Origin of the sequence: Chitinophaga sp. CB10 (assembly GCA_001870995.2) — a bacterium.
Taxonomy (GTDB): Bacteria; Bacteroidota; Bacteroidia; order Chitinophagales; family Chitinophagaceae; genus Chitinophaga.
In genome coordinates this window covers 115,343-173,013 of record MLAV02000013.1, presented here as the reverse complement: position 1 = coordinate 173,013, position 57,671 = coordinate 115,343, and the positions used below count along the sequence as shown (strand labels likewise).

At 50.0% G+C, this 57,671-nt stretch carries 39 protein-coding genes, 2 tRNA genes and 1 CRISPR repeat array (2 of these 42 running past the window's edge); of the genes, 23 read left to right on the top strand and 18 right to left on the bottom strand.

What is annotated here, in order from left to right; translation table 11 throughout:
* Positions 1–1,857: the 3' portion of a KUP/HAK/KT family potassium transporter gene (locus BOC67_RS18355; protein WP_291912193.1), read on the top strand. The gene continues 132 nt to the left of window position 1, outside the view; the window shows 1,857 of its 1,989 coding nt (coding positions 133–1,989); its start codon lies off the left edge, out of view; its stop codon occupies positions 1,855–1,857.
* A gap of 92 nt (positions 1,858–1,949) precedes the next feature.
* On the opposite strand, the gene BOC67_RS18350 is transcribed toward BOC67_RS18355, so the two are convergent.
* The 4 genes from BOC67_RS18350 to BOC67_RS18335 all read right to left on the bottom strand — a co-directional run bounded on the left by BOC67_RS18350 (position 1,950) and on the right by BOC67_RS18335 (position 5,462).
* Positions 1,950–2,150 carry a hypothetical protein gene (locus tag BOC67_RS18350; RefSeq protein WP_291912192.1) on the bottom strand — a complete coding sequence of 67 codons (201 nt, stop codon included), beginning with the start codon at positions 2,148–2,150 and terminating at the stop codon, positions 1,950–1,952.
* Positions 2,151–2,183: 33 nt separating this feature from the next.
* Complete coding sequence (locus BOC67_RS18345; protein WP_291912190.1) at positions 2,184–2,513, bottom strand: DUF4870 domain-containing protein; 330 nt, start codon at positions 2,511–2,513, stop codon at positions 2,184–2,186.
* Positions 2,514–2,609: 96 nt separating this feature from the next.
* Entirely contained in the window at positions 2,610–3,233 is a 624-nt protein-coding gene (locus BOC67_RS18340; protein WP_291912187.1) for a response regulator transcription factor, read from the bottom strand.
* A gap of 9 nt (positions 3,234–3,242) precedes the next feature.
* Positions 3,243–5,462, bottom strand: a complete 2,220-nt coding sequence (locus tag BOC67_RS18335; protein WP_291912185.1) for a sensor histidine kinase — start codon at positions 5,460–5,462, stop codon at positions 3,243–3,245.
* 131 nt (positions 5,463–5,593) lie between these two features.
* On the opposite strand from BOC67_RS18335, the gene BOC67_RS18330 reads away from it, so the two are divergent.
* Both BOC67_RS18330 and BOC67_RS18325 read left to right on the top strand, forming a co-directional pair.
* Entirely contained in the window at positions 5,594–6,082 is a 489-nt protein-coding gene (locus BOC67_RS18330) for a hypothetical protein (RefSeq protein ID WP_291912183.1), read from the top strand.
* 203 nt (positions 6,083–6,285) lie between these two features.
* Complete coding sequence (locus BOC67_RS18325; RefSeq protein ID WP_291912181.1) at positions 6,286–7,170, top strand: SDR family oxidoreductase; 885 nt, start codon at positions 6,286–6,288, stop codon at positions 7,168–7,170.
* A 7-nt stretch (positions 7,171–7,177) separates the two neighbouring features.
* Here BOC67_RS18325 and BOC67_RS18320 read toward each other — a convergent pair whose 3' ends face one another.
* The 4 genes from BOC67_RS18320 to BOC67_RS18305 all read right to left on the bottom strand — a co-directional run bounded on the left by BOC67_RS18320 (position 7,178) and on the right by BOC67_RS18305 (position 18,231).
* Positions 7,178–8,017, bottom strand: coding sequence for a helix-turn-helix domain-containing protein (locus tag BOC67_RS18320; RefSeq protein ID WP_291912179.1), 840 nt, complete (start codon positions 8,015–8,017; stop codon positions 7,178–7,180).
* Between the two features lie 135 nt (positions 8,018–8,152).
* Positions 8,153–9,840: direct repeats of the CRISPR family, unit length 36 nt; unit sequence GGTGTATCTACCTCTCAAAAAGCAGGCTTCCACACC.
* Between the two features lie 58 nt (positions 9,841–9,898).
* Positions 9,899–13,366, bottom strand: coding sequence for a hypothetical protein (locus tag BOC67_RS18315; RefSeq protein ID WP_291912176.1), 3,468 nt, complete (start codon positions 13,364–13,366; stop codon positions 9,899–9,901).
* Positions 13,367–13,392: 26 nt separating this feature from the next.
* Entirely contained in the window at positions 13,393–14,037 is a 645-nt protein-coding gene (locus tag BOC67_RS18310; protein ID WP_291912174.1) for a hypothetical protein, read from the bottom strand.
* A 93-nt stretch (positions 14,038–14,130) separates the two neighbouring features.
* A complete protein-coding gene (locus tag BOC67_RS18305) occupies positions 14,131–18,231 on the bottom strand; it encodes a two-component regulator propeller domain-containing protein (protein WP_291912171.1) in 4,101 nt (1,366 codons plus the stop codon).
* 437 nt (positions 18,232–18,668) lie between these two features.
* Between BOC67_RS18305 and BOC67_RS18300 the strand changes: the two genes are divergently transcribed.
* The 5 genes from BOC67_RS18300 to BOC67_RS18280 all read left to right on the top strand — a co-directional run bounded on the left by BOC67_RS18300 (position 18,669) and on the right by BOC67_RS18280 (position 28,331).
* Positions 18,669–20,627: a family 43 glycosylhydrolase gene (locus BOC67_RS18300; protein WP_291912169.1), complete on the top strand. Its 1,959-nt coding sequence runs from the start codon at positions 18,669–18,671 to the stop codon at positions 20,625–20,627.
* Between the two features lie 88 nt (positions 20,628–20,715).
* The gene (locus BOC67_RS18295) at positions 20,716–23,778 is read left to right on the top strand and encodes a TonB-dependent receptor (RefSeq protein ID WP_291912167.1); all 3,063 of its coding nucleotides are present in this window, start codon (positions 20,716–20,718) and stop codon (positions 23,776–23,778) included.
* A 12-nt stretch (positions 23,779–23,790) separates the two neighbouring features.
* Positions 23,791–25,743 carry a RagB/SusD family nutrient uptake outer membrane protein gene (locus tag BOC67_RS18290; RefSeq protein ID WP_291912165.1) on the top strand — a complete coding sequence of 651 codons (1,953 nt, stop codon included), beginning with the start codon at positions 23,791–23,793 and terminating at the stop codon, positions 25,741–25,743.
* A gap of 402 nt (positions 25,744–26,145) precedes the next feature.
* Positions 26,146–27,735, top strand: coding sequence for an ABC-F family ATP-binding cassette domain-containing protein (locus BOC67_RS18285; protein WP_291912164.1), 1,590 nt, complete (start codon positions 26,146–26,148; stop codon positions 27,733–27,735).
* Between the two features lie 5 nt (positions 27,736–27,740).
* A complete protein-coding gene (locus tag BOC67_RS18280; protein ID WP_291912163.1) occupies positions 27,741–28,331 on the top strand; it encodes a TetR/AcrR family transcriptional regulator in 591 nt (196 codons plus the stop codon).
* A gap of 31 nt (positions 28,332–28,362) precedes the next feature.
* Here BOC67_RS18280 and BOC67_RS18275 read toward each other — a convergent pair whose 3' ends face one another.
* Positions 28,363–29,439, bottom strand: coding sequence for an alpha/beta hydrolase-fold protein (locus tag BOC67_RS18275; protein WP_291912162.1), 1,077 nt, complete (start codon positions 29,437–29,439; stop codon positions 28,363–28,365).
* 148 nt (positions 29,440–29,587) lie between these two features.
* On the bottom strand, positions 29,588–30,085 hold the full coding sequence (locus BOC67_RS18270) for a MarR family winged helix-turn-helix transcriptional regulator (protein WP_291912161.1): 498 nt from the start codon (positions 30,083–30,085) through the stop codon (positions 29,588–29,590).
* 216 nt (positions 30,086–30,301) lie between these two features.
* Between BOC67_RS18270 and BOC67_RS18265 the strand changes: the two genes are divergently transcribed.
* On the top strand, positions 30,302–31,486 hold the full coding sequence (locus tag BOC67_RS18265; protein WP_291912160.1) for an NAD(P)/FAD-dependent oxidoreductase: 1,185 nt from the start codon (positions 30,302–30,304) through the stop codon (positions 31,484–31,486).
* 162 nt (positions 31,487–31,648) lie between these two features.
* Here the strand turns inward: BOC67_RS18265 and BOC67_RS18260 are convergent.
* Positions 31,649–31,732 (bottom strand) — tRNA-Leu (locus tag BOC67_RS18260).
* 152 nt (positions 31,733–31,884) lie between these two features.
* On the opposite strand from BOC67_RS18260, the gene BOC67_RS18255 reads away from it, so the two are divergent.
* Positions 31,885–32,532, top strand: a complete 648-nt coding sequence (locus BOC67_RS18255) for a J domain-containing protein (protein WP_291912158.1) — start codon at positions 31,885–31,887, stop codon at positions 32,530–32,532.
* A 3-nt stretch (positions 32,533–32,535) separates the two neighbouring features.
* Here BOC67_RS18255 and BOC67_RS18250 read toward each other — a convergent pair whose 3' ends face one another.
* On the bottom strand, positions 32,536–33,375 hold the full coding sequence (locus BOC67_RS18250; RefSeq protein WP_291912155.1) for a class I SAM-dependent methyltransferase: 840 nt from the start codon (positions 33,373–33,375) through the stop codon (positions 32,536–32,538).
* Between the two features lie 285 nt (positions 33,376–33,660).
* On the opposite strand from BOC67_RS18250, the gene BOC67_RS18245 reads away from it, so the two are divergent.
* Together BOC67_RS18245 and BOC67_RS18240 are read left to right on the top strand one after the other, a co-directional pair.
* A complete protein-coding gene (locus BOC67_RS18245) occupies positions 33,661–34,290 on the top strand; it encodes a hypothetical protein (protein WP_291912153.1) in 630 nt (209 codons plus the stop codon).
* A gap of 76 nt (positions 34,291–34,366) precedes the next feature.
* The gene (locus BOC67_RS18240) at positions 34,367–34,885 is read left to right on the top strand and encodes a hypothetical protein (RefSeq protein WP_291912150.1); all 519 of its coding nucleotides are present in this window, start codon (positions 34,367–34,369) and stop codon (positions 34,883–34,885) included.
* A gap of 79 nt (positions 34,886–34,964) precedes the next feature.
* On the opposite strand, the gene BOC67_RS18235 is transcribed toward BOC67_RS18240, so the two are convergent.
* On the bottom strand, positions 34,965–35,819 hold the full coding sequence (locus tag BOC67_RS18235; protein ID WP_291912148.1) for a hypothetical protein: 855 nt from the start codon (positions 35,817–35,819) through the stop codon (positions 34,965–34,967).
* A gap of 185 nt (positions 35,820–36,004) precedes the next feature.
* Between BOC67_RS18235 and BOC67_RS18230 the strand changes: the two genes are divergently transcribed.
* Positions 36,005–36,532 carry a hypothetical protein gene (locus BOC67_RS18230; protein WP_291912146.1) on the top strand — a complete coding sequence of 176 codons (528 nt, stop codon included), beginning with the start codon at positions 36,005–36,007 and terminating at the stop codon, positions 36,530–36,532.
* Between the two features lie 745 nt (positions 36,533–37,277).
* On the opposite strand, the gene BOC67_RS18225 is transcribed toward BOC67_RS18230, so the two are convergent.
* Together BOC67_RS18225 and BOC67_RS18220 are read right to left on the bottom strand one after the other, a co-directional pair.
* Complete coding sequence (locus BOC67_RS18225; protein WP_291912145.1) at positions 37,278–39,668, bottom strand: outer membrane beta-barrel family protein; 2,391 nt, start codon at positions 39,666–39,668, stop codon at positions 37,278–37,280.
* Between the two features lie 847 nt (positions 39,669–40,515).
* Positions 40,516–40,599: transfer RNA gene (locus BOC67_RS18220), tRNA-Leu, on the bottom strand.
* 150 nt (positions 40,600–40,749) lie between these two features.
* Between BOC67_RS18220 and BOC67_RS18215 the strand changes: the two genes are divergently transcribed.
* The 3 genes from BOC67_RS18215 to BOC67_RS18205 all read left to right on the top strand — a co-directional run bounded on the left by BOC67_RS18215 (position 40,750) and on the right by BOC67_RS18205 (position 45,079).
* Positions 40,750–41,304 (top strand): TetR/AcrR family transcriptional regulator, encoded by a 555-nt coding sequence (locus BOC67_RS18215; protein WP_291912143.1) that lies wholly within the window; start codon positions 40,750–40,752, stop codon positions 41,302–41,304.
* Between the two features lie 10 nt (positions 41,305–41,314).
* A complete protein-coding gene (gene fabF, locus BOC67_RS18210) occupies positions 41,315–42,556 on the top strand; it encodes a beta-ketoacyl-ACP synthase II (RefSeq protein WP_291912141.1) in 1,242 nt (413 codons plus the stop codon).
* Positions 42,557–42,709: 153 nt separating this feature from the next.
* Entirely contained in the window at positions 42,710–45,079 is a 2,370-nt protein-coding gene (locus BOC67_RS18205) for an ABC transporter permease (RefSeq protein ID WP_291912140.1), read from the top strand.
* A 91-nt stretch (positions 45,080–45,170) separates the two neighbouring features.
* Here BOC67_RS18205 and BOC67_RS18200 read toward each other — a convergent pair whose 3' ends face one another.
* The gene (locus tag BOC67_RS18200; protein ID WP_291912139.1) at positions 45,171–45,983 is read right to left on the bottom strand and encodes a 2,3,4,5-tetrahydropyridine-2,6-dicarboxylate N-succinyltransferase; all 813 of its coding nucleotides are present in this window, start codon (positions 45,981–45,983) and stop codon (positions 45,171–45,173) included.
* Between the two features lie 141 nt (positions 45,984–46,124).
* On the opposite strand from BOC67_RS18200, the gene BOC67_RS18195 reads away from it, so the two are divergent.
* From BOC67_RS18195 to miaA, 5 genes are all read left to right on the top strand, one after another.
* Positions 46,125–47,264: a glycosyltransferase family 1 protein gene (locus BOC67_RS18195; protein ID WP_291912138.1), complete on the top strand. Its 1,140-nt coding sequence runs from the start codon at positions 46,125–46,127 to the stop codon at positions 47,262–47,264.
* A gap of 6 nt (positions 47,265–47,270) precedes the next feature.
* Positions 47,271–47,843 carry an L-threonylcarbamoyladenylate synthase gene (locus tag BOC67_RS18190; RefSeq protein WP_291912137.1) on the top strand — a complete coding sequence of 191 codons (573 nt, stop codon included), beginning with the start codon at positions 47,271–47,273 and terminating at the stop codon, positions 47,841–47,843.
* 69 nt (positions 47,844–47,912) lie between these two features.
* Positions 47,913–49,349 carry an HD domain-containing protein gene (locus BOC67_RS18185; RefSeq protein ID WP_291912136.1) on the top strand — a complete coding sequence of 479 codons (1,437 nt, stop codon included), beginning with the start codon at positions 47,913–47,915 and terminating at the stop codon, positions 49,347–49,349.
* 105 nt (positions 49,350–49,454) lie between these two features.
* Positions 49,455–50,027, top strand: coding sequence for a hypothetical protein (locus BOC67_RS18180; protein ID WP_291912135.1), 573 nt, complete (start codon positions 49,455–49,457; stop codon positions 50,025–50,027).
* A 1-nt stretch (position 50,028) separates the two neighbouring features.
* The gene (miaA, locus tag BOC67_RS18175) at positions 50,029–50,928 is read left to right on the top strand and encodes a tRNA (adenosine(37)-N6)-dimethylallyltransferase MiaA (RefSeq protein WP_291912134.1); all 900 of its coding nucleotides are present in this window, start codon (positions 50,029–50,031) and stop codon (positions 50,926–50,928) included.
* Between the two features lie 64 nt (positions 50,929–50,992).
* Here the strand turns inward: miaA and BOC67_RS18170 are convergent, their stop codons facing one another.
* On the bottom strand, positions 50,993–52,468 hold the full coding sequence (locus BOC67_RS18170) for a hypothetical protein (RefSeq protein WP_291912133.1): 1,476 nt from the start codon (positions 52,466–52,468) through the stop codon (positions 50,993–50,995).
* Positions 52,469–52,674: 206 nt separating this feature from the next.
* Positions 52,675–53,715 (bottom strand): hypothetical protein, encoded by a 1,041-nt coding sequence (locus BOC67_RS18165; protein WP_291912132.1) that lies wholly within the window; start codon positions 53,713–53,715, stop codon positions 52,675–52,677.
* A 282-nt stretch (positions 53,716–53,997) separates the two neighbouring features.
* Here BOC67_RS18165 and proS point away from each other — a divergent pair, with 282 nt between their 5' ends.
* The gene (proS, locus tag BOC67_RS18160; RefSeq protein ID WP_291912130.1) at positions 53,998–55,473 is read left to right on the top strand and encodes a proline--tRNA ligase; all 1,476 of its coding nucleotides are present in this window, start codon (positions 53,998–54,000) and stop codon (positions 55,471–55,473) included.
* 195 nt (positions 55,474–55,668) lie between these two features.
* Positions 55,669–57,671: the 5' portion of a histidine kinase gene (locus BOC67_RS18155; RefSeq protein WP_291912128.1), read on the top strand. The gene runs 934 nt beyond the window's last position; only the first 2,003 of its 2,937 coding nucleotides appear in the window; its start codon is at positions 55,669–55,671; its stop codon lies off the right edge, out of view.

Genomic DNA, 57,671 nt, shown 5'->3' with positions numbered 1-57,671 from the left:
ACAGTGGTCCTGGGCTCCTTATCTCTCGTGATTTGGACCCTCACCCTGCAAACCACCATCAAATACGTAGTGCTCACCCTGAAGGCGGACAACAGGGGAGAAGGGGGCATCTTTTCCCTTTACACGCTGGTGCGCCGGCGGCGCAAATGGCTGGTGTTCCCGGCCATGATAGGCGGCGCTTCCCTGCTGGCGGACGGGATGATCACCCCGCCGATGTCTGTCACCTCCGCCATCGAAGGATTGAGAGGCATTCGTAACATCGGGGAAATTGCGGATGGCACCATCGTGCTGATTGTGCTGACGATACTCACCATCCTGTTTTTACTGCAGCAGTTCGGCACGCATTCCATCGGTCGTTTATTCGGCCCCGTTATGACGGTCTGGTTCCTGATGCTGGGCATGATGGGACTGTTAAACCTGATGCATTATCCTGTTATTTTCAAGGCATTCAACCCCTATTACGGCCTGCACCTGCTCTTTACCTATCCCCGGGGCTTCTGGATACTGGGCGGTGTTTTCCTCTGTACTACCGGGGCAGAAGCGCTGTATTCCGACCTGGGGCATTGCGGCCGGGGCAACATCCGGGTATCGTGGGTGATGGTAAAAACCTGCCTGATCCTGAATTATCTCGGCCAGGGCGCCTGGCTGCTGGTAAACATGAACCACCAAACGGTAACGGATGAACTAATTAAAACAGGGTTTAACCCGTTTTACGCGATCATGCCGGACTGGTTCCTGCTGATAGGCATCATCATTGCCACCAGCGCCGCCATCATTGCCAGCCAGGCCCTGGTGAGCGGCTCCTTTACGCTCATAGGGGAGGCCATGCGGTTAGGGCTGTGGCCCCGCATGAAAGTCAATTACCCCACTACGCAGAAAGGCCAGTTGTTCCTGCCGGGTATCAACGTATTGCTTTATTTGGGCTGTTGCGGGATTGTATTGTATTTCCGGAAGTCCACCAATATGGAAGCCGCCTACGGCCTGGCTATCACGCTTTGCATGCTGGCTACCACCGTGTTGTTTGCCAACTACCTGGTGTTAAAACGGGTGAAGCCTGCGGTGATTTATTTATTCCTCGCTGTGTACCTGGCGATTGAAGGCAGTTTCCTCTTTGCCAACCTCGTTAAGTTTGCCCATGGCGGCTATGTGGCGCTGGTAGTAGCCGGCGGCCTGTTCTGGGTAATGTACGTATGCTATAAGGCTAGGCGTATCAAGAACCGTTTGGCGGAGTTTGTAAAGCTGGAACCTTATGTGCCCATGCTGCGGGAGCTGAGCAATGATACGGCCGTACCCAAGACCAGTACCCACCTGGTGTTTTTAACGGCCTCCGATTCCCCGGGGGAAATTGATAACAAGATCATTTATTCGATCTTCCGCCGGCAGCCCAAGCGGGCGGACATCTACTGGTTCGTGCATGTGCAAACGTTAGATGATCCTTATACGACGGAATATGAAGTAACGCATTACCTGCCCAACGAAATCATACGCATCGATTTCAAGCTGGGCTTCCGCGTGCAGCCGCGTATCGACCTCTTCTTCCGCACCGCCCTGCAGGACCTGGTGGCCCGCCGCGAAGTGAACATCACCAGCCGCTACGAGAGCCTGGAAAAGCGGCATGTTACGGGCGACTTTACCTTCGTGGTCATGGAAGCCTACCTGAACCAGGGCCACCAGCTCTCCATTTTTGAGCGTTGGATCATGGAGTTTTATTTCTGGTTGAAAGAATACACGCTGTCGGAAGAAAAAGGCTTTGGCCTGGACGCCAGCAGCGTGCAGGTGGAACTCTACCCGCTCTTCCTGAATCCCACCAGCAACATCCAACTCAGGAGAACCGCGCCCCGGCACGGAAGGCATTAAAAAAGGATTCCCGGCGAGCAATGCCGGGAATCCGGGAACTTTCAGTCCAGGAATGGACGTTGAAAGTATGTGATCCACCTCTTGTATATATACTACTTTGTTACTTCTTCTGAACTTTTATTGCTCATCATGTACAGCACACCGCCTACTACAATGAGGCCGATTTTTATAGCCCAGGCAACAGGCTCTCCCCATTGGTATATCCAGATGAGTACTTTGGGCACGTAGTTAAAGAAACCAGCGACAATGGATAAAAGGCCTATGATTACTAAAAAGGATCCGATTCTTTGCATAGTGTAAGGATTTTGTGGTTAATCAGGATGAAATTATGCGTTGAGGAAGCTGAATTTGCCTTCGAAGATAGGACCCGCTACAGGTACTGGTTTCATCTGTCCGTTGTAGGCGTTGATGATACCCATCACCCAGAGGATGAGAATAGCTATGTTGGCATACCGTACTACCGACAAGGCAGGCACGAGGCTCACCACCAGGTTGATGGCCACGCCAAGGATAATGCTGATGATGGCAATACCCAATGCCTGCTTGAGATGATAGCTTACGAAATGATCTTTAGGTTTGTCTTTATACTGGAAATATGCAATAACCCATCCGATGATGGAGATGTAAGAAATAATAGCCAAGGTTTTTCTGTCCATGCTGTTTTCGTTTTGTTGTTAAAATTTGATAACACAAAGCTACGGCCGGGGGCCAGGGATTTTTCTCCCTGAAAACAGCTATTTTAAGACGAGATATTAGAGCAAACCGTATTGCGTGGCCAGTTTAATTACAGCGGTCATGGTAGTTACATCAAATTTTTCGATGAGGTTTTTACGGTGACTTTCCACTGTATGCGTACTGATAAAGAGTTGTTCGGCTATCTGTGCGGTGGTCAGCCCTTTGCTCACCAGTCCCATGATCTCTTTTTCCCGGCGGGTGATTTTAGGAATATCCGTTAGTTCTCCTTCCTGTATCTGGCTCAGGATTTCCCGGGCGGCGTTGCAAAGGTAGGTGTCGCCCTTCAGCGCAGAGTTGATAGCCATAATGATTTCCTCGCCTACGGAGTTTTTCAGCACATAGCCATTAGCGCCGCTGTTGAGGATATTTTTAATTACCGGGCGTTCGTTGTGGACGCTCAGGGCGATAATCCTTACGTCTTTATCATTTTTACGTACCTGTTTACAGAGGTCAATGCCGTTGATGTCCGGCAGGTTGATGTCCAGCAGCACTACATCCGGTTGCAGGGTTTGGATGGCTTCCAGGCCGGCAGCACCGTTGCTGAAACAGCCGGCCACGGTGAGTTCTTCACGGGTGGCGAGCAGGTTCTTGAGTCCTTCCATTACAATCGGGTGGTCGTCTATCAATATTACTTTAATCATGGTGCTTTATTAGTTTACAGAACATTCAATAGTAAAAGAGGCGCCGGTGCCGGGGGAAGAGGATACTTCCAGGCTGCCCTGCAGCATTTCCGTACGGGACTGGATGTTGGCCAGTCCTGCCCCTTTGAGCGCGGCTAGTTCGGATTGGTCAAATCCCTTGCCATCATCTTCCACCGTCAGGAAGATGCGATGGTCGCTTTGTTGCAGCTGCACAAGGATTTGCGTAGCGCCGGCATGCTTTACGGCGTTATTCACCAGCTCCTGCATAATGCGGTAGAGCGTTACCTGTCGCCCGTGGCTCATATCATTCCGGTAATTATACACCTGGCAGGTAACGGGTACGCCTGATTTCTTCAAACCGTTGCAATACTCGCGGGTGGCTTCTCCCAGGCCATAGGTAAGCAGTACTTCCGGCATCATGCTGCGGGCTATGCGGCGCAGTTCGTCCACGGCATTATCCAGGTGGCGCAGGGTTTTATGGACGATAGTTTGTTGCGGAGAAGTGGATGCCGGGGCGTTCAATGCCGACAATTCAATTTTTACCCCGGACAATAATCCGCCAAGTCCGTCATGTAAATCCCTGGCGAGGCGGGTACGTTCCTGCTCCTGGCCTTCCAGCATGGCGGAGAGCATGGATATCCGGTGTTCCTGTTTGATCCGGTCCAGTTCCAGGTTGTGGAGCTGCTGCTTTTGTTTCAGCGCTTTGGAGCGCTGTTTAAAGGCAAAATAGAGGAAGGCCGCCGCCAGGAACAGCGCGATGGTAAGTACGGAGTAGATCTTATTCAGCTTGCGGTTATAGGCGAAGCGCTGACTCATGACTTTCAGCTCCTGTTCCCGTTGCGATGTTTTGTAGTTGGCGGTGGTGAGGGCCTGTTGCTTCATTTCCGTTTCATACTTGGCATCCAGCAGGGCTTTATCCTTCAGGATGGCCGTGTACCGGGCTTCCAGCAGGGCTTTGTCTTTCTGGCCGGAGAGGTAGCGGGCCTGTATCAGCTCCTTATTGCGCTGTTCGGCGAGGAGGCGTATTTGCAGCAGGTTCTTTTCCTTCCGGGCCATTTCGTATTTGGCTTCCAGGTCTTTGGCCTTGTTCATTTTTTCCACGTCAAAGAGTTCCTGGTAGAGGGTCATGTACTGTTTGTAGTTCTGCAGGGCCAGGGCGGTGTCTTTTAGCTGTTCATACGCTTCCGCCAGGCCCAGGTGGGATTGGGAGAGGTTGTATTTATCGAACAGCGGGTCTTTGGCGCTTACCAGGATGGCGCCATTGAGGTAATTGACGGCCGACTGGAAGTCCCCGCGTTTGAAGGCCTCGGAGGCCAGCTCATTGTACACCCCTGCTTCCACGGCGAATTGTTTGGTAAGCTTACCTTCCTGCAGGGCAATGTTATTGTAATAGTCCACACTGTCCTTATTGGCAGGGGTGGGCGGCATATTTTCCCGGAAGATATTGGCGATCCCGATGGCGGAAAAGGGAATATTGCTGGGCGTTACGATCCGCTCCCGGTTGGACCTGGCGAGGTGCAGGGATTTGCGCATATAATACAGCGCGGAGTCCAATGCTTCTTTGCGGTCATTATTTTCCCGGTAGAGGTTAATGAAGTAGCCTCCCCGTTCCTGGTTGGCGCTGATGAGCTTTTCCAGCTGTTTGAGCTGGATGGCGGCGTTGAGGGAGAGGCGGGTGTATTTTTCGACGTTGACCAGGTCGTACCATTTGAAGTACACGCCTGCCAGTTCGGAATACACGGGCTGGATATAGGTAAGGCCGTTAGGAGCCTTTTCCAGCACGTCCAGGGCTTCCTGGAGGGTGTGGATCGCGTCCGTTTCCTGCCGCTCGCGGACCTGCAGCCAGCCTTTCATGTACAGCACATAGCCTTTCATGAGTTTACTGTTGGAGTGCCGGATGTACATGGTGGCGCTGTCCATATGCCGGTAGGCGGCTTCCGCATCCCCGGAGATGTAGTAGGAAGCTGCCATCATGCCATGGGTATGGGCGCGGTAGCTACCGTCCTTCATGGGGGCGGCCAGCTCCAGGGACTGGCGGAGGATGTCCAGCCCTTCCTTCCAGCCGGTATTAAAAAACACGACCTGTCCGAGCCGGTCCATGGCGTCGATGCGCATTTCCAGCGGCAGGTCCTTGCGGGCTATGACTTTCCTGAGCGAATCGGCCAGCAGCTGGGCCTGGGCACAAACCGTAGCAGTCAGGAAGGCAATGGTAAGCAGTAAACGGTACAAAATAGATCAGTATTTATCAATTACCTGCAAAATTACTATAGTATAGGAATTAAAAATGGCTGATTTCAGGGATATCGCCAAGCTCCCTGGTCAGCTACTTTTGTGGTATCAAAATGAAAAACTCGATTAAAATGAAAAAAGTAAACAGCATCCTCGCGCTCTTCGGAGCAGCCCTTATCAGTATGAACGTTGTAAGCTGCGATACCGCCGTTGACCCTGTGGAACACAACAATAAGCTGATGACCGTGATGAACGAGAATGAGAAAGATATGAATGCCATGAACGGCGCCATGAGCAGCCAGGACTACGCCAAAGCGGAAACTGTGCGCAAATCCTGGTCCGAGCACCTGGATAAATCCATTGAAACCGTTGGCAAAATGAAATCCATCGACGACGCCGGCCTGAAAGACGCTGTCACCCAGGGTCTGAAAGACTACAAAAAGCTGGCGGACGAAGATTATAAAACATTGATTGATCTGCGTACCAAGGAAAAAGGCGGGGATTTGACCGTACAGCCGCAGATCCAGTCCACATTGGATAAAATCAACCACTCGTTTGAATCCATTGGAAACAAGATTAACCAGGCTTCTGACGCTTTTGAGAAAAAAGTGAGGAAGTAGTTATCGAAAAACCCCAATTTTTGTTGCCCGGGAGGGGGAGGCGCGTAAGCGCTGACCTTTTCCCGGGAATTTTTTGTGTTTAGATGCAGGCATTTTTTTGAAGAGGTTCCCGGATTTGTAGCTGGGTAATACCCGGCAGTTTCGTTTTCTTACAATTTTATCGGTCGCCGATCATAGAGTTTTGTGGTATAAATCACAAAGCTATGAACACAGAAAAAACACATGCAACGATCCTGCTGACAGGAACAACTGGTAAAATTGGAACTGTACTCGCGAATATGCTGGCGGAAAAGGGTATTCCTTTCCGTGCGATGGTGCGGAATGCGGCGGATGCAGCCAGGTTTTCACATATGAAGGGTGCAGAAGTGATAGTAGGAGATTTTGATAACCCTGATTCCCTACGCCACGCAGTAGCGGGGATACAAAGCGCTTTCCTGTTAACCAATTCCACAGCCAGTGCGGAACGCCAGCAGATTACTTTTACGGATATTGCGGCGGCAGCAGGAGTGAAGCACCTGGTGAAGTTGTCGCAATATAAAGCAGATGCTGCTTCTCCGGTGCGGTTCCTCCGTTACCATGCTGCCGTGGAAGCTCATATAGCAGCCAGCGGTATGGCCTATACCTTCCTGCGGCCAAATTTATTTATGCAGGGCTTCTTGTTATTCCGGGATAGTATTATACACAAAGGCCAGTTCTATGCGCCTGCAGGGAATGCAAAAGTAAGCGTGGTGGATGTACGGGATATTGCTGCGGTGGCGGCAACAGCGCTTACCACTGACCGCTGGTATAATAAAGTGTTGGATATTACAGGCCCGGAATCCCTTACCCATTATGAATTGGCAGGTATTTTATCTGAAGTAACAGGCAAGGCAGTACGCTATATTGATGTAGCTCCCGAAGATATGCTGCAGGCGGTATTGTCCTTAGGTTTCCCCGAATGGCAGGCGGAGGGGCTGATGGAAGATTATGCGCATTATGCCCGCGGAGAGGCGGCTGGCATCAGCAATGCGGTGCAGGAGGTAACGGGTAAGGCTGCACGTAGTTTTGTTGAGTTTGTAAAGGACCATGCAGGTTATTTCAAAGGTTGATTACCCTTTATTCAGCACCGGCATTTCTTCCTGAACCGGGTACAAAAAAATTATCTTTTAATGCTTTAATAAATTGCTGCGGTGTCGTTTCCAGGTAATACCTGAAATCCTTTATCAGGTGGCTCTGGTCATGGTAGCCAAAGGTGGCGATCAGGTCAAATACATCAGGTATTTTTTCTTTTTGGGAGATAATAGTGTTAACGACTGCTTTAAACCTGAGGAACCGCAGCAATTCTTTCGGTGAATATCCCGTGTATTTCTGGAATCTTAACTGAACAGTTCTTTCTGAAATATTCGCATTGGCGGCAATCGCTTTCGCCGGCTGGATGACAGGGTCGTGAAAGTAGTTTTTGCCTGCCAGCAGCGGGCCTGAACCAGGGTCATTGTCTGTTACCCGGGATAGCAGGTATGCATTGAGCATCTCTATTCTTTGATGAATATCGGCAGCCTTTAACTCCTCCCACAGCTCCTGTATATACGGCAATGTTACCGGGAATACCACGTCCTGATATTGATCAATGGGCGTGCTGAATATCCGGTAAAATCCATTGAGGTGGAAGTTGAGCACGATGGCATCCGTGCCGGGAGGCAGCTCGTAATTGAGCATTTTCCGCAGTGGACCTATCGCTGCTGCTTCCTTGATTTGATAGGCTCCTGGTGGTTCGCTGCCAAATGAGAAAGGTATATCAGCGCCAAAATTGATCACTACCATCATTTCCAGGTTAGGGGAAAGATGTTTACGAATAGGGGTGCTGCCGGCAGGGTTGAAGATATGGTAATAATGCGTGATTACCTCCTGCAGGGCAGCGGCGGATTTGTAGAGGTTGCCGTGTTCGTCAGTGATCATGAGTGGTTTGGTTTAGGGCAAAGGTAGGGGATATGAGCTTTTCAAAAGAGGCTATTTACATTAGGAGCGAAATGTAGGCTACTTTCAATAGTAAGCCTTCAGACCTTTATCGTGGTTATTTATGTTTCGGTAGTTGGTATATCTACCTGTCAAAAAGCAGGCTTCCACACCCATGGGAGGCGAAAAAGTTAGATCGTGAATGGTGGTTCTACCTCTCAAAAAGCAGGCTTCCACACCGTGTTATTGACACCATTTTCCCGTCTGAAAGGTGTATCTACCTCTCAAAAAGCAGGCTTTCGCACCAAAACTCCTGGAGGGCCACTATGACAACAGGGTGTATCTACCTCTCAAAAAGTAGGCTTCCACACCCAGTAAAAAAGAAAGCCTTACAATTAGTCAGGTGTATCTACCTCGCAAAAAGTAGGCTTCCGCACCTGTGTGTTCCGACAGTTGGCAGCAAGTCCGGGTGTATCTACCTCTCAAAAAGCAGGCTTCCACACCTAAAAATGGCTACAGTTAAGGTTCTGTTGAGGTGTATCTACCTCTCAAAAAGCAGGCTTCCACACCCATATACTGGTTAAGGCGACCGCCAGACGTGGTGTATCTACCTCTCAAAAAGCAGGCTTCCACACCAGAAACTACATACCATGTATCAGGAGAAGGGGGTGTATCTACCTCTCAAAAAGCAGGCTTCCACACCCATGGCCGACCTGGGAAATGAAGAAATCAGGGTGTATCTACCTCTCAAAAAGCAGGCTTCCACACCACGGTTGTGGTCCATCCTTAGCAACGGCAGTGGTGTATCTACCTCTCAAAAAGCAGGCTTCCACGCCTTTGCCAGTTAATGCCGGTAATCAGGCGGAGGTGTATCTACCTCTCAAAAAGCAGGCTTCCACACCGCAAGTCTATATTAGGCTGTTATTGGCTGGGGTGTATCTACCTCTCAAAAAGCAGGCTTCCACACCCAGCAGGTACAAAGAAGTAATTGGTAAAATGGTGTATCTACCTCTCAAAAAGCAGGCTTCCACACCTTTGCCATCACAGAGGCTTCAGGTATCGCCGGTGTATCTACCTCTCAAAAAGCAGGCTTCCACACCTCTATTTCTTTATGGGCCTTTATTTCTACGGGTGTATCTACCTCTCAAAAAGCAGGCTTCCACACCAGAAAAAGGACGTAGCGAAGGATCTGCCGGGGTGTATCTACCTCTCAAAAAGCAGGCTTCCACACCGAGTTTGCCTACGGGCACTTGGACGAAACGGGTGTATCTACCTCTCAAAAAGCAGGCTTCCACACCGGAAGAATTCGCAAAGTAAAGTAGAGAAGAGGTGTATCTACCTCTCAAAAAGCAGGCTTCCACACCCTTAGGGTATTTTGCTTATGCAATAGTACAGGTGTATCTACCTCTCAAAAAGCAGGCTTCCACACCAGAATTCATGAAAGAGAATAAGCCCGTAAAGGTGTATCTACCTCTCAAAAAGCAGGCTTCCACACCTACATACAATTTGGAGATCTTTTTCTTACCGGTGTATCTACCTCTCAAAAAGCAGGCTTCCACACCTATAAGTATAATGGGGAGCTGTGGGTTACGGGTGTATCTACCTCTCAAAAAGCAGGCTTCCACACCGAGGCTATGATCCTCTATAACGGCACTCTGGGTGTATCTACCTCTCAAAAAGCAGGCTTCCACACCGAAGCATTTTCGCTAACCTCAGCAAGGTTCGGTGTATCTACCTCTCAAAAAGCAGGCTTCCACACCATAAAAGGAGGTGGGTGAATGACTGGTGTGGGTGTATCTACCTCTCAAAAAGCAGGCTTCCACACCCACTCTCCTCTCAATCCCTTTCCCATCTTACATCTCCCTTAATCATATCCCCAAAAAATCACCCATTTCCCAACTCCACATACCTCGAATGATCCTTTTTTGCATGCAAATCCTCCTTTATCCCCAACACTTCCCTCAATTTCGTCCCGGGCCTCGTCATCCATGAAAAGCTCCCTGCCTGCGGTATATCATTATGCAACGCAATATTCCTGTTACTCGGATCGCCGTTCAACTCGTCACGGATAATATCCAGGTCCTTCCAGCCAAGGGTTTGCGCGAGCTCGAGGAGTTTCGCGAAATTGTAGTGATGGCAGGCCGACCCGGGCGTCTGACAAGTTACGAGCAGGTGTTGATGCAGTTGGTTTAGATCTCCCCCAAATAAACTATCAGCAGCGGTTGATAAAACTTTACGTTCAAAATTCAGTATCGCTGCCGCAAATTTTTTCCCCGTACGCCGTACGAGGCTGATTTCATCCCGCAGGATGTCGAATGAAACCGGATGTTGTAAGGAACCGTCGGGGAAGGGGGCGCCCGGATTTATCTTATCAATGGACAACTCGTTATCTGCCCAGATGGCCCTTTCTTTTGTATGGCGGTTGACGTAATGCACGGCGGCGCGGTACAGGTAGTCCTCCAGCGTCCGGAACATCATATCATCCAGCTGATGCAGGAGTACAGTGGTGTAGATAAACGGCTGCCCTCTCAGCGGGAAGGTGATGGCCACCCGGTGCAGATTGCCAACATGGTATTCCTTCTTCGTGGGGTGGAGCAGCTGCGCTGCCATGTTACTCGTATAGCTGTTGTTTTGCAGGTATTGCTGGGCCATCCACCATAACAACACGTCTTCTGTTAAAGTATCGTTTATAAGTCCTGTCAGTTTTTTCCTGCTGCCGGCGCTAATATCACCGGGATATAAAACTTCCGCTACGGATGCCTGGTAATGCGAAGCGTAAAGCCCTTTCAGTAAAGCATAATTTTTCCTGACGTTTGCAAATATATTATGGGCAGGATGTACCTTTTGCTGGAGATTATCCTTTTCTAAAATTTTGAATTCAGTTTTGCCTTTTCCGTATTGTTTGGAAAAAAATGCCTTCATTACCAACATCGGATGAATGGGGAATGGAAGCACATCCAGGGTTTCCATCCGCTGTTTATGTAAGGCCTGCTGCCCGGCTTCTTGTTGCAGCCCTGCGGGAACAGACAGGCGCAGGTATCTGCAAAGGTCCGCCAGCATGGAAATACGAGCGGCGCCGGTACTTTTGTGTAAAGCGGCTTTTCTCTTGTTTAAATCATTCCTGCGATCTTTCAATACATTTATCAGCAAATCATCCAGGCTTTTTGCACGGAACAGCAGGTCCTCTATCTTTTTAGGAATTTTTGGTTTGCGGCCGGCTAATTTGAACTGCCAATTATAAAGTTGTTCCAGGTTATTCCGCCTTTTTCCTTTTTTGGGTGAAGCAATCTCATAATGGCAAATGCTCATATAATTATATTCATGCTTCCTGAAAAACTTCGGCGCTTTCGTTTTTGCATCCCTCGGCCAATCAAAGAGCTTATACGCTTCCATGATAGCGCGGTTCTTCTCCGCTCTTCGCATGTAATCCAGGTTCTGCAGGATGTTTTGCCATTTCTCTTTGAGCTGGGTGATCCGCCTGTTGACTGCTTCCTCCACTGTTTTCCAGTCACTATCCGGGGCGGGTTTAAGGTAGGGAGATACAAATGCCTCTTCCAGGAGATGGTAAGTGTGGTCTGCCTTAAAGCCGCCGTCCTCTTTAAGCCGGATTATATCAGCCTTCAGTTTATCAAAGAATTCCCTGATTACCTGCTGATACGCTTTCCCATTTTTGCTCAAAACAAAAGCCATTAAATACTTCATCGCTTGCCGGCCAATGCTGAATTGGATAAATTGTTCAAAGTTCTTATCACCGCTGGTATCCCGCCGGATGGCTATGTACACATGGTCATCCTCCAATGTAAGCCGGTACTGGTCCGGTATTTCGGAGGCCTTAAAGTACCGTTTCCTTTTCACGAGTGTTTCATGTTCATTGCCGTTAAGCTGATCCATCTCAAAGTTTTCCACACCCCAATACCAATCGTCGCCGGCGAAATCCATCAGGTAGGTGGCGGCGTAGTGCATAAAACGGTTGCCTGGTCTGAATTTACGGTCGGTGGTGGATACGAGGTCCTGTTGATACACCTGGATGGGTTCAGGGAGCGGCTCGTCTTCCTGGTTGGTCTGGAACGACCGGATGGCCGATATAATCATTTCTCTTTGGTCAATGTCCTCCTGGTAACCATCTTCCAGCTGTTCAAAAAACGTGATACTGGTTTCAGTCAGCAGCCTGCTGCCTCTTAAGTGCTGGTTTTTACGGTCCAGGAGAAAGGCGAGATCTTCCGCCGTGCGATCTTTTAGCCTGGTATTTAAAATGTCGAATAGCTTCTGCCGGCCTTCGATGACGGTACGCAGGTTTTGCAGGAGCGTATCCACAGGGGATTCCTGCAGGACCGTTGCATTAAACAGCTGCATGAGCACCACCAGGCGGTAAAGCATCGGAAAGTCCATCTTAAATTCGTACCCCGGCAGGCCCTCATGCGTAAAGAGTATATGCTTGCGGATACCCGTTTCCTCTTCGTCCGGCGGGGCGAATTCAAAATCTGGCAGCAGTTCAGGATGCTGTTGAAGATATTCGTACAAGTTATCAATATTTTCGATCTTTTTGCCTTTGGAGAGATACAACGGCATCTTCTCCGTATTGCCCCAGAAGTCAGGATAGTCGTTCAGGTAAGAGATCAGCTTATAAGCCGTCCGCGCTTTGAGTACCTGCTTTTGATCCTCCGCCGAAAGCGTGGAAAGCACGCTTTGCTCCTGATGGAAGTGCGCCATGGTAGCCCCATCCCGAAGGGTATAATAGAGATAAATCTTACGTTTGGCACGGAACAGCGGCATATCCGTCCGCTTGAAGCCTCTGCGCTGCTGCATCAGCTGCGAAAGCTGGCCACTGCTGAGGAAAAAGCTGAGGAAGAAGATGCGGCCTTCCACTGTAAGTACACTGCCATTAAAAAGTTTGTACGGTTTATATTCACGCTTACCCAGGAGCGCTTCATAATCCGCCACGGCCGCGGGATCATCTTTAGCCACCATCGCGGCAGCCAGCTTGTACCTATCATTTATAAAGGATACGAGTTGCCCTGAACACTCCAGCACACACGGATCATGCCACTGGTGGGAGTAGAAATTCCGGATATCCTCCACCTTCTTGCAAAGCTCATTGATTATCACTTTATCATCAGGTGTAAGTTCATACCCTCTGCTATTTTTGGCATCTTTATGTGCGCTCCAAAGATATTCCGCCAGTCGCGCCAGCTGCGTGTCAGGATTGGCGGTGGATGCATTGATCGCCTTCCTTATTTCATTCAGGTTGGCAACGGCTATATTGTAATAAATCGCCAGGTCGGCAGTCTTGTCGCCAAAGTCTGTAAAGGCTTCATAGGCAGTGGGGGCACTGCCGCTTTTTTTAGGGTGCATCGCATTAATGTTTATGATGGTGATAATTAAGGTTGAGGTAACAGTTTAATTCTACCGCTACTTTGCCGCTCATGGGTGAAGTAAGTGCCTTCGAGCTGCCTGTTCTGAGGGTTGAAATATAGAATGGTATAGCCCAGGTGTGTTTGTAGTCCATATTTTGCATGCTCGGCGCTCTGTAAATTACCATTGTTCGTAAAGGTGTACGACAGTTGGAATCTACCATCGTCCAATTTTACCAGGTCTGCAGCGCCACTGCTGAAGGTAGAAGTAGGAGTAGGGTCTGCGGCGTTATTGAAAACCTTCCCGGTAAGATAAATGCCATTGAGGTTTTGTGAGATGCTTACCAGGAGGTGCTTGGTGACATGGCCCAGCTGCGGGTCATCGTTGATATGGAAGGTGGATACCAGTTCGCCTGCATAATTGCCCCGAAGGTCGTGGAGGCCCAATAATTTCAGGTAAGGCTTCCACATGAGATATTTATTAACCGGGCCGAAGAGAAGTCGTACAAGTCCACCGCTGCTGAGTAATAGTGCGGCTTCTTGCCATAAAGTTAACGGCTGGCCGAAATAATCCGCGATTAGCGTGCGTAACAAGAAATTTACTACGACAATAATGCAGAACAACGTAAATAACACGCCGGCGGGATAATACCTGAAATTCAAATTTTTCATAATCTTAAAAACACAAAGGGATTGCTTTGGTGGTTTACAGCTAAGTTTGAGCGCTCAGCAAAACGAATATAAGCAAATCCAACGTAATACCCATCACCCCTCCTCCGACACCCTGTCCTTCGCCACCTTCCTCCTCAACTGCACATACGCCGACGGCAGCATATTATACTTCGCCTTAAACGACCGCGCAAAATAATTCGGCGTCGCAAACCCCACCGTGTACGCCACCTGTGCAATATTCATATCGCTTTTTTCCAGCAGCACCGCCGCCCGCTCCAGCTTCACGGAACGGATGAACTCTACCGGCGTTTGCCCCGTCAGCTCCAGCAGCTTGCTGTACAGGGAGCTTCTGGACATGCCCACATGCCGGCTGAGCGCCTCTACAGACAGCTGCGTGTCCGTCAGGTTGTTTTCCAGGTAGGCCATGATCTCCTTCATAAAGCGTTCGTCCTCCGGCTGCACTTCCGGCGCCGGCGCTGATACGCTGATCTGCTTGGAATAGGTGCGTTTGGCGCAATGGTTCAGCGTGAGGAGATTCTTAATTTTTGAATGGAGGATTTCTACGTTGAAAGGCTTCAGGATATAGTCATTGGCGCCGGTTTCCAGGCCTTTCAGCTGGTCCTCCTCGCCGGTGATGGCCGTCAGCAGTATAAACGGAATATGTTGCGTGCGTTTGTCGTTCTTGACTTTTTTGCAAAGGTCCATGCCATCCATGTATGGCATGCTGATGTCGCTGACGATCAGCTGCGGGTGTTGGGCCAAGGCCTTCTGCCAGCCTTCCTTCCCGTTGCTGGCTTCTATTACCCGGTATTGCAGGCGCAGGTTGTCCTTCAGATAAAACCGCAGGTCGTCGTTGTCTTCCACGATCAGTACTACCGGTAAATCCGTGTTGTTGCCAGGGGTTGGTATGGTTTGGGGAGAGACGTCCGCTGCCGCCGCCTCTTCAAGCGGAAGTTCCGGCTGTAACGGCACGATCGCTATACCGGCGGTGGCGGCAACCAGCGGAAGGGTAAGTATAAAAGTACTACCCTTACCCGGCTCACTGTCCACTTTGATTTCTCCGTCATGCATGCGGGCAAACTCCCGCGTGATGGACAGCCCGATGCCGGTACCTTTATTCACCACCGTAGCAGGCGTGGTATGCTGGAAAAAGTGTTCGAATATTTTTTCCTGCTGATCCTTCGGTATGCCAATGCCGGTATCTTTTACCTTGATGGTAAACCATTCCTTGTCGCCGCCGGCGGGATGCTGGCGCTTTTCAACGGATACGGTGACCTTGCCGCCTTCCAGCGTAAACTTAAAGGCGTTGGAGAGCAGGTTGAACAGGATGCGTTCTATCTTGTCGTGGTCAAATTTTGCGAAGGCTTGGTGTACGCTGGTTTCAAAGCTCAAACTGATTTTCTTCCGCTCCGCCATATCCCGGAACGAATCTGTGGCCTCCTGTACGAAGGAGATGAATTCGCCGTCGGCCAACTGTAGTTTCAGCTCCTGCTCCTCCATCTTGCGGAAGTCCAGCAACTGGTTCACGAGGTTCAGCAAACGCCGGCCATTCTGCCGGATCATCTTCAGCTGGTTGAAGGAATGTTCATTTTTTTCCTTGCGGATCAGCGTATCGATGGGGCCCAGTATCAGGGAGATCGGCGTGCGGAACTCATGGCTGAGGTTAGTGATGAATTTGATCTTCAACCGGTCCAGTTCGTGTATGCGTTCCGCTTCCCGGCGCTCCTGCTCCCGCTCCATCTGCTGCTGCTGTTCCAGGAATTTCTTCTTCACTTTCTGGATGCCTTTGTAACGGATAAACAGCAGTATGCCCAGCACCAGCAGGGTATAAAGCGCATATGCATAGGTGGTGCGCCACAGGGGCGGATGCACGATGATGCGGATGGATTTTCCTTTTTCGTTCCAGATGCCGTCGTTGTTGCTGGCTTTTACCTGCAGCACATATTCCCCGGGATCGAGGTTGGTATAGGCTGCCGTATTCACATTCCCTGTATAGTTCCATTCTTTATCAAAACCTTCCAGGCGGTAGGCATATTGATTTTGTTCAGGCGCGGTGTAATTCAGACCCACGAAGCTGATGGAAAAGTTCTGGCGGTAGTCAAGGTCGATGCGGTCGGTAATGGAAATATTTTCCCGGATAGGGCCTTTCGGGGAAGGACTCACGGACCTGTTGGAAATCCGCAGATCGGTAAACAGTACTTCCGGCGCATTGGTATTCTTTTTCAAACCTGCCGGGTCAAAGTAGTTGAAGCCTTCCAGTCCGCCCATGAACACCATGCCGTTGGCTGCCAGTATGCCGGAGCCCCGCACGAAGTTATTATGCTGTACGCTGTTGTGAAAAGTGAATTTATTGAACTTGCGGCTTAAGGGGTCGAAGCTGCAAATACCCTGGTTGGTGGATAACCAGAGCAGGCCGTTGTTATCCTGTATAATCTTATAGATATTATTATTCAAGAGGCCATCTTCCTCCGTGAAGGTGATGAACTGGTTGGTCTTTTTATCCAGCAACCCCAGTCCGCCGCCATAGCTGCCTACCCAGATGTTGCCCTGCTTGTCTTCCAGCACGGAAAAAATCTTATCTCCCGGCAGGTGGTTGCCGGTGGAGTTGTACACGGTGAAATGCTGCAGGGAGCCATCCAGCCGGGCAATGCCGCCGCCGTGTGTCGCAATCCAGAAATTGCCGGAATGATCTTCCAGGATATCCCGGATGTAGGCGTTCATCGGCAGCAGGGATTCGTTTGGGCGCGGCTCGCGGGTAAAGCGGTTGATCAGCCCCAGTTGCTGGTTCACTACTGAAAAGCCGTCCCCGTTTGTGCCTATCCAGATGCGGCCCTTGCTGTCTTCCGTCAGCGTGAAAATATCATTGGAGAAAAGGAAATTGCAGTTCTCCTTCGTGTACTGTTTATACCTGCGGGTGCGCAGGTCGTACACAAACAGCCCGTCGAGGAAGGTGCCCACCATTAGCTGGTTGTTTTTCGTCAGCAGGAGGGAGAGTACGCGGATGCCTTTTTCACAGCCTTTGACGGTGGAGCGCAGTTCCAGGTGTTCGAACGACTGCCGCGCCGGATCAAAGAGGGACACCCCGCCGTTATCCGTGCCTACGTAAATTTTCCCGTTCCCCGTTTCCGCAAAGGAAGTTACAATAGGGGCGGGTAAGCCTTGTTTGTTGAAAGGGTCATGCTGTACCAGGTGGAAGAGGTTGAGGTGACTATCGTATTTAATAATACCATTGCGGAAGGTGCCTATCCAATAAAGTCCGTCGTCGTCGATGTGGATGGAATATACATCCTTGAGCCGCATAGACTGCCCGCTGCCTTTGTCGTACGACAAGGTTTCCACCCGGCCGGTGGCAGGGTCCAGCAGGTCCAGCCCGGAGGTAGAACCTATCCAGACGCGGTTCTGATCATCCACTTCCAGGGCATTCAGGGAATTGCTGCTGATGCTGTGGCCGCTGCCGTCATGTTTATAGGTCTTAAAGCCATGCAGCCCGGGGTCTGTTACAGACAGCCCGTCCGTTGTGGCCAGCCAGATGTTGCCCTTTTTATCTTCCGCCATATACCGCACCACGTTATTGCAAATGCTCTGCGGGTCCGCCGGGTTATGCACAAATTTCCGCAGGCAATGACCGTTCGGGTCCAGCACGTACAAACCCTCGCTGGTGCCTACCCACATTCTTTGCTGCCGGTCTTCCAGCAGGCAGATGGTGGTGGATTTGAACGGCTCTCCGCCCGGCCCGGTAAACGGGGTGATCTTTTTGGTAACCGGATCAATGATATCCAGCCCCGTGTAATGCCCCACCCATATCTGCCCTTTATGATCGCTGGTAATCGCTTTGATCACATTACTGCCGAGGCTGTTGGGGCCCGGCCCTGCGGGAAAGTTGAGGAACTTATCCAGCTTGCGGTCGTACATGCTCAGGGAGCCGCCGCTGGTGCCTACCCAAATGGCGCCGTTCCTGTCTTCATAGATGGCAGGTATTTCATTTGCCGGCAAACTGTTGGGATCATTGTTTTTATTGCGGTACACGGTGAAGCTGCTCCCGTCGTACTTCGCCAGCCCGTCGTCTGTGGCAAACCACATAAGCCCGAAGCGGTCTTTTATGATGGCGTTGATGGTGCTGGACCGTAGTCCGCCCCCGGTACTCAAAGGGGTGAAGTGAAAAGGTTGCGCGTGGACAAGATTAAAAAATGTCAAAAAGACAATTAAATAAAAGGATGTCCTGCTGAAATATGTCAAATTTTGGTTGTTAGCTCTTAAGGTCATACGTGGAGGGCGTTAATGTATTGTTGATCCTATGTGCTTTCCTTACTTGATAAGATCGGTGCTTTTACCGGAAGATATATCCCATTACAAGATACAAATTAAAAGTAATGAATTTTAGCAGCGCAACTGTCGCTTTTCGGTTTTTACAATTCTCTAAAAAAAAGTGTCATGCAGACATTTAAAAAATTAGGTAGTACTTTGCCTGTGTAATGTTTACACTAACCCCGGCATAGGGAACAAATGTTGCCGTCTCTGAACATTTGTTACCATATTTTCAACATTTGAGCCATCCCGCCGCTGCCTGTAGTACTACATTTGAAGCGTATCCCATTTAACACGTTATGAATTTAAAACGCAGCCTTTTAGGCATGGCAGTGTTATGCCTGCCTGTTACATTAACAGCACAAACCAGTTCTACCAGCTCGGGCGAGGATGCAATGGACCCACATTCCCTGGAACGGTACACGAAGGAAATGACCTACGTGAACCCAGTACTCCCGGGGGACCATCCGGATCCCACACTCCTGAAGGTAGGCGATGATTTTTATCATTGCGGTTCGTCTTTTCACTTCAATCCATACCTGCCCATTTATCATTCCAGGGATTTGGTTCACTGGAATATAATCGGCCGGGTGCTGCCTCCTTCGCACTCCACCATGGTGGCTGACCGACCATCTGGTGGCGTGTGGCAGGGAGCTATTACCTATTTCTACGGTTCCTATTGGATATATTTTTCTTCCGGGGGGCAGTGGTTCTCCAGGGCGGATAACCCTGCCGGACCATGGTCCGCACCCGTACCGGTAAAAACCGACTCCGCCACAGGGCCGCTCGGGTACGATAACTCCATCTTCGTGGACGATGACGGTACACCCTATATGGTCATCAAAAATGGCCAGAAAGTAAACCGCATCCGGGCGCTGGGCCGCGACGGGCAGCTGACGGATACCGTCATTAACCTCGACTGGATCAACGCCAAGCTGGAATACAGCTGGGCGGAAGGCCCCGTGATGTGTAAACGGAACGGGTATTATTATTACTTCCCGGCCGGCGATGTGTCCGGCGGGCAATACGTACTCCGCGCCAGCGCCCTTACGGCCGACTCCACCAAATGGGAGCGGCTGGGCAACTTCTTCAAACCCGGCACGGACCCTAAAAATACTTTCAGAGTCCCGAACCATATAGCCGCTCCCGTGCAACTGGCGGATGGCACCTGGTGGACCATCGGGCAGAGCTACCAGAAAACGGAGCAGGACGACTGGTCCGGCATGGGCCGCCAATCCTCACTATACCAGGTAATATGGGAGGGGGACCGCCCCTGGGGCATGCCGCCCGTAAGCACCCCCGTCCTCAAACCGGACCTCCCGCAAAGCGGCATCACCTGGAGAACCGTGCATAGCGACCATTTTGAAGACGGCGCCGCCCTGCACCCCGCCTGGCACTTCCTCGACCGGGCCTCCGCGCAAAAATATTCCCTGACCGACAGGAAAGGCTGGATCCGCCTCCTGCCCGGTAATGCCAAAACCCACCTGGTGCAAAAAGAAACGGAACATTACTATTCCGCCATTACCAAAGTAGAACTCGACGCTACGGACACGACGGACCAGGCAGGCATTTACCTGACCAATGGCAACCAGAAAGTATTTGTGGCTTTTTATACAGGTTATGACGGGGGAAAGAAAATTATCTTCCGGCACGACACCGCCACCTTTAAAGTCCCTAACCCCGTAGGTAAAACCCTGTGGCTGAAAGTTGAAAGAAATGAACACCTGCTCACCGCCTCGTATAGCCGTAATGGTGAGGACTGGGTAAAGGTAGGCACGGTGAACAGCCAGGCGATGGACCGCACCCAGCCTAATTACAACTCCTGGGTAGGTACGAGCGTGGGTCTGTTTGCGCAGGGTAAACCGGCGGACTTCGACTGCTTCATTTACAAAGACGGGCGCAATGCCCTGCCGGCTGTAGCCTATGCGAACTACTACGGCGTTGAAGCGGTAACATCTCCCCAGGGAAAATTTATTACCAACAATACCAACAACGGCGGCTGGATGATGTACGCCGGCATGGACCTGGGCACGCCTGCCCGGCCTTCCAAAAAAATGCAGCTGGAACTCACCGCCACTGCCAACACCCGCCTGGAAGTCTTCCTCGACAGCCTGGGAACAGGCAAGCCCGTGGCGGTTGCCAACATTACGCCCACCGCCGGCAAGCTGAAAAAAATCAGTATAGCTATCGATCAATCATATGGCCAACACGATGTTTTCATTCGCTTTTCACCTGGCGTCAACCGGACAGCCTTAGTCCGTTCGCTCAGTTTTTCCACTTATTAATTCCATTCCACGAACGTTTTAAAAACAATTCATTATGTTCATGTCAACCAATCTACCAACAACGCGATCCTATCTACCGGGGGGAGGTATGGGCCGCGTCCTAACGATTGCTTTGTTCGTCCTGTCAATGTTCTTACCTGCCGCTGTCCTGGCGCAGGCTGCCAGGGTAACCGGTACCATTGTCAACAGCTCCGGCGAACCCGTTGGGTTTGCGTCCGTAGCGGTGAAAGGTGGCAATGCAGCCGTAGTGGCAGATGAAAAAGGCGCTTTCGCGATCAGCGCACCACCCAATGCCACGTTAATCATTACCTCCGTTGGCTTCGAACGCCAGGAAGTAGCGCTCAACGGGCGCACTTCCGTTAAAATCACCCTCACCTCCACGGCCAGCAGCCTGCAGGACGTAGTGGTGATCGGTTACGGTACCCAGCGTAAGGAAGCGGTAACCGGTTCCGTAGCCTCCATCAGTGGCGCCGCCATGCGGGACGTACCCTCCGCCAACGTTTCCCAGGCATTGCAGGGCCGTATGGCCGGCGTGCAAATGGCGCAAACTTCCAGCAGGCCCGGCGCAGCCATGCAGATACGCATCCGCGGCGCCCGCTCCCTGACCGCCACCAACGATCCCCTGATCGTACTGGACGGTATCCCGTTCCCCGGTTCTATCGCTGACCTGAACCCGGACGATATCAAAAGCATTGATGTGTTAAAAGACGCTTCCGCCACCGCCATCTACGGCTCCCGTGGCGCAAACGGCGTTATCCTCATCACCACCAACAAAGGCCAGAAAGGCGCTAAGCCACGGCTGAACTACAACGCCTACTACGGCAACCAAACCGTTTTCGCAAAATACCCGATGATGGACTGGCGCGAGTTCACCACCCTGAAACAGGTGGCCAACAAGTTCCCGGCGCTGGGCGTGGATGAAGATTCTTCCGGAAAAGTGAATACCGACTGGCAGGACCTCCTCTACAGAACAGGTACCGTCAACAGCCATGATATCAACGTTACCGGCGCCGGCGAAGGCGGCAGCTACAACGCCGGCATGGGCTATTACCGCAACCAGGGCGTAATCCCTACCCAGCGCTATACCCGCTACTCCTTCCGCGCCGCCGTGGATCAGATGATTGGCAACTACATCCGCGTAGGCTTCACCACCAACAACAACTATAATATCAACGAAGGCAGCCAGGTAGGGGTAAACCTCATGCTCTCGCCTATTGCCAATCCGTATAACGCGGACGGCTCTACGAAGCGTACGGTAAATACCACCCTGGGCGATAACTATATACTCACCAGGCAGAAAGTAGACAGCCTGCACGATAACGGGTTGTGGCTAAACGAAACGAGGAACTTTGCTACCTACAACTCCGCCTTCGGCGAAGTGAGGATACCCTGGGTGGAAGGCCTCAAATACAGGGTGAACCTGGGGCTGGACTTCATCCAGAGCAACAACGGTAACTATACCGGGCAGGGCGTAAACAGCGTGAATGCCACTACGGAATCCACCGCAGGCATCAGCAACGCCCACACCTACCACTGGACGGTGGAAAACATCCTGACCTACGACCGCACCTTCGCGCAGAAACACAGCCTGAATGTAACGGCGCTGTACTCCGCGGAGCAACAGAAATACAACAACTCCTCCATGTCCGCCAAAGGCATCCCCAGCGATGCGTTCCAGTTCTATAACCTGGGCCATTCCACCGGGGAAATTACCGTGAACCCTGCCAACCAGGGTTATTACATGTGGGGCCTCATGTCCTGGATGGGCCGCGTGATGTATGCGTACGATAACCGCTACATGATTTCCGCTACCCTGCGCTCCGACGCCTCTTCCAGGCTGGCGCCGGGCCACCAGTGGCATACCTACCCGGCCGTGTCCGCCGGATGGAACCTCGGCAACGAAGCGTTTATGCGTGACGTGCAGTGGTTAAGCGCCCTGAAACTGCGCGCCGGTTTTGGCCAAACTTCCAACCAGGCCATCAATCCATATGCAACCCTGGGCGGACTCAGCACCAGGCCGTATAACTTCGGCCCTGAAAACTATGCGATCGGTTATTACGTAACGCAATTGCCTAACGCCAGCCTGGGATGGGAATATTCCAAAACCTGGAACTACGGTATCGACTTCGCCCTCTTCAAAAATCGTTTATCCGGTACCGTGGAATACTATGTGACCAAAACGAACGACCTGCTGCAAAGCGTAGGCCTGCCGCAGACTTCCGGGGTGAACAGCTATACCGCCAACGTTGGTAAGACGGAGAATAAAGGTATTGAGATCACCCTCAACGGTACCATCCTCGATGGCGGCCGCGATGGCGTGACCTGGGACGCCGGCTTCAACCTCTACGCCAACCGTAACAAACTGGTAGCGCTGGCATCCGGCTCCACCAAGGATGAAGGCAACGGCTGGTTTGTTGGCCACAATATCAACTCCGTGTATGATTACAAAAAGATCGGCTTGTGGCAGGAAAAAGATCCTTACCTGAACATCCTCGAACCGGGTGGCACGGTAGGTATGATCAAAGTGCTGTACACCGGCGGCTATAATGAAGACGGTACGCCAAAACGCGCCATCGGTGCGGACGACCGCCAGGTGATTGACCTCGATCCTAAATTCCTCGGGGGCTTTAACACCCGTGTGGCCTATAAAGGATTCGACCTCTCCGCAGTGGGCGTGTTCCAGCATGGCGGTATCCTCATCAGCTCCGTTTACGGCTCCGGCGGCTACCTCAACACGCTGACCACCCGTAACAACAACGTGAAAGTGGATTACTGGACGCCGCAGAATACCGGCGCAAAATATCCGAACCCGGCAGGGCCGCTCAGCGGGGACAATCCTAAATACGGCTCCACGCTCGGCTACTTCGACGCCGGCTTCCTGAAAGTGCGCACCATCACCCTCGGCTACGATTTCAGCAGGAGCGTGATCAAAAGCAAGAACCTGCGGATGCGCGCTTACTTCACCGTGCAAAATCCGTTCGTCATCTTCAGTCCATATACGAAGGAATCAGGCATGGACCCTGAAACCAACTCCTATGGCGATGAAAACGCCGCGGTGCCTTTATCCGGCAGCCTCAGAAGATTGCTGACGATCGGCGTAAATACGCCATCTACCCGCAATTACATCCTTGGTGTCAATTTATCATTCTAAAACAGCTGTCAAATGAAGAATATCCATATAAGCAGAACTTTAACAGCTGCTGCACTGATTACCACGTTGCTGGCAGGCTGTTCCAAAATATTAACGGAGCAGCCCCGCAGCTCCTTTACGCCGGATTATTTCAAAACGGAGAATGGCGTAAAAGGCGGTATCACGGCCCTGTATGCGCACCTGCGTAACATCTACGGGCACGCTTACTACTACAGCGGTTGCCAGACCGGTACGGACGAGGCTACCTACGCGCAAAGCGCGGACGGTAACTTCAAGGACATGGATATGTCCGGCGTAGGGCAGGTAACTTCCACGAGCGCGCCTACGGCCGTGCCCTGGGGCGAATCCTATTCCGATATCAACACCGCCAGCGGTATCATTGAAAACGCTTCCGCAGTGGGCCTGTCGAATGCGCTTATTGCGGAAGCCCGCTTCTTCCGGGCGTTTGATTACTTCCTGCTCGTGCAAACCTATGGCGGCGTGCCGCTGGACCTCGGCGCAGGCGAACTGAAATTTAATACTACGCCGGTGCGTACTTCCAAAAGAAATACAGTGCCGGAAGTATATACGAAAGCTATTTTCCCGGACCTGCTGAAAGCGGTGAGCGACTTACCGGATGCAGGCCGTGTTACCGGCGGGGTGACCAAAACCCTGGCGCGGCTTTACTTATCCAAGGCTTACCTGACCTATGCCTGGTGGCTGCAGAATCCGAACAACATTCCCACCTACCCCGAAACCAGCCGTACGGACCCTGACGGCCACGATGCGCACTGGTACTTCCAGGCGGCGTACGATGTGGCAACGGCCGGTATCGACAACCACGGCTCTTTTGCCTTGCAGCCTACGTTCTACGACCTGGGCGCCGGCGCAAACGACCGTAACAGCGAAGTGCTCTTGTATGCGGACCATACCGAGTCAAGCGAATACTACAACGGTTCCAGCCTGACCTACGGCAGCGGCGGTGCGCCGGACAACTTTGCCGTGTGGATGATGACCTGGAACTACACCCTCATCCGCAGCAGCAAAACGTCCAACACGTGGAGCAGTGCGGCCAGCACCGTACAGCGTGAGGCCGCGCAGGACCTGGGCCGCCCCTGGACGCGTATGGCGCCAACCATCGATGTGGTGGAAAATACTTTTGCCGATAAAGTCAACGATTCCCGCTACGACGGCACTTTTGTAACGGTGTACCGCGGCAACTGGGATAAGGCGGGCGATAACACGCCTACCTATTACAACGCGAACCTGCTGCCGGTAAAACCCGGAGATGCCATCCTGACTTTCCTGGACAGCGAGCCGGCAACGGCGATCAATTATACGGACTGGGCCAGCAAAAACAACGTAGGTGCGGGCGCGTTACCCGGCCGTGCGGATTTCGTGATTTCCCCGCGTGGTATCAGCCGTTTGCGCTACCCGGGCTTGTGGAAGATGGGTACTTACCGCACGGATAATGCGGGCGGGCTGGGCCAGCCGAATGCGGCCAGCACGCGGCCTTTCAACATTGCCAAATTATCAGAGCTGTATTTCATTGCTGCGGAAGCAGCGGTGAAAGGCGCTACTACCACGGCCGGTAAGTCCGCCCGGGAGCTGATCAACGTGCTGCGGGCCCGCGCCGGCAAATGGCGTTACAGCAATGCGGACAATGCGCCGAAGATACTGGATCGCAGTGCGGAAATGATGGCGGCTACACCGGCCACTATTGATATCAACTACATCCTGGCGGAGCGTTCCCGCGAGTATTACGGGGAAGGCTACCGCTGGTACGATCTCGTACGTACGCAGAAGTGGGGCGAACTGGCGGCCACCTACAGGATTGGCGGGGTGAACATCAGCGACCATACGCCGCAAACCGTTACCCGCACCATTCAGCCGTTCCACTACCTGCGGCCGATTCCGCAGGGCCAGATCGATGCGATGCAGATGACGGATGCGGAAAAGAAGGCTTATCAGAATCCTAATTACTAAAATATTTCCCGAACCTATCAACACAGACAAAAGTTCGTGGATCTTCGCAATGTTAGGAAGGGCGTATCTACGCCCTTCTTTTTTTTTATTTTTTTAGGGAGAAGTCAGCGCTGCCGGGCCAGCTGGTACCGGCCTTATCGAAGTGGCGCTAGGGTAGTGCCGGATCACGGCATGCCAGCTGAAAGGAGGCACTCCGCCATTACCCCCATGGCAACCTTTTTCCCCCGGATGGTCGGGAGGGCGCGGGGCATTGCACTTCACTGTCAATATATGGCATACCGCCCCGTTTAATTGTAGCGAGGACGTTTCATTTTTTTATTTAGACATTTTTGTCTAACAAAAAAATAAAAATAGCATCTTTGCCTGACAGGATTAAAGTATTAACGATAAAACTTATCATCCGTGGGCTTGATCATTAAATCGCTGCATTACCTTCATCCGGATAATGAGGAGCTGTTCCGCGACCTGGATTTAATTTTAAACGACGGGGAAAAGGCGGCGCTGGTGGGTATCAACGGGGCCGGGAAGTCGACCCTGTTGCGGATTATATCGGGTAAGCTGGACCCCGCGTCCGGGAAAATTATTCATACGGAGCAGCCCTGGTACGTGCCCCAACACCTGGGGGAGTATGACGACTGGCGCATTGCGCGCGTACTGGGCGCAGACGGGAAGCTGGCCGCCCTGCAGGCCATCCTCAGCGGGGATACCGATCCCGCACGCTTCACCGACCTGGATGACGACTGGGACATTGAAAACAAAGTGCGGACGGTGCTGCAGAAATGGGACCTCGGCCACATCAGCGAAAATCGCCTGATGGGCAGCCTCAGCGGCGGGCAAAAAACGAAAGCCTTCCTGGCGGCGATGGAACTGAACAGTCCGAAGCTCGTGCTGCTGGACGAGCCTTCCAACCACCTGGATGTGAAAACGCGGCTGAAGCTCTATCACCTGGTACAGCAAAGCAAGGCCACCATGCTGATTGTCAGCCACGACAGGGCTTTGCTGAACCTCATGAACAAAACCCTGGAACTCAGTGAGAAGGGCATGGAGGTGTTTGGCGGCAACTTTGACTTCTACCAGCAGAAAAAGTTGGAGAAAGTGAATGCCTTACGGGCACGGCTAAACGAACAATCCAAAGCTTTGAAGGCCTCCGAAAAGAAAGCGGCGGATATGGCCAGCCACCGGGAGCAGCAGGAGGCCAAAGGCCGTGCAGCGGGGCTAAGCAACTCCCTGCCACGCATCATTGCCGGCGGCCTGAAAAATAAAGCGGAGCGCAGTACCGCCAGGATGCTGCACGCGCATGAGGAAAAGATTGCTTCCCTGCTGCAAAATATAGAGGAGATCCAGGCGCAGATAGAGGAGTATGAAGTGCTGAAGCTGGATATCAGATCGCCGGAAGCCGCGCCGGGAAAGGTTTTGATAGATATGGAAAATATCAGCTTCAAATACGGCGAACAACTTTTGTGGAATAATCTTAGCTTTCAGGTTAAATCCGGCGAGCGGGTACAGATTCAGGGAGAGAACGGCAGCGGCAAAACGACCCTGCTGAAAATCATCACCGGGAAGCTGCAACCGCTGCAGGGGAGCTATCGCCACGGGGGATTTTCGCATTTCTACCTGGATCAGAACTACTCGTTGATTGATCCCCGCCGCACTGTTTTTGAGCAGATAGCCGAATATAACCGCTGCGGGCTGGATGAGGAGGAACTGAAGGAATTGTTGATTTATTCCCAGTTCAGGCCCGGGGACTTCGATAAAAAATGTGCGGGGCTCAGCGGCGGCGAGCGGATGAAACTCACGCTGAGCTGCTTATCCGCCAGCAACCAGGCGCCGGATGTGCTCATCCTCGATGAACCGACGAACAACCTGGACATCAAAAGCCTGGAAGTCCTTACTTTGACCGTGAAAAATTTTGAGGGTACGCTCATCGTTATTTCGCACGATGATTATTTTATCAACGAAATAGGCATTGAGCGGAGCATTAATTTAACTTAAATGATATGCCATTAAAAAATACAGGCACGGAACAACTGATTAAAGATACCGCCAGGCGGCTGTTATTCGCCGAAGGGAAGCTGCATGCGACTACGCAGGAAATTGCGGATGCTGCCGGCGTGAACCGGACGGGGCTGCATTATTACTTCCGTTCCCGGGATCAGCTGATCGCCGCCATATTCGACGAGGCGATGCAGGAGCTGAGCCAGCGGCTCAACGATTGTATGATGGCGGATCAGCCGTTCAAAGCCAAAACGAAACATATCATCAGGGTGTTCCTCCGGCATATGGTGGCTTTCCCGTACCAGGAAACCTTCCTGGTAACGGAGATAAATACACTGGGGAAAAAGCTGATTGCGAATATCAAGTCGGACCCGGTGAAGGCGTATTTGCATGAAGCGGCCGCGGAGATGGAGAAAGGGCATATTCAAAAGATGGACCCTGTGCATTTTTTGATGAATTTATTTTCGTTGTTATCGTATCCGCTGATTATGGCGCCGTTGTATAAGAAATTGTTCCAGGTGTCCGCGAAGGAGTTTAATGCGTTGATAGCGGAGCGGGAGGGGATTATTATGGGGATGTTGTTTAAGAAATAAAAAGCCTTCCCGGTTGGAGAAGGCTTTATCGTTATTTTTCGTTTCGTCCGAAATCCAGGCTTTTTGCGAAAAATTGAAGCATTTGTTGTTCAATCCTTTTAGCGACGCGGTTGAGGTGGTCCCCGTCATAGATTTCGAACGCATGATCGATTCGGTATTTATTCAATTCTGCGTCCAGCACGCGGATGCTTTCCGCGATGCCTTTGTCCTTATCGCCCGCATCGAACCCGATGGACTTTAGCTGCCTGATATTGTAGATATATTGATCCAGGCTATTCAGCGGCCTGTTGGCGTCCCATTTCTGCAGGATTTGCGGTTGCAGGGCGCCGTCTTTTACCGGGAGGTCCAGGTAGAAGGGAGGGTTCTCCGGGTTGGGGGACCAGGCGGCTGCGGAGGCAAACAGGGCTTTGGTGAAGAAGTCCGCTTTTTGAAAAGCCTCTATGGTTTTGATGTTTTCCGCCCGTTGCAGCTGTGCCGTCATGGCAGCCACCGGCTCGGCGGGTGAGTTCAGGCAGCATGGGCTCAGGAGATAGACGGCGGAAAATATATCCGGGTTCTTTTCCCCGATGCGCAGTGCGCCATAGCCTCCCATGGAATGGCCGCAGATGCCTCTTCCTTCTTTTTTTGCAATGGTTCTGTAATGCGCGTCCATGTAGGTCGTCAGCTCCCGGGCAATGAAATCCTCCCAGTTGCCGGTGGTCACGGAGTTGGAGTACATGCTACCCTGGAAGCGGGTAAATGCATCCGGGGTGACGACGATCATTTCATGGTTCGGATCTTTGGAAAATGCTGTGTCCAGGATGGGTGGGAGGGACATCCAGTGCGGCTGGAAACCGTGGACTTTTGCGTCATTGTCCGTATAGCCGTGCAGGAAGTACACTACGGGGTAGCGTTTCCGCGGTTGCTTGTTATAGCTGGCCGGCAGGTAAACGGAAATGTAGCGGTCGGCGGAGTCGCCGCTTAGGTTGCCTTCCAGGAGCTGGCTGTGAATCCTGATTCGTAACGTGGCGCCTTTTGCGACCGCTTTCTGCTGCGCCCGGGCTGTGGTGGCCACGGTGAGCGCCAGGAAGAGGAGGGTGATGGCGATAAAGGGTTTGTTTTTTTCCATTGGGATGTTAAAGGTGTTTTTAATTGTCGGATAGACAAATATAAGTTTTTTGGCGGGAGATATGTAGGTAGAGGTACACTTTGCGGAAGCGAATGGGATGCATGGCGAAGGTGATTTTTGGGCGCTTTCCGCCTGGATTCAGCGCTTTTTATTTACGCGGTTTCTTCGCAGGCTTTTCATTCAAATTCCTGATTTGTTTGTTGGTAAACTCCACCACTGCTTTTAAGTACTTTTCTACTGTTTTCAGCTCTGCCCGGGTAAACTGATCATAGAGTTTTTCCAGGTCCTGCTGCATGGCTTTAAACGCGGGGCCAATGCGTTTGGTTGCTTCTTCCCGGTCAAGCACTACCAGTACTTTCCTTCGGTCGTCCGGGCTGGGCTCCCGTTTCACCAGTTTGCTCTTTTCGAGCCGGTCGATCATTGCCGTTACGGCTCCGGTGGTGATGCCGCTAAGTTCGCTCAGCTGCCCTGCGGTCATGGAGCCATGTTGCAGCAGGAGGTCAATGTATTTATGGTCCGTGCCTGTTAATCCTGCCTGCTGCGCGATGGCCTGGTGCATCAGCACTGTACCTGTCGAAAATTCCTTCGTCAGGTGACCGATGTCTGCCAGCAGCGCATTTTTTTCCGGTTTTTTTTTCCGTTCCATAAAAAACAATTTATCTTTATGATAAAGATACTTAGTTATAAAGGTAATTTACTTTGCAGTAAAGATACTGGGAATATCTTGTTTATTGATATAAAACCAGCAGTATGAAGAGGAATTCCGGTAAAAATTTTGGGGTAGGCCGGTGGCCTGCATTGCCCGTCCATAGGGGATATTGCTGTTCCCCTGGTAACAATCGCCTGATTAAAACCCTATATCATGGATAAATTGAAAATACTCATCGCGGGCGGTGGCGTTGCAGGTCCGGCGCTTGCCATCCAGCTCATTGAACAGGGCGCGGAGGTAAAAGTCATCGAATCCCGCACTGAGGCGGAGATGAATGAAGGCTTATTCTTTGGCATGTCTCCCAATGGGCTGAATATCCTTTCCCGCCTGGTTGACATTAGCAGGATCTACGAGGAGTATGTTCCCGCGACGTTGCATTTTTTTAATGCCAAAGGCCGGCAGATTGCGGAGCTGGATGCGTCGTACCAAAAGGAGGCATATGGCATCAGCAGCATCCAGGTCAGGCGATCCGCCATTAATAACCTGCTGCAGGAAAAGCTGGCCAGCTTAGGCGCCCCGGTGGAATATGGCTGTAAGTTACAATCCATAGCATATGCCGGTTCGAAAATAGACGTCATGACCAGCAAAGGGAGTCTGCCTGGCTATGACCTGCTTATTGGAGCCGATGGTGTGCATTCCCTGTGCCGCAGGCTGGTTTTCCCGGATGCGCCCAAGCCTTCCTTTACCAAAATGTTGTCCACCGGCGCTATCGCCAGGATTCCGGATTGTCAGCAACCTTCGCAGGCTGTGGAGATGACTTTCGGTATGCGGGCATTCTTTGGCTTTTCCGTTACGAACAAAGGAAACGTCTGGTGGTTTAATAACTATGACTGGGAGCAGGAGCCGGGGCGCGGGGTGTTTGATGATCCCGCGGTGCAACAGCAGGTAAAGCAAGAGCTGCTGGAATTGCATAAAGATGATCACGCCAAAATCAGCCGGATAATTGCCGGCAGCAGTGAATTGTTTGCTTATCCGATTTACGACATGCCTGCATTGGAAAAGTGGCACACTGAAAAGGTCTGCCTCATCGGCGATGCGGCGCATGCTATATCCCCGCATACCGGTCAGGGTGCGTCCTTAGCGCTGGAAGACAGTGCCGTGCTGGCGAAGTGCCTGGCGAAATATGCAAATCCTGCGGAAGCCTTTGCCCGCTTTCAGCAGTTAAGGGCTGACAGGGTGGCGAGGGTAATTGCGCAGGCGAGGAAGGTTGGCAAGGCGAAATCGAAGCCTAATCCGATCGGGAGTTTTTTCAGGGATATGATGCTGAAGTTTTTTATTAATACGGAAAAGAAAAAGATGGATTGGGTGTATGGGTATGAGGTGGAGAAGGTGGTTTAAAGTAATTACGTCCGGGTAACAAAAATTAAGGATATTTCCTGTCATTGCCCTTGATGTAGTTTGTCATTTGATGCATTCATTTGCGTTATCGGGTAGTTGAGAAAACTCAGGATTGGCTAAAAATAAAATAGGCTGTAAATCATTGATTTACAGCCTATTGTGTGCCCAGAACTGGATTCGAACCAGCACACCCTTGCGAGCGCTGCGACCTGAACACAGTGCGTCTACCAATTTCGCCATCTGGGCATCACTGATTTTGTGTTTCAGGGCTGCAAAGATAGGAATTGATTTTAAATCGCAAAATTTATTTTCTGAAAATTTCCTGCAAGCCGGTTTTGCCCCGATATTTCTTAACTTAACGCCTATATCCAAACGGTTACACGCCTACGAATCCCGATATGACCAATTACTATATACTGCTGGAACTGCATAATTTTGCCTCAGTGGAAGATGTGAAGGCCGCCCACAGACGCCTTTCCAAACAGTATCATCCTGACCTCAACCAGGGGAACAGGGCAGCGGAAGAAAAATTTAAGATTGTCCAACATGCCTATGAACAGCTGAAAGACCCGGTGCGTAAACGGAACTATGATGATCTGTTACGCGCTAATATCTACCGGCAGTACAATACCAGCACCAGTTATACCCATACAGGCAGCAGCAATTATACCCGCCGGCAGCCTTCCGCAGCCGCTACGCAGCCTCCGGACCCCAGGCAGGTAAAGCGGGATCTGTATATTAAGCTTGGCGTGGCAGCAGGTATTATTGTCATCATTATCCTGGGCATTATTTTCGGCAAAGACGATAACGGACTGGCCAGGTTTAAAACGGCTAATCCTTCCGGCATCATTATACAGTCGGACGTCAATCCCGCGGAGCTGGGCTTCCTCAATGGCGATTCCTCCACGGATGTTGTCAGTGCGATCGGCCATCCCGATACGAAGGTCTATGGGCAAGGCGGGCTTGAAGTGTGGGTCTATAGCAAGTACACCATCTTTTTTCAAAATGGAAGGGTAGTAGGCTGCATCCGTTCCGCTAAAAATTAACCATCAGAGCGACATAAATACCATTTCTATAAAGCCATCGCCGGTATCGTGGAAGTCTTTACTGCGGCCTTTTTCAACGGCCTGAATGGCCTGCATGCTTCTGAAAGTCTGGTTTACCGCTCCAAATTCAATGGTCAATTGCAGGAGGTCGCCCCGGTTGTTGCGGTTAAATCTCCCCTGTATAAACGATTCAAAAATTTCCAGCAGCTGCTGATGCAGGTGGCGACTGCCGAATGGCACTGACTGCGCATCCAGCGCATAGTCCATAATCATTTTATTGCGCTTGTCCGGAGTGGAAAACAATTTCATCAATCGTACAAACTGATCATTGGTCATGTAGTGTATTACCCCTTCAAAAATAATGGTGGTGGGGAGATGGGAATCAAACCCGGCTTGTTGCAGCGTGGGGATCAACGTACCCGCGGTGGTCAGATCGTGATTTACAAAGGCCACCTTGCCCGCATCCAGGTCCAGGGAATGGAATAGCTCCCGTTTAAGCGCCATGTGACTGCTATCTACCTCAAAAATTTTTTTAATCTGGGGCTGATAATGAGAGAGCAGGTGAATGGAAAGCGGGTCCAGCCCTGCTCCCAGGATGCAGATCTGTTCATCTTGTCGCTCAATCATACGTTTCCGCAGAAAAGACCGTACGCTCCGTTTACGCAGTAACACTACTTCTTTGAAAAGGGGATACACGTTTTCCAGCATTTCCCCCAGGCTTCCTGCCTGGCTGTAATTCAACCGGGAGAGATATTGTTGCTCCATAGGAGAATTATAAACCTCCCCGGCGTATTGCATGATAAGGGTAGAGGTAGCGGGCACATTAATTTGGTTGCTTTCCATAAATACAGGTTCTGCAACAAGGTAAAGCGGCAGGCAGGAAGTTAAATAGCGGTGAGTTTCGAAGGAGGGAGGCCAGTATTCTTTTCATAAGCGCTCCACCAACTATCGATACCATTCTGCAATGGAGGGGAAATGGAAAAGCTTTGAATTTGGTATATGATCCTGGGACACATGGGCATTGCCTGTTTCAAAAAAATTTGTAAATTACTATAATCTCTGAGTGTTAACTAATAGCCTGTTTACCCTTACTGCTTAATAATTTTTTACCCTCAAAAAACTATTAAGATGTCCTATACGCAAGAAGATTTGCAAAGAGCATTAAGGATTTCCAAGGCAATACAGGAATACTTTCATATAAATTATAATTATAATGTGGTGAGGAGCACTGACCTATATGAATTCCTTGCCAAAAAAGGCCTGATAGAAACCGATCGGCACAGGGGCATTCATTTCCGTGCATTCCTGCAGAAACTCAAGGATAATGATTTGCTAAGCTTAATACCCCAGTGCCAGTGTTCTGTATCTCCAACCGGCAGCCGTGAGTGGCGCTTTGCGCGCATGTCCGACGAAAAGCTTGAAACGATAAGAAACAGCAATAAGGGGAAACAGGCAAAAATAACGCATATTCCCAGGTTGCCGGAAGCAGAAATTAACCAGTTGATTCAATTGGCCCGCAAATTCGTCGATGAACTCCCGAAAAGAGACGCTTCCAACCTTACGCAGCAACAACGGCAAATCAGAAATGCCTATCCACGGGCCTATGAAGAATGGCACAGCCGTGAAATTGAAATTATGACCAGGGCATATAATAAATTTGGAAGAGTTGATAAAGTCGCTGAGTTATTACAGCGCCAACCGCATATTGTCCGCGAAAAGTTGGAGGAACACGGAGTAATTTCAAAAGACCAGGACTGACAGGATGTATGCTGTGGACGGACTTCACCTGTAACTTTTACCGCCTGAAAACCGTTTAAGCAACAAAACCACTTGCATGAAAAACATTTTCTACACATTCCTGGTATTAGCCGTTGTGGTACTTGCCGGCTGCAAGAAAGATGATGACGGGTATAGTAACGATTTTAACAACAGTTACAAGGCATGGATGAGCTTCAAAGCTGCCTCCGGTAATTCATACCGTTACCAGGTTACCTCTTCCTCCTGGACGGGTTTAAGCACTGAAACTACTATTACCGTGCAATCCGGCAAAGTTATACGCCGTTCCTTCATTGCAAAAAATTGGAAAAATAATGTGCCGCCGGTAATGGATACCCTGCAGCGGTGGGAAGAAGATGAAGCAACCCTTGGTACAAATAGCGCTGGTTTCGAACCCCTTACCCTGGACGGCGTCTATAAGAAAGCCGAAGAAGAGTGGCTGGTAAAAAGGTCAAACGTCAACTTGTCGTTTGCTGCTGAAAATAATGGAATGATTTCCAGGTGCGGTTATGTAGTGAACGGTTGTATGGATGATTGTTTCACCGGAGTAACCATCAGCTATATCGATAAGCTCTAGCAAACTACGCAACCTATAATTAAAAGCGAAACGCCGGGTAAATAAGCCCGGCGTTCTCTTTTAATAAATTTATTTACCACTACAGGATACTGGTGCTGGTTTGGGTCTTCGTATCACATTTAGCGCTCATTTGCAGTCCTGATACATTAAAGTCAAGCTGAAACTGGATATTGGAATCGCTTGCCTCTGGTATCTTTTTGGCGATATTATACACCATTACGCCTGTTCCGGCGCCGCTACCATTGCCTTTATTGCTGTTTCCTGCATTGGTCATATCCATCACCATCTGCTGCTGCATGTCAAAGGTGGCCTTGTCATTCTTTATCTCTCTGAGTACATATTTAATGACGAGCTTCATGCTAAGATCCATTCCCGGAATAGGCATTTTCATTGGAACTTCCTGCTGGAAGGAGTCGCCAATTTTCATTTCCTGTTTCGGGTATTTGATATTTTCCTGGATGCTGTTTACCATTTGTCGCAGGCTGGTTCTCAAAGATTCATCCATTTCGCCTTTGATGGTGTCAATGGTAACTTTAAAATCGCCCATGGTATGGCCTTCTATTACTGCATTGGCAAAAGGGTTTTGGCTGGGAGGCGCTTCCTGGCCGCCGACGGTGGATTCAGCTATCAATTTGTCATAAGTCATTGTCACCGGAATTTTATTGTCCGCCTGGCGGCTACCGGTTTTAGTAGTCGTGCCTATTTCCTGTTTCATATGGATCTTCATGGGAAACTTCATGCCGCTGGCAATGAGCGATGCCATAGTCGCAGAATCCACCTTGGCGTTCATTTCCATATCCATTTCGGTGGCCACTTCCGTCTTATAGGTTTTACCGGGGTCCATGGCAATGTTGAGCAATACCTTGTTTTGTGCTGACAGGGATAGGGAACAGCTGCATACCAGTACAAACAATAATAATCGATGGTAATTCATGTGTAAATCGAATTTTATCAAAGATGGGAAATTGTCCCAGGATTAGGTAAAGTTACTCTTATATTCTTATCTTGATGCTGTGAATTCGCCCCTAAGAAGTATGAAAATACAAAGCAGGTCCGATTCTTGCTATGCTGCGCGCTTATAATTCTTACATTAACCCATAGAAAAATTAACTGTATCCAATGATGAAAAAGACGCCCGCATTTCGCTTTGCAGCTATGCTGTGCTACGCTTTATTAGTGTTCGGTATTTCCTCCTGTTCAAAGAGCGATGATCCTAAACCGGATAATTCCGGCTACCACTTTACAGCTACTATTGGCGGCAAGAAGGTAGTCATGCATAATGCCAAATTCCAGGGCGGGGGTAATGACGGCCGCTGGGAACATGTAGTAGTAAGCGGTAGTGAAACTACCAGCGTTACGTCACCTTCGCTGGATTTTGAAATCTGGCGGTTAGGAGGCGATATTACTCCGGGTACGTATGTTACGCCTGCGGAAACGGGGATGATCTCCCGTTATGCGGTGCAATTGTCTGGCGGGACGCTGGTCTACAATTCCCAGCATGATGTGTTTACTGTAAAAATAGATGGGATCAGCAAAGATGGTATAAAGGGGACTATGACGGGAACATTGCGTAGTGATGGAGGAGAAAGTATTAGTATTGCTGATGGGGAGTTTAATTTGCCGTATGATGTACTGGTGAATCCGTAGTTGTGGATATTAAGTGAATTAATGCAAAAGGTTTGAAAATATTGGGTTTTCAAACCTTTTGTGTTTCTGGAAGTGATGGGGGATAAGAGGACTGGAAATTTTTTGTTGGTTTTTTTCAATTTGGTTGGATGACTACTTTGATGAGCGCATTGTCATCAATGTTGATGTATCTATAAAATGGGATTATTGCAACAAAACCGGCGGTATAAGCGTGTTCTCCTTCCAGGAGTTATTTCTCGCAATTTGATTCTCTTTGAATAGGCCAATCTGGTAGAACTTATTTGTGTAGACTTTTTATCTTGATGGAAAAAATTTTCCAATATTTTAATTATTAGGGTATATTGGTAGTGTTAATGAATCCCCCAGACTCGAATTAATAAATAATCCTCCAATCTGTTCGAAAAAGTAAGATTTAACTTAAGCAAGGAAAAAGACAGTCATAACTTTTTATCCTTTTCTCATGTGAAGGGGTATTTAGGGCTATCCTGCACTTAAATCTGTCATACTTAGTGAATTGGACCAGAGAAAGTCCCTATCTGTATTTCCTAATCCAAATTATATATATGGTAAAAAGGTTGATTTTTCCCTTATTTTTCCTTTAGGCTATAGGATGCTCAAAAAGCCCTCTAATTCAGCAGGTGGAACCGAATGTTATCCAGGAAGCACGAAACTATTTTGAAAAATATATCCATTTTGATCGATAAGCAAGGAGATGAATGTACTCATTATTTTTCCTTTATTAAAATCAATTCATATTTATTCTATCTTTTTCAGAAGTATTTTCTGGTGCCTCAAATCGAACATCTTTGTTCTTACCTTTCCTTCGGTTGAATGAATATTTTAGTTGCAGCGCTACTCCCCGTGAATCTGTTTTATAAATAAATCCATTCCTCTGGTCTAAATAATTAACGTCAATTTTGTTGAAATCTGAAAAGAGGAGATCATTTACAGTTAGTGCAACTGTAAATTCGCTGATCTTTTTCCTCAAACCAAGCGATACGTTATACATCTTGTCATTCTGATATATACCTTGAATAGTGGGAGTCAAATAATAGAAATGAACTTCACCAGACCAACTTCTATTTTTTGAAAGATCAAATGCGTTGTCCAGACTCAAATAGGCTATATATTTTTTAAACTTATACTCATTATTAAGGTAGTTAGAACTCTCTGTTTTGCGACTGAATCTTACATATGTGTTGATTTGCCATCCTTTTATAGGTTCTATACCCATCATAAAGCTAACGCCTAAACTGGTACTTTTTCCAATATTCTGCTGCATGTCCTTAATTGCATGCGTATCATTGTCTTGCTGGCTGATATTGGTAAATTTGTCTGTGGAAAAATTATAAAAGGCAGAGAATGTGTAATTGTTTTTAAGTACATAGTCAAGTTGTGTACTGTAGTCCAATGATGGTTTTAAATAGGGATTACCAGATGTGGTATAGTAGGGCGTTTTATAGTAAGTGAATGGATTCAGACGGTAATAATCCGGTCTGTTAATTCTTCTTGTAGCACTAATAATTAACAGATTGTCTGCGTTAATATCATACTGAATATATGCAGTAGGAAACAACTTTAGATAGTCCTGAGTTATTATGCTGTCAGTGGCTGATGTTTGACTCCTTATTTTAAGATTGGTGTACTCAGCCCTCAAACCGATCTTACCTGTAATTTTTTTCCATTGCCTGGTCAATGAAATGTACGCCGCATAGTTATTCTCCTTGTAGGTGAAGTCATTTAGCAATTTTAAACTCGATTCTGAAAAATTCCAATTGTTAATATTTTTTATGAATGATAGTTTTCCTCCAGCGTCGACGGTGATTTTCTCAACTATCTTCGATAAATCAATTTGCCAGGTCGAAAGGTCAATATCTTGTGGAGAGTAAGTACTATTTGCGTATAGGTTTATAGGTTTCATATCTGTATCATACGTTATGGCTGACATACTTTGGCTGGGTGGGTTTGAATAGCATAGCTGTGTGGCTGAAATAGTCAATGATCCATCCAAGGAGTCAAGTACCAGCCTGTAGTATTCCGTGGCAGAAAATATTTTCCTATTAGAAAGAAATGTACTGCTCGTAACAAGTATTGAATCGACAGTATTTCTACTCGCTACATTGGAGTTAATGACTCCATTTACGTCACTGTTGATATTGGAGTAATTTAGTTGAACTCCGATGGAGTTTGTTTTATTAATCAGATATTTGGCACCGCCTTTTAAAACATAAGACTTTCTTTTTTCTAAGTTTGACTCTTGGATTGACCAATTAGAAGCTGCGGCAGATGACTCGTATATTATATATTCGTCGTTTGTTGACCTGTATTTCCCATACCCACCACTTACATTTAAAAAGTACTCAAGCTTGGGCCGTTTTCCGTTCAGGTTAAATGCGGTATTATATTTACCATATGAATTTTGTTCTATTCCGATGCCGATATCTCCAAAAATTCCATCTCGCTTGTTCTTTTTACTAACCACATTTATAACAGATCCACCAACTGCGTCATAGTTTGACGGAGGTATCATAAATACTTCAATTTTATCAACATTGCTGGCGCTATAGGCCTTTAGAAAGTTAATCAGGTCGTCCCCCGATAATTGAAGTTGGATATTATCCATATATATAGTAGCAGATTTGTCACCGACACTTATTCCACCTGGTGTAGTGCGAACACTTGGTGTTGTTCGCAAAGCATCCCAAAGAGAGCCAGTACTGGCAAGTATGCTATTCTTTACATTAAATACCATCCTATCTACTTTATGTTCCAAAAGTGGCGTTTTGTGAACGATCTCTACATCCTTCAGTTTCACAGCACAAGGAAAGACTAAATCGCCTAGGTCGGTATCCTCATTACGATGTTCTATTTCATTTTTTCTATTACAATCCGGGCTTACGGATAGCAAATAGTACTTTCCTGGTGGCACATTTTGAAAGTTAAAGTGTCCTACCGAATCCGTTAAGGTATTGAAATTGCTCGTGGAATCGGAAATATTAACTAAGCGGATTATGTTGAATGGCAAAGGGGTTTTGTCGGTCGCGACCGCCCTGCCATGAATACCGTATTGTTGTTGTGCCGCTGTAGGGTTAGATAGAAATACTAATATTATAAAGGTGAAAATGATGGACTTCATCCCAAAGTGTTTTCAAATTATGAATTTATGATTTTGACATCAATTTATTTGAAAATTGTTCATCTCGATGTTTTTATGCTGAAGTATCCTATCATTACCAATGTCACGTCAATTTCCATCTTTCCGAGTGTCGTTCCATCATGTGTCATGTTTTCAGTCGGCGCTATATAAATATCGTACGGTCGCTGTACGATTTTGAAAACCTTGCAGCCCGGTTCCTGACTTAGATAGTCATATACCATATCTGTTTCGTGATATGTCATAATGTTAATCTCTTTAGTCTTCAACAATGCCGACAGTATCTCTGAAGCAGTTTTATTTATAAAAAGGAAGTGGCGATCTTCCTGATTCTTTGGCTTTGCATAAATGAAAACACCGGTTGCAGGCCGTTGGCCACGTTTCCGGCCAAGACATAGAAGAAGTAAATTTTATCTCCCTTTCTGTTTAACTTCTGTCCAATGTTCATAGGTTGCCATATTTAGAGGTGATATATCGCTTGCTCAATGGACAACCATTTCAAGTCGTATAACGTCAATGGCTATATTCTTTAATGGACAGCGGTAGGAAGTGTAAAGAAGTGTAAGAAAGAAACCAGAAAATATTTTTGGCAGGTATGCTGTAACTCTTGTCAATACTGACATTTCGGCGTCAGTTGAAAATGGAAACCCGCTGGTTTGGTGAAATGATGGCCTCTTAAAACAGTGGAGTAGTGCATTTGAGGTGATCTCAAAACTGAGTGTCGTTTGAGTGTCGGAAATAGTGGGAGAAAGCGTAAAAAAGCGTGGATTTTCGACACTTAAAGAAATAAAAAAGCCTTATAAGTAAATTACTTATAAGGCTATAACCGTGCCCAGAACTGGATTCGAACCAGCACACCCTTGCGAGCGCTGCGACCTGAACACAGTGCGTCTACCAATTTCGCCATCTGGGCATCACTGATCTTGTGTTTCAGGGCTGCAAAGATAGGAATCAATTTTAATTCACAAAATTTATTTTTAAATAACGGGAACGCCACTACGTTATTTATTTTTTGCTTACTTACCAGTAAGTAAGTATTTTTGCAGTCTAAAATCAATACTGCATGTCCGAAACCAGAGAAAAAATCATCTCCCTGGCCGATAAACTCATCCGCGTCAACGGATTCAACGCCTTCTCCTATAAGGATATCGCCACACCCCTGGAAATGAAAAACGCCGCCGTGCACTACCATTTCCCCGGAAAAGCCGACCTTGGCATCGGCGTCATCAACGAAGACCTGCAACGATTTACACAACAAACAAATAAATGGCAGAAACTACCTGAAGAAGAACAACTGAAACACCTGATCGACGTGTTTCGCAAACACAGCCAGGCCGGGAATATCTGCCTCATGGGCTCCCTGGCGCCCGACTATAACACCCTCGCACCCGATATGCAACGCAAAGTACAGGAAATGTGCCGCGCCATCCTCCACTGGCTCACCAACTGCCTGGAAAACGGGAGAAAAAACAAACGCTTTAAATTCAAAGGCAACGCCGAAAACAGAGCGCTGCTCATCATAACCAATTTACAGGCATCACTGTTGATGTCTAGAGTACTGGGAAACACGATTTTTTCAAGGATATCTGAACAATTGCTGGACGATATCCTTATTTAAAACTTCCATCATGAAAAGAGTAGTAGTAACCGGCCTGGGCGCAATCACCCCGCTCGGCAACAACACCGCCGATTTTTGGAATAGCCTCACCGCTGGCGAAAGCGGCGCTGCCACTATCACCAAATTTGATGCGTCCCGATTCCGAACACGCTTCGCATGCGAACTGAAGGACTATGATCCCTCCCTCGCACTCGATAAAGCAGAACTCCGGAAAACCGACCCCTTCACTCAGTACGCCCTGTCCGCAGCAGCGGAAGCTATAGAAGATGCAGGCATCGACTTCTCCACCCTGGACCCGTTCGATACCGGCGTTATATGGGGATCCGGACAAGGCGGCATGCAGACCTTCGAGGAACAGGTGACGGAATACGTGCAGGGCGACTTTAACCCGCGCTTTAGTCCGTACTTTGTACCGCGACTCATCTCCAACATGGCGTCAGGAATGATCTCCATGAAATACGGCCTGATGGGCATCAACTACACCACCGTGTCCGCATGCGCCACCTCCAACACCGCCATCATGGACGCCCTGAACTACATCCGCCTCGGTAAAGCCAAAGTGATCATCACCGGCGGCTCCGAAGCCCCCATCACTCCCGCATCCGTAGGCGGCTTCTGCGCCATGAAAGCCATGTCCACCCGCAACGATGACCCAGCCGCCGCTTCCCGCCCGTTCGACGTGGAGCGCGACGGATTCGTCATGGGCGAAGGCGCCGGCGCTCTCGTACTCGAAGAATATGAACACGCCGTTGCCAGGGATGCCAACATCTACGCCGAAGTGGTAGGCGCCGCCATGACAGCCGACGCTTACCATATGACCGCCACCCACCCGGAAGGACTCGGCGCCATGAAAGCCATGGAACTGGCCCTTAAAGACGCCCGACTCAACCCCTCCGACGTGGACTACCTCAACGCGCACGCCACCAGCACGCCCGTGGGCGACCTCAGCGAAATTAAAGCGATCACGAAAGTATTTGGCCTCAACCCCAAACACCTTCACATCAGCTCCACCAAATCAATGACCGGTCACCTCCTCGGCGCCGCCGGCGCTATCGAAGCCATCGCCAGTATCCTCAGCATCGCCAACGGCGTTGTGCTGCCTACCATTAACACCACCCGCCTCGACCCTGAAATCCCATCCGGATTGCAGATACAGCTGGGATACGCAACGGAAAAAGATGTCAGGGTAGCAATGAGCAATACCTTCGGCTTCGGCGGACATAACGGCATCGTGATATTCAAAAACGTATAACCAGGTGTCCGGAAGTGGACAGTGTTTGTGCTGTTTGTGAACATTCAATTTTGTATGTTTATAGCGCAATGTGCTGAACCCCAGCACATTGCCTTTCTGGTATTTTTATTGGTCCGGGGCTCCTATCATCGATTACCCTAACCATCTTTCCATATGCTTAAGAATTATTTCAAAGTAGCATGGCGACATATCAGGCAGCACAAACTCCTGTCTTTTATCAACATCTTCGGGCTGGCCACGGGGATGGCCTTTGCGTTGCTCATCTACATGTGGATACTCCATGAAAGAAGCTTCGACAGCTTCCATGTCAATAAGGACAAAATCGGCCTCGTCATCCAACACGTGGAATTTAACCACGTGAAAAGCTCCCAAAGCGTGTCCCCGCTGCCACTCTATTACGAGCTGAAAAATAATTACCCCGAAGTGGCCTACAATAGCCGCCTCTCCTGGGTGCAGGAAGAAAGCGTGATCACCGGCAATAAAAAACTGGTGAAAAAAAGCATGTATGTGGACGGCGATTTCCTCCACATGTTCACCTTCCCGCTCCTCAAAGGCGATGTGAACACCGCCCTCAAAGACCCCAACAACATTGTTATTTCCGCCTCTATGGCCAAAGCGCTCTTCGGTAATGAAGACGCGATCGGCAAAACCGTGCGGGTAGGTAACAAATACGATATGGTCATCACCGCCGTCATGAAGGACGTGCCGGAAAACTCTACCTATTCCTTCGATTTCCTCGGCAACTACGAGTTCATCATGCAAACGAACGATTTCGTTCGCGGCAGCCGGAACGACTGGGGAAACAATTTCCTCATGAACGTCGTACAGGTAAAGGAAAACGCCTCCCTCGCAGCGCTGGAGAAGAAAATCTCCCTCCTCATCACCACCAAAGGGGAAAGACTGAAAAACAGGATGCTGACCCTGCAATCCGCGGCGGACTGGCACCTCTACAATAATTTCCAAAACTGGAAAGTGGATGGGGGCCGCATTACACTGGTGCGCCTCTTCAGCGTCATCGGCATCTTTGTACTGCTCGTTGCCTGCATGAACTTCATGAACCTCACCACCGCCCGCGCAGCCAAACGCGCCCGGGAAGTAGGTGTGCGGAAAGCCGCCGGCTCTACCCGCCGCCAGCTCATCCTGCAATTCCTCAGCGAGTCCATGCTCACAGCCATCATCGCCTTCGTGGTATCCCTGCTGCTCTGCGTGGCGCTGCTGCCCTACGTCCGGCAGCTGGGGCTCGAACAGGTACGCCTAAACGCCATCAACCTGCAGCTGGTCGGTATCATGCTCGCCGTCTGCCTCGGCACCGGCCTGCTCGCCGGCTCTTATCCGGCCTTCTACCTGTCCTCCTTCAAACCGCTGGAAGTGCTGAAAGGCAAGCTGGAAACAGGCAAAGAGTCCGGCCTCTTCCGGAAAATACTGGTGGTTTCCCAATTCGTAATCTCCTCCGCGCTCATCATTTGCACCATCATCGTGTACCAGCAAATTAAATTCGGGCAGGGCAGGAGCATCGGCTACAACCCGGATAACCTTATCTCCATACGGTCCAGCGACGATCTGAATAAGAACTATGAACCACTGCATAACGAAGTCATGGCTACGGGCTACTTTGAATCCATGGCCCGCGCCTCCCAGCCTATGACGGCGCTCTACAACAGCTGGTCCGACTTCACCTGGGAAGGCAAGCCGGCCGACATGGATGTATCCATCAACGTTATCCTCGCCGGGTGGGACATGCATAAGACCGTAGGCTTGAAATTCAAGGAAGGGCGCGGCTTTTCCCGCGAATACCCGACCGATTCCACGGGCATCATTCTCAACGAAGCGGCGCTGAAAGTCATGGGCTTTAAAGACCCGATCGGTAAAACCGTGCGCCTGGGCACTCAACCCCTGCACGTGATTGGCGTGATTGAAAATGTACTGCTGACGGACCCTTTCAAACCCGTCGCGCCGCTGGTGATGATATTCACGAAAGACGCTTTCAACAATATTTTCCTCCGGCCAAAACCCGGCACGGATATGAAAGCCGCGCTGGCAGCCATTACGCCCATCTTCGAAAAGTATAATCCAACGCTGAACTTCGTGTATTCGTTTACGGATGAGGATTTCGCGGCAAAGTTTGATTTGGAGAACCAGGCAGCGCGACTGGCAGGCATCTTCGGCATTTTCGCCATCTTTATTTCCTGCCTCGGGTTGTTCGGCCTGGCCATGTTCATGGCCCAGCGCCGTACCCGCGAAATCGGTATCAGGAAGGTACTGGGCGCCACCACTTCCCAATTATGGATGCTCCTGTCTACAGAATTCATCTGGCTGGTACTGCTGGCCTGCCTCCTGGCAAGCCCCGTTTCCTGGTGGCTGATGCACTCCTGGCTGGAACATTATGAGTACCATATCCGCATCAGCTGGTGGGTTTTCCCCGCTACGGCGGCAGTAGCGATGGTAATTGCATTGGTAACAGTCAGCACGCAATCCATACGGGCGGCCCTGGTTAACCCGGCAAAAAGCCTGAAGACAGAATGATAAAAAAAACGGGGAGATAAATAAACCGATGGTTTATCATCTCCCCCTAAAATCTTATTGGAAAAGGGCCGAAGGCCCGCTATGTAATAACTTATACCGCTACATTAAACTCGCGCAGGGTATCATTCAGGCTGGTTTTCAGATCAGTGGAAGCTTTACGCTGACCAATGATCAGTGCGCAGGAAACCTGGTATTCGCCGGCAGGGAACTTCTTGGTGTAAGTACCCGGAATTACCACGCTGCGGGCAGGCACACGGCCTTTGTACTCTTTAGGCTCCGGACCGCTCACGTCAATGATCTTGGTAGACTGCGTCAGCACCACGTTTGCACCCAGTACCGCCTCTTTCTCCACTACCACGCCTTCCACCACGATGCAACGGGAACCAACGAAAACGCCGTCCTCAATGATCACCGGGCTGGCCTGTAATGGTTCCAGCACGCCGCCGATACCAACGCCGCCGCTCAGGTGTACATGCTTGCCAATCTGTGCGCAGGAGCCTACGGTTGCCCAGGTATCCACCATGGTACCCTCGTCCACATACGCGCCGATGTTTACGTAAGAAGGCATCAGGATACAACCTTTGGCGATGTAAGCGCCATAACGCGCTACCGCGTGAGGAACTACACGTACGCCAAGGTCTTTATAGTTTGTTTTCAGCTTCATTTTGTCATAGAACTCGAAAGGAGGCAGTTCCATGGTTTCCATTGGCTGAATGGAGAAATACATCAGGATGGCCTGTTTTACCCATTCATTCACTTTCCAGCCGTCGGCTGTTGGCTCTGCAACCCTCAGATTGCCCTTGTCCACTGCTTCGATGACAGTCTTAACGGCATCTGAATACACTGTTTCCTGTAACAAACTGCGGTCTGCCCAGGCAGCCAGTATCTGTTGTTGTAAATCCATCGTTTTTAAATTTTTTGCAAACATAATGCGAATTTTTCTTTCCCGCAATCCTTCCTGCTGACGGCCGGATAGGTGATAGGGATACCCCGCTATTCCCGCTGACGGCTTAAAACTCTCCCGGAAACTCCCTAATTTGCAGCCATGAAAATCGGATTCGACGCGAAACGCGCGTTTCAAAACAATACCGGGCTGGGTAACTACAGCAGGAGTTTGATCGACTCCCTCGCCACCGGTTACCCCGAGCATGATTACTATCTTTTTGCGCCGAAGGAAACCGGCATGTACAACTGGAAACGCTTTCCGGATATGCATCTCATCACCCCGCAGGCACGGGTGCACAAGTGGTTGAAGTCCGTCTGGCGCAGCCGCATGGTGGTGCCGGTGCTGCAACGGGAGGGAATCGACATCTACCACGGCCTTAGCCATGAAATCCCTTTCGGCATTCACGATAGCGGCATCCGTTCCGTTGTCACCATGCACGACCTGATTTTTGAAAGATACCCCAGCCAGTATAATCCGATCGATGTGATGACCTACCGCCGGAAAGCCCGCTACGCCTGCAAGTACGCGGATGTAGTGGTGGCCATCAGCGAGCAGACCAAACAGGACCTCATTACCTATTATAATACCCCCGCCGCTAAAATCCAGGTGGTGTACCAAAGCTGCGATCCGGCTTTTGCCCGGCTGCACACACCGGAGGCTATTGAGGCCTTTAAGGCGAAATACGGCCTGCCGGCCGGTTATTTCTTGTATGTTGGGTCTGTGATAGAAAGAAAAAATTTGCTCGGTATTGTGAAAGCCATGCGTATTCTCGGCGATAGGAATCGGTTGCCATTAGCCGTATTAGGAAATGGAGGCGGATACAGGAACAGGGTCCTCGAGGTGCTGAAGCAATATGGTATGGAACAGGAAGTCATCTGGCTGAACGACCGCGCCAGGCTCGATAACAGCGAACTTCCCCAACTCTACCAGGGCGCCAAAGCGCTGGTATATCCCTCCCTGTTCGAAGGTTTTGGGATACCCATACTGGAAGCCCTGTGGAGCGGTACCCCCGTTATCACCTCATCCGGCTCCTGCTTCGGGGAAACGGCAGGCGATGCCGCCCTCTATGTGGACCCGCTGGAGCCCGCGTCTATAGCGGAGGCCATGGAGCGGATACTCAATGATGACGCGCTGGCAGCAGATTTGCGGAGCAAAGGGTTCAAACATGCTCAGTTGTTCACGGCAGATAAATGCGCCGCCGCTATGATGAATGTATATAATAGTATAAGTAAAAAATAGAAAGTGATGGAGATCTTTGAAGACGATATCGTTGCCTCGCTGGGCGTTTTGCGTACGGGAGGACTGATCCTTTATCCTACAGACACCATTTGGGGTATTGGTTGCGACGCTACCGATGAAGCGGCCGTCCGCCGGGTGTATGCCCTCAAAAACCGGGAAGAAGCCAAAAGCCTGGTCATCCTGCTGGCTGATGTCAGGGATTTATTGCATTATGTGGCCAATCCGCGGCCGGACATCGCGGACATCATCGCGGGGTTCAACCGCCCGACCACCGTCATCTACGACGGCGCGCTGGGCCTGGCCCCCAACGTCATCAACGCCGATGGCAGCATCGCTATCAGGATAGTACAGGATCCTTTTTGCCGGCACTTGATAAAAAGACTACGTAAACCATTGGTTTCCACCTCGGCAAATATTAGCGGGGATCCTTCCCCGGCTACTTTTTCGGAGGTCAACCCCCTGATCGTAAATGGCGTGGACTATGTCGTGAAACACAGGCAGGACGAGGCCGCAGCCCATACCGCCAGCCGTATTATCCGCATCCATAACGACGGCAGCATCACGGTGATTCGCGACTAAAGGCGTTTATTTCTTACATTTGCGCCCTGGTTTTGCGAAAAGGACCTACATCAACAGGATAAATTTAATATGATAAGCAACAAGCCGATGGATATTCCCTGCTCGCTGCAGGAAAGAAAAATACTGGAAAAGGTAGCGCTGGCAGCCCAGGAACTGAAGGTGCCGGCCTATCTTATTGGAGGCTTTGTGCGGGATAAACTCCTCGGAAGAAGAACTAAAGATATGGATATCGTGTGCGTGGGAGATGGTATCGCCCTCGCGCATAAAGTAGCTGCCAGCCTGGGTAACCACGTGCCGGTCAGCTTCTTTAAAACCTATGGTACCGCCCAGGTGAAGTGGAACGACCTAGAATTGGAATTCGTAGGCGCCCGGAAGGAAAGCTACCGCCAGGAAAGCCGTAACCCGGAAGTGACGGAAGGCACCCTCCAGGATGATCAGAACCGCCGCGATTTTACCATCAACGCACTGGCCATCAGCCTGCGCGACGCCGATTATGGCGCCCTGCTGGACCCCTTCAACGGCCTGGCCGACCTGGACGCCAAACTAATCCGCACCCCGCTGGAACCGGCCCAAACCTTCAGTGATGACCCGCTCCGTATGATGCGCGCCATCCGCTTCGCCTCCCAGCTGCAATTCACCATCGTGCCGGAAGCATTCCAGGCAATACAGGAGAATGCGGAAAGAATTCGTATTATTACGCAGGAAAGAATCACGGACGAATTCAATAAAATTATGCTTTCCTCCAAACCTTCGGTAGGCCTGGATCTGTTGTATAAATCCGGTTTGCTGAAAATCATTTTCCCGCAGATGATAGACCTCGTAGGCGTGGAAATGTACGAAGGAAAGGGCCATAAGGATAATTTCTATCATACCTTACAGGTAGTGGATAATATCTCCCAGCATACGAAAGACTTATGGCTGCGCTGGGCTGCGCTGCTGCACGACATCGGCAAGCCTGCCACCAAAAAGTTTGAACCCGGCCATGGATGGACGTTTCACGGCCACGATGCCGTGGGTGGCAAAATGGTCAGCCGCATCTTCTCCCGCTTCAAACTCCCCATGGGCGATAAAATGAAGCTGGTGAAAAAACTGGTGGAGCTGCACCTGCGTCCGATATCCCTGACGAAAGAAAATATAACGGACTCGGCTATCCGCAGATTATTGTTTGATGCCGGCGATGATATAGACGGACTGATGCTGCTTTGCGAAGCCGACATCACCTCAAAAAACAAAGTTAAAGTAAAACGATACCTCGAAAATTTTGAACTGGTCCGTGCCCGCATGAAGGAAGTGGAGGAAACCGACAGGATCAGGAACTGGCAGCCGCCCATCACAGGCGAAATCATTATGGACACATTCGCATTGACGCCGGGACGCGTAGTTGGCGAACTTAAAACCGCTATCCGCGAAGCCATCCTCGATGGAGAAATTCCCAACACGTACGAAGCGGCTTATGCCTATATGCTGGAAAAGGCTAAAACCTACAACCTGACCCCAGTTAAATAAAATTGGTATTTTTACATTAAGACACTATTACTTGGAATTTTAGGAACAATACGTTCTCTTGAGCGTTAAACCTTATATATTTATCTAACTTATAACCAAATTGTCATGCCGGTTTTGAAATTCAGAGTCTACTGGGAAGAAGATGAAAGCGTTTATAGAGATATTGCTATCAAACCTAATCAGACGTTTTTACAATTTCACCACGCGATCCTGCAAGCATTCGAATTCGACGCTAAGCATAAAGCGACTTTCTTTCGCAGTAATGATAACTGGCAAAGAGGTAGGGAAATCATCCTGGAAATGGATAGAACGCCCCGTAAAGTGGAACCCCTGCTGATGGCGGAAACACCTATCGGCGCAGCAGTAAAAGATCCTAACCAGAAATTCATTTACCTGTACGACTTTGCGAAAAACTGGTCCTTCCTCGTGGAGCTGATCGGCGTTAGCAAAGAAGAAAATATAAAAATTTCCTACCCTGTCTGCGTTCGCAAGGAAGGACTGGCGCCGAGCCAATACGGCACCAAAGGCCTCGTGGGCGATAAACTCGTGGAAATGGAAGAAAAGTACGACCTCAACAAAGAAGGCATGGATGAAGATGGATTTGGTGAAGAAGGCGAAGACGACGCCGGCAGCGATCAGCAGGAAGAACTGGGCGCTGAAGACGATTTGATGTTCTGATATGCAAAAAACTGTTATCGTTATTGCAGGGCCTACCGCCTCCGGAAAAACAGCCACGGCTATACGAATCGCCCAACTGTTCCAAACCTCCGTCATCTCGGCAGATTCCCGGCAATGTTATAAAGAAATCAGTATAGGCACTGCAAAGCCATCTCCGGAAGAGCTGGCAGCAGTGCCTCACTATTTTATCAACTCCCACAGCATCCGCGAGGAAGTCAATGCCGGCATGTACGAAAAGCTGGCCCTGCAATACTGCGAGGAGATATTCGCACAGCGCGATGTTGCGGTCATGTGCGGCGGCACCGGGCTCTATATCAAAGCCTTCGCGGAAGGCATCGATGATATGCCGGAAATCCCCGCCGCCATCCGGCAATCCATCACGGACCAATACCAGGAAAAAGGAATCGCCTGGCTGCAGGCACAACTCCAGCAGCGGGACCCGCAGTTCTTCGCCACCGCGGAAATCCATAACCCGGCCCGCCTCATGCGGGCCCTGGAAGTACTGGAAGCCACCGGCCAATCCATCACCGCTTTCCGTACGGCCACCAAAAGGCAGCGGGATTTTCGTATCATCAAAATAGGCCTCCATCTCCCTAAGGAAATCTTACATGACAACATCAACCGCCGCGTAGATATGATGGTGCAGGCCGGCCTGGTAGCGGAAGTGCAGTCCGTACTGCCTTACCGGAACCATAACGCCCTGCGCACCGTAGGCTATACAGAAATATTCAGCTACCTCGATGGGGACCTCCCCCTGGAACAGGCGATTGAAGATATTAAAGTCCATACCCGGCAGTACGCCAAGCGCCAACTGACCTGGTTCCGGAAGGATAAGGAGTACCAGTGGTTTGATGCCAGGGAAGGAGAGGAGATCGTGCAATGGCTGCAGCGCCGGCTGTAACGTATAAACGAAAAAGGGTTGCCGCCGGCAACCCTTTTTCGTTTATGATATACCGTTATAAATCTTAAAACTTAAAGCCAACGGTAGCCATAATATTACTTCTCTTGTAATCCAGCAGGGCAGCCGGCGGATAGGTATTGGCATCGCTGGTGGAGTACAACTGGTAGTAGTCTTTACCCTGTGTATAGCTATACGTGAGGTCTACATAAATCCCCCTGGTACGGAGGCCAAGGCCGCCGCTGTACGTCTTGCGGGAAGCGTCTACGCCCATGTTGTAGCTGTCGTTTGAGTACGGGTTGCCATAGTAGGCAAAACCGCCTCTGGCTGCAAATATCCGGGCAAACTTCACTTCAGCGCCGGCTTTGAAATTGGAAGCCGCTCTGTACAGGAAGCCAATGGTATTGTTGATGTTGCCTTCGTAACCCTTATCGGTATTCTCAAACCGGTATTTGGAAGAGCTGTGGTTCACATATTCATAATCAGCCGCAATGAAACCGGTTACCGCATCGGGATCCTGGAGGTTGCCGAAGAAGTAAGATGCGCCGGCGTTTAAGCGCAGGGGCGCGGTCATGTTGTAGCTGTAATCCTCCCCCGCGCCGCTGGACGACTGCTTGCCTTTCCAGCCTTCCGTATTGGAAGTCAAATCAGCGCTGGTGTTGATGCTCATACTGTACACCGTAGGCAGGCGGAAGGAGCCACCCAACCTGAAACGGTCATTGAATTTATAGAGGATACCGAGGGTTCCGCTGATACCAAGGCCGTTCACATTGGTGTACTGGTTATAATCGAAGTATTCGAAATCGTTGTTGGGATTGCCGGTATTATCATCCTCGGAAACGGCTACCGTTTCCTTATAAACGATGTTGGGCAGGTTCAGGCTCACGCCCAGGTAAAGCTTATCGCCGTAATTGGAACCGAAGGAGAACACGTAATCGTTGATGCCGCCTTTGGTGTCAATTTGCGCGCGCTGGTAAATGCTCTCCATTACGCCACCCTTGCCGGTGGGCATGGCGAGGGAAATCCATTTGCCGTTGTCCTGCACGAGGAGCGCCTGGTTATAGGCCAGCGCGGTGCCGATGGAGCCATAGTCAGGATTGTAGCTGCTCGGCGCGGATTCTTCTCTCCATGGTTCTGAAAAGGAAGTATAGTCCGTTACGCCGCCGATCCTTACCTGGTTGCTGAAATTGGCCGTACGGTTCATCCCTAGCGCAAAGGAAAAGTTGTTCCAGGTATGGGAGCCGCTGTTGGTATTGGTCACGAATACCACGCCGATATTAGGTACCTGGAAATTGGATTTGTCCCCTTTTACATCCCTGGGGTCTACCATAGGCAGGTAGGAGGAGGATGTTTTGGTAGTGGCTACACTACCTGAAATCAGGAATTCCCCGGTTTTGAAAATGCCGATACCGGCCGGGTTGGTAAATGCAGATGAAAAGTCGCCTCCGAGTCCTACCGATACGCCACCTAATGCCTGTGTTCTGGCTGTTCCGCTGGGTTGCTGGTTGGTAAACAACAGCGCTTGCTCTGCTGATTGGGCCATGGCGGAAACAGATAAAAACAACCCTCCTAGTAGAGGATAGATGCTCTTGATCATAAATTAAAACTTAAAATGAGATGTGCTTGCAGGTAATGATTGCTGACAAACGCTTTAGTTGGCTAAAAACGTTCTCTAACGTGCAATTCGTATATGGGTGTAAAAGATAAGCGTAGTTTTTTAGGCTACGCTTATCAGGAAATTTCTTTGTATTAACGTCCGCCACGGGAAGGACGGGAGTAACCGCCGCCTCCGCCGCCGCTGTTCACACGGCTTGGCGCACTGCTCGGCTGGTAGCTGGGTTGATAGCTTGGCTGACTTGGCCTGCTGTACTCAACACGCTGAGGGCGGGAGTAGCTGCCGTTGTTGCTGTTGCTATTCTGATATACCGGTCTCTCGTTGCCGGACTGCTGGAAGACCCTGCGTGGCCTTTCAGAGGCAGTACCGGTGGAAGGAGTGAACCTGCCGCCACCGCTGTTGTTGCTCGGCGTATAGTTGATCCTGTTAGGACGGCCGTTGGTGCCGGTGTTTGGCCCGATCGGCTGATAACCGCCCCTGTCAGGACGTGTCACGTTGCCGGAAGCTACGCCGCCGCGTACGGGACGGGTATAGTTGTTAATACGGTTGTAGGTAGGAGTGTAGTTACCTTTGTAACCACCGCTGTACCAGCCATGGCCGTAGTAACCGCCGCCGTAGTATGGGTAATAACCGTAGTAGTATGGACTATAGGCATAGTAAGGATAACCGTATCCCCACAGACCGCTGCCGTACCATGGATTGTAAAAACCGCTGCCCCAGCCAAAGCCCAGGCTCAGGGATGAACCCCAGTACGGACTGTAACCCCAGCCAAAGCTGCTGTAAGGATAACCCCAGCCGCCGCCATAACCAAGACCCCATCCGTAATTAAACGCGAAATTGTTGCCTGCATTCAGCCCATCCGTATAACCATCCCAGTAACTGCCGGAATAGCTGCTGCCGTTGGCGCCAAAACGCTCTAACCTGCGCTCGTAATCTCCCTGCTCATCACTATACGTTACATAGGTACCACCTTCATCATCGGAGGCAGCTACGGATGTAGCCGTATAATCATCCTGGCGGGCGTTTTTGTTTTTGCCGTTGCTCGCATAACCCTGCTGCTGCTGGCGTGGTGAGTAGTAAACATCATCCGGAGTGGACGCTGTTTTATAAGTGCTGGAACAAGCACCCAGGGCTAACGCGCCGGCCATGATGACTAAATATGATATAGGCTTCATTTGAAATATATTTTATGCGTGATCTGTATGGTAAATCTACTCTTTTTAAACGGATTTCTGCTACACAAAGTTACAATATACCAGCCTGTCTGTTTTATTTTGTTGCAACTATTTGACACTTTATGATTTTCATGTAGGTTTGTAGCATTTTCTTTTTGAATATTATTCAAAAATTAAGCCAATTTATAATTTGTTTTTCTTGATATAGAAGATTTTTTATCAGGATAATTTTTAACATACATTGGCTGCCAAATAAGGATATATAAATTAGATATTTATTTTATGAGTAAAGAGATCACCGCCCGATCCGAAGATTATTCCCAATGGTATAATGACCTGGTGCTGAAAGGTGGATTGGCAGATTACTCTGCCGTAAAAGGATGTATGGTTATCAAACCATATGGCTTTGCTTTGTGGGAAGCCATGCGCGACGTACTGGACCGTAAATTCAAGGAAACCGGCCATCAGAACGCTTATTTCCCGCTGTTTATCCCAAAAAGCTTCCTCAGCAAAGAAGCCGCCCACATCGAAGGCTTCGCGAAAGAATGTGCCGTTGTAACCCACTACCGCCTGAAAAATGACCCGAACGGCGGCGGCGTAGTGGTAGACCCGGAAGCGAAACTGGAAGAAGAACTCATCGTTCGTCCTACATCTGAAACCATCATCTGGAATACATACAGGGACTGGATCCAGTCCTACCGCGACCTGCCGCTGCTCATCAACCAATGGGCAAACGTAGTGCGCTGGGAAATGCGTACCCGCCTCTTCCTCCGCACCGCTGAATTCCTGTGGCAGGAAGGCCACACCGCCCACGCCACCGCGGAAGAAGCAGTAGCAGAAACCAAACAGATGCTGGAAGTGTACGCCAACTTCGCGGAAGAATATATGGCCGTGCCCGTAGTGCGCGGCGTCAAAACCGCCAACGAACGCTTCGCCGGCGCCGTAGATACCTACTGCATCGAAGCCCTCATGCAGGACGGTAAAGCCCTGCAGGCTGGTACTTCCCACTTCCTGGGTCAGAACTTCGCCAAAGCATTCGACGTGAAGTTCTCCAACAAGGAAAACAAACAGGAATATGTATGGGCTACCTCCTGGGGCGTATCCACCCGCTTGATCGGAGGCCTCATCATGGTGCATTCCGACGATCAGGGCCTGGTACTGCCTCCGCGCATCGCGCCGCTGCAGGTAGTGATCGTGCCTATCTTCAAAGGGGATGACCAGAAAGCCGCCATCGACGCGAAGGTGCACAGCCTCATGGCCGAACTCAAAGCGTCAGGCATCAGCGTGAAATACGACGACAGCGACAATAGCCGCCCTGGTTGGAAATTCGCCGAGTACGAAATGAAAGGCGTACCCGTTCGCATCGCCATCGGCGCCCGCGATATCGAAAACGGCGTTGCTGAAGTAGCCCGCCGCGATAATAAAACCAAAGAGAGCCTGCCCCTGGAAGGACTGGCTGCACGTATTCAGCAGCTCCTGGAAGACATCCAGCAGAACCTCTACAACAAAGCGCTCAGCTACCGCGATGAGCATATTACCCCTGTGGATAACTTCGAGGACTTCAAAAAAGTCCTGGATGAAAAAGCAGGTTTCGTATCCGCCCACTGGGACGGTACCAGCGAAACAGAGGAGAAAATCAAGGAGCTGACCAAAGCTACCATCCGCTGCATCCCGCTGAACAACCCGCAGGAAGAAGGTAAATGCGTACTCACCGGCAAACCTTCCAAAGAAAGAGTGCTCTTCGCAAGAGCTTACTAAATATACCTGGCCGTACTGCAGGTACAGCCACAAGGAGCATCCGTGCAAGCCGCCTTGCGCAAAAGAGATCCGCCTGACCAGGCGGATCTCTTTTAAATAGTGGGCAATGAATTACAACAACAAACGGTAGTTATTTATTGTAAATATTTGTAATTTCTTAGCCTGCATTCCAAAAGAAACCAGTAAATTTATCCGATGCCCTCATTCCGCTATATACTGCTATGGATGCTGGCCTGCTTTTGCGTCCTAACGGAAGCCCGCTCCCAGGGCCTCATGATCCGTAATTACAACGTGAAAGACGGCCTGGCAAACGCTACTGTCTATGCCGCGGAACAGGATAAGAATGGCTTCATCTGGTTCGCTACCCCTACAGGCGTCAGTAAGTTTGACGGGAAACGCTTCCGGAACTATTCCAAAAAAGACGGCCTTACCGATAACGACGTGGTCAAACTCGCGGCCGATTCCAAAGGAAGGGTATGGTTTTTCACCCTCAACGGCAAACCATCCTTCTACCTCAACTCTGTCATCCACAACGAAGAAAACGATACCAGCCTCACCTTCAACTCCCGCAGCCACTACCTGCAATACGCCTTCGACGGAGGGCCCAAATCCGGCTACGTTTGGTTTCTCAACTCCAATAACCGCATTCTTCAATACACCGGCAAACAATTTACCTACGATAAACTCGGTAACTCAGGCAGCGATATCTTCTTCCTCCTCCGGAACGACAGTATCTTCAAACCGCTGCAAACCGCCTTCCCGCTGGAATCCCTGAAGGATCCCAATAACGCGAATCAGCGGATTGTAACCGTATGCCCGTTCCCGTTAGACGATCCGGAATTTAAGCAACGGATACGGCAACACGCAGTTATCATTCTCCGCAACTCCCTTTATTCCTTTACCAACAAAGATGCTATCTGCTTCTTCAATGGCGCGGAATGGGGCATCCGCGAAGACATCAGCACCATCTGCATCGATAATGATAACCTCTGGGTGGGCACCCAGCGCGCTTTGTACCTCGTTAAAAACTTTTTTAAGGGAGAGAAGAAAGTGACGCGCCTGCTGGAAAATCACTATATCACCTCCTTACTCAAGGACAGGGACGGAAATATATGGATCACCACCTTTGGCGACGGTGTCTATTACATCCCCTATAAAAATTTCTACTTCTCTTATCTCGATAATACGAACGGACTCTATTCCCACTCCATCTTCAGCATCTACAAGGATAAGAAGACGGACCTGCTGCTCGTAGGCCAGAACGCCGGCATCCTCAATACCATCGATGCCCAGGGCAGTATCCGCCAGTTTACGCTGGATACCACTTCCGGCCGCAACAGCATCCTCCAGATATTGCCGGATAAGGAAAACTCCGTACTCATCGCTACGGACAACGCGCTGTTCCAGTTCAACACCGTTTCCCAGCGGGCCAGGCTGCTGAAATCAGTGAAAATGCTGAAGGACGTGGACATTTCGCCGGCCGGCAAAATTCGTATAGCCGCCAAAAACCAGGTCATCGCGCTGGACGATTACGCCATCAGCGACCTGGATATGCTCGTCACTTCCATCGCTTCCGTAGACGATTCCACCTACTTCGTAGGCACCAATAACGGCCTTTACTTCTGCTCCGATAACAGCAAACAGCTGATGCGGCCGGGCGATAATACGCACCTCAAGCAAAGCATCAAGGACCTCAAATGGATCAACGGCTATCTCTGGATCGGTACGAGCGACCAGGGGATTTACGTTATGCACCACGACTCCGTGGTAAAACACCTCTCTACCGCCATGGGCCTGGCCAGCGACATCTGCCAGCAGTTGTACTACGACGGGGTCGGGCAGCTCTACGTGGCTACCAATAAGGGCGTCAGCGTAATCGATGTGAAAGGGCAGGAAATCGTCCGGAACATCACCTCCAACGACGGCCTCATGTCCGACGATATCCGCGGAGTGTTTTATGATGACGGCATCCTGTACATCGCTACCTCCAACGGACTTTGTTACTTTAAAGGAAATAACCTCCCCGTGGATTCCGTGCCACCGGTGATCTACCTGAGTAATATCAGGTATGGGGACAGTACCTTCCTGCCCTCTAAAGACTTTGTATATCTCTTCCAGCGCAAATCCTCGTTCGAAGCGGAATTTGGCACCATCGTGTTTGATTTGCCGGACCAGGTGGAGTACCAGTATAATTTCAG

Coding starts and splice junctions, on each gene's coding strand:
- BOC67_RS18330 (WP_291912183.1), top strand. CDS start 5,594: ATGAAAAAAGTAAACAGCATCCTCGCGCTCTTCGGAGCAGCCCTTATC.
- BOC67_RS18245 (WP_291912153.1), top strand. CDS start 33,661: ATGTCCTATACGCAAGAAGATTTGCAAAGAGCATTAAGGATTTCCAAG.
- BOC67_RS18315 (WP_291912176.1), bottom strand. CDS start 13,366: ATGCACCCTAAAAAAAGCGGCAGTGCCCCCACTGCCTATGAAGCCTTT.
- BOC67_RS18200 (WP_291912139.1), bottom strand. CDS start 45,983: ATGGATTTACAACAACAGATACTGGCTGCCTGGGCAGACCGCAGTTTG.
- BOC67_RS18195 (WP_291912138.1), top strand. CDS start 46,125: ATGAAAATCGGATTCGACGCGAAACGCGCGTTTCAAAACAATACCGGG.
- BOC67_RS18270 (WP_291912161.1), bottom strand. CDS start 30,085: ATGGAACGGAAAAAAAAACCGGAAAAAAATGCGCTGCTGGCAGACATC.
- BOC67_RS18320 (WP_291912179.1), bottom strand. CDS start 8,017: ATGATCACTGACGAACACGGCAACCTCTACAAATCCGCCGCTGCCCTG.
- BOC67_RS18185 (WP_291912136.1), top strand. CDS start 47,913: ATGATAAGCAACAAGCCGATGGATATTCCCTGCTCGCTGCAGGAAAGA.
- BOC67_RS18190 (WP_291912137.1), top strand. CDS start 47,271: ATGGAGATCTTTGAAGACGATATCGTTGCCTCGCTGGGCGTTTTGCGT.
- BOC67_RS18290 (WP_291912165.1), top strand. CDS start 23,791: ATGAAGAATATCCATATAAGCAGAACTTTAACAGCTGCTGCACTGATT.
- BOC67_RS18165 (WP_291912132.1), bottom strand. CDS start 53,715: ATGAAGCCTATATCATATTTAGTCATCATGGCCGGCGCGTTAGCCCTG.
- BOC67_RS18275 (WP_291912162.1), bottom strand. CDS start 29,439: ATGGAAAAAAACAAACCCTTTATCGCCATCACCCTCCTCTTCCTGGCG.
- fabF (WP_291912141.1), top strand. CDS start 41,315: ATGAAAAGAGTAGTAGTAACCGGCCTGGGCGCAATCACCCCGCTCGGC.
- BOC67_RS18280 (WP_291912163.1), top strand. CDS start 27,741: ATGCCATTAAAAAATACAGGCACGGAACAACTGATTAAAGATACCGCC.
- miaA (WP_291912134.1), top strand. CDS start 50,029: ATGCAAAAAACTGTTATCGTTATTGCAGGGCCTACCGCCTCCGGAAAA.
- BOC67_RS18325 (WP_291912181.1), top strand. CDS start 6,286: ATGAACACAGAAAAAACACATGCAACGATCCTGCTGACAGGAACAACT.
- BOC67_RS18240 (WP_291912150.1), top strand. CDS start 34,367: ATGAAAAACATTTTCTACACATTCCTGGTATTAGCCGTTGTGGTACTT.
- BOC67_RS18310 (WP_291912174.1), bottom strand. CDS start 14,037: ATGAAAAATTTGAATTTCAGGTATTATCCCGCCGGCGTGTTATTTACG.
- BOC67_RS18225 (WP_291912145.1), bottom strand. CDS start 39,668: ATGAAGTCCATCATTTTCACCTTTATAATATTAGTATTTCTATCTAAC.
- BOC67_RS18170 (WP_291912133.1), bottom strand. CDS start 52,468: ATGGCCCAATCAGCAGAGCAAGCGCTGTTGTTTACCAACCAGCAACCC.
- BOC67_RS18295 (WP_291912167.1), top strand. CDS start 20,716: ATGGGCCGCGTCCTAACGATTGCTTTGTTCGTCCTGTCAATGTTCTTA.
- BOC67_RS18235 (WP_291912148.1), bottom strand. CDS start 35,819: ATGAATTACCATCGATTATTATTGTTTGTACTGGTATGCAGCTGTTCC.
- BOC67_RS18340 (WP_291912187.1), bottom strand. CDS start 3,233: ATGATTAAAGTAATATTGATAGACGACCACCCGATTGTAATGGAAGGA.
- BOC67_RS18350 (WP_291912192.1), bottom strand. CDS start 2,150: ATGCAAAGAATCGGATCCTTTTTAGTAATCATAGGCCTTTTATCCATT.
- BOC67_RS18230 (WP_291912146.1), top strand. CDS start 36,005: ATGATGAAAAAGACGCCCGCATTTCGCTTTGCAGCTATGCTGTGCTAC.
- BOC67_RS18215 (WP_291912143.1), top strand. CDS start 40,750: ATGTCCGAAACCAGAGAAAAAATCATCTCCCTGGCCGATAAACTCATC.
- BOC67_RS18345 (WP_291912190.1), bottom strand. CDS start 2,513: ATGGACAGAAAAACCTTGGCTATTATTTCTTACATCTCCATCATCGGA.
- BOC67_RS18255 (WP_291912158.1), top strand. CDS start 31,885: ATGACCAATTACTATATACTGCTGGAACTGCATAATTTTGCCTCAGTG.
- proS (WP_291912130.1), top strand. CDS start 53,998: ATGAGTAAAGAGATCACCGCCCGATCCGAAGATTATTCCCAATGGTAT.
- BOC67_RS18250 (WP_291912155.1), bottom strand. CDS start 33,375: ATGGAAAGCAACCAAATTAATGTGCCCGCTACCTCTACCCTTATCATG.
- BOC67_RS18205 (WP_291912140.1), top strand. CDS start 42,710: ATGCTTAAGAATTATTTCAAAGTAGCATGGCGACATATCAGGCAGCAC.
- BOC67_RS18265 (WP_291912160.1), top strand. CDS start 30,302: ATGGATAAATTGAAAATACTCATCGCGGGCGGTGGCGTTGCAGGTCCG.
- BOC67_RS18300 (WP_291912169.1), top strand. CDS start 18,669: ATGGCAGTGTTATGCCTGCCTGTTACATTAACAGCACAAACCAGTTCT.
- BOC67_RS18180 (WP_291912135.1), top strand. CDS start 49,455: ATGCCGGTTTTGAAATTCAGAGTCTACTGGGAAGAAGATGAAAGCGTT.